49 protein-coding genes and 2 pseudogenes (2 of these 51 only partly in view) are annotated in these 57,360 nt (G+C 65.7%); 29 read left to right on the plus strand and 22 right to left on the minus strand.

Going from position 1 to position 57,360, the window contains the following annotated elements; translation table 11 throughout:
* From F813_RS0107600 to F813_RS0107625, 6 genes are all read right to left on the minus strand, one after another.
* Positions 1-217: the 5' portion of a GspE/PulE family protein gene (locus tag F813_RS0107600; RefSeq protein ID WP_017926097.1), read on the minus strand. 1,043 nt of this gene lie to the left of the window's left edge; the window shows 217 of its 1,260 coding nt (coding positions 1-217); the start codon lies at positions 215-217; its stop codon lies beyond the left edge, outside the window.
* 56 nt (positions 218-273) lie between these two features.
* On the minus strand, positions 274-591 hold the full coding sequence (locus F813_RS0107605) for a hypothetical protein (RefSeq protein ID WP_012982770.1): 318 nt from the start codon (positions 589-591) through the stop codon (positions 274-276).
* A gap of 92 nt (positions 592-683) precedes the next feature.
* Complete coding sequence (locus F813_RS0107610; RefSeq protein WP_017926098.1) at positions 684-1,433, minus strand: methyltransferase domain-containing protein; 750 nt, start codon at positions 1,431-1,433, stop codon at positions 684-686.
* Positions 1,434-1,536: 103 nt separating this feature from the next.
* Positions 1,537-3,414, minus strand: a complete 1,878-nt coding sequence (locus tag F813_RS0107615) for a bifunctional diguanylate cyclase/phosphodiesterase (RefSeq protein WP_017926099.1) — start codon at positions 3,412-3,414, stop codon at positions 1,537-1,539.
* Positions 3,407-3,955, minus strand: coding sequence for a heme NO-binding domain-containing protein (locus tag F813_RS0107620; protein ID WP_017926100.1), 549 nt, complete (start codon positions 3,953-3,955; stop codon positions 3,407-3,409). Before F813_RS0107620 ends, F813_RS0107615 begins: the two co-directional genes overlap by 8 nt.
* A gap of 81 nt (positions 3,956-4,036) precedes the next feature.
* A complete protein-coding gene (locus F813_RS0107625; RefSeq protein ID WP_012982765.1) occupies positions 4,037-5,347 on the minus strand; it encodes a diguanylate cyclase in 1,311 nt (436 codons plus the stop codon).
* Positions 5,348-5,563: 216 nt separating this feature from the next.
* On the opposite strand from F813_RS0107625, the gene F813_RS0107630 reads away from it, so the two are divergent.
* On the plus strand, positions 5,564-7,093 hold the full coding sequence (locus tag F813_RS0107630) for an amidase (protein WP_012982764.1): 1,530 nt from the start codon (positions 5,564-5,566) through the stop codon (positions 7,091-7,093).
* Positions 7,094-7,119: 26 nt separating this feature from the next.
* On the opposite strand, the gene F813_RS0107635 is transcribed toward F813_RS0107630, so the two are convergent.
* From F813_RS0107635 to F813_RS0107650, 4 genes are all read right to left on the minus strand, one after another.
* Positions 7,120-8,127 (minus strand): adenosine deaminase, encoded by a 1,008-nt coding sequence (locus tag F813_RS0107635; RefSeq protein ID WP_017926102.1) that lies wholly within the window; start codon positions 8,125-8,127, stop codon positions 7,120-7,122.
* Positions 8,128-8,202: 75 nt separating this feature from the next.
* Positions 8,203-9,126: an isoaspartyl peptidase/L-asparaginase family protein gene (locus F813_RS0107640; RefSeq protein WP_017926103.1), complete on the minus strand. Its 924-nt coding sequence runs from the start codon at positions 9,124-9,126 to the stop codon at positions 8,203-8,205.
* Positions 9,126-10,493 (minus strand): sialidase family protein, encoded by a 1,368-nt coding sequence (locus tag F813_RS0107645; RefSeq protein WP_012982761.1) that lies wholly within the window; start codon positions 10,491-10,493, stop codon positions 9,126-9,128. Before F813_RS0107645 ends, F813_RS0107640 begins: the two co-directional genes overlap by 1 nt.
* A 188-nt stretch (positions 10,494-10,681) precedes the next feature.
* Positions 10,682-11,299: a rhomboid family intramembrane serine protease gene (locus F813_RS0107650; protein WP_017926105.1), complete on the minus strand. Its 618-nt coding sequence runs from the start codon at positions 11,297-11,299 to the stop codon at positions 10,682-10,684.
* A 139-nt stretch (positions 11,300-11,438) separates the two neighbouring features.
* On the opposite strand from F813_RS0107650, the gene F813_RS0107655 reads away from it, so the two are divergent.
* From F813_RS0107655 to F813_RS0107665, 3 genes are all read left to right on the plus strand, one after another.
* Positions 11,439-11,969, plus strand: coding sequence for an Hsp20/alpha crystallin family protein (locus F813_RS0107655; protein ID WP_012982759.1), 531 nt, complete (start codon positions 11,439-11,441; stop codon positions 11,967-11,969).
* Positions 11,970-12,055: 86 nt separating this feature from the next.
* Complete coding sequence (locus F813_RS0107660) at positions 12,056-13,081, plus strand: DUF2235 domain-containing protein (RefSeq protein ID WP_012982758.1); 1,026 nt, start codon at positions 12,056-12,058, stop codon at positions 13,079-13,081.
* 126 nt (positions 13,082-13,207) lie between these two features.
* Positions 13,208-15,580, plus strand: coding sequence for an HDOD domain-containing protein (locus tag F813_RS0107665; RefSeq protein ID WP_012982757.1), 2,373 nt, complete (start codon positions 13,208-13,210; stop codon positions 15,578-15,580).
* Between the two features lie 6 nt (positions 15,581-15,586).
* Here the strand turns inward: F813_RS0107665 and F813_RS0107670 are convergent, their stop codons facing one another.
* The 7 genes from F813_RS0107670 to F813_RS0107700 all read right to left on the minus strand — a co-directional run bounded on the left by F813_RS0107670 (position 15,587) and on the right by F813_RS0107700 (position 21,469).
* Positions 15,587-15,955: a cytochrome b5-like heme/steroid binding domain-containing protein gene (locus F813_RS0107670; protein WP_017926106.1), complete on the minus strand. Its 369-nt coding sequence runs from the start codon at positions 15,953-15,955 to the stop codon at positions 15,587-15,589.
* Positions 15,956-15,962: 7 nt separating this feature from the next.
* Entirely contained in the window at positions 15,963-17,255 is a 1,293-nt protein-coding gene (locus tag F813_RS0107675) for a ferric reductase-like transmembrane domain-containing protein (RefSeq protein WP_017926107.1), read from the minus strand.
* 48 nt (positions 17,256-17,303) lie between these two features.
* A complete protein-coding gene (locus F813_RS0107680) occupies positions 17,304-17,861 on the minus strand; it encodes a CPBP family intramembrane glutamic endopeptidase (protein WP_026148197.1) in 558 nt (185 codons plus the stop codon).
* A 28-nt stretch (positions 17,862-17,889) separates the two neighbouring features.
* Positions 17,890-18,819: a histone deacetylase family protein gene (locus tag F813_RS0107685; protein ID WP_017926108.1), complete on the minus strand. Its 930-nt coding sequence runs from the start codon at positions 18,817-18,819 to the stop codon at positions 17,890-17,892.
* Positions 18,820-18,855: 36 nt separating this feature from the next.
* Complete coding sequence (locus F813_RS0107690) at positions 18,856-19,122, minus strand: DksA/TraR family C4-type zinc finger protein (RefSeq protein WP_017926109.1); 267 nt, start codon at positions 19,120-19,122, stop codon at positions 18,856-18,858.
* A gap of 65 nt (positions 19,123-19,187) precedes the next feature.
* Positions 19,188-20,387, minus strand: coding sequence for a tryptophan synthase subunit beta (trpB, locus tag F813_RS0107695; protein WP_017926110.1), 1,200 nt, complete (start codon positions 20,385-20,387; stop codon positions 19,188-19,190).
* Between the two features lie 83 nt (positions 20,388-20,470).
* A complete protein-coding gene (locus tag F813_RS0107700; RefSeq protein ID WP_017926111.1) occupies positions 20,471-21,469 on the minus strand; it encodes an LLM class flavin-dependent oxidoreductase in 999 nt (332 codons plus the stop codon).
* A 1,231-nt stretch (positions 21,470-22,700) separates the two neighbouring features.
* Between F813_RS0107700 and F813_RS14510 the strand changes: the two are divergent.
* The 5 genes and pseudogenes from F813_RS14510 (at position 22,701) to F813_RS0107725 (ending at position 27,256) form a co-directional block, all read left to right on the plus strand.
* A pseudogene (locus tag F813_RS14510) lies at positions 22,701-23,224 on the plus strand (GGDEF domain-containing protein).
* Positions 23,225-23,894: 670 nt separating this feature from the next.
* Positions 23,895-24,971 (plus strand): annotated as a pseudogene (locus F813_RS14630) (diguanylate cyclase domain-containing protein).
* Positions 24,972-25,016: 45 nt separating this feature from the next.
* Positions 25,017-25,487: an aminoacyl-tRNA deacylase gene (locus F813_RS0107715; protein ID WP_012982748.1), complete on the plus strand. Its 471-nt coding sequence runs from the start codon at positions 25,017-25,019 to the stop codon at positions 25,485-25,487.
* A 45-nt stretch (positions 25,488-25,532) separates the two neighbouring features.
* On the plus strand, positions 25,533-26,495 hold the full coding sequence (locus F813_RS0107720; RefSeq protein ID WP_012982747.1) for a daunorubicin resistance protein DrrA family ABC transporter ATP-binding protein: 963 nt from the start codon (positions 25,533-25,535) through the stop codon (positions 26,493-26,495).
* Entirely contained in the window at positions 26,492-27,256 is a 765-nt protein-coding gene (locus F813_RS0107725; RefSeq protein ID WP_017926117.1) for an ABC transporter permease, read from the plus strand. Before F813_RS0107720 ends, F813_RS0107725 begins: the two co-directional genes overlap by 4 nt.
* Before the next feature lie 26 nt (positions 27,257-27,282).
* On the opposite strand, the gene F813_RS0107730 is transcribed toward F813_RS0107725, so the two are convergent.
* The 3 genes from F813_RS0107730 to F813_RS0107740 are packed head-to-tail and all read right to left on the minus strand — an operon-like array spanning position 27,283 to position 33,162.
* On the minus strand, positions 27,283-28,869 hold the full coding sequence (locus F813_RS0107730; RefSeq protein WP_012982745.1) for a TolC family protein: 1,587 nt from the start codon (positions 28,867-28,869) through the stop codon (positions 27,283-27,285).
* Entirely contained in the window at positions 28,862-31,936 is a 3,075-nt protein-coding gene (locus tag F813_RS0107735; RefSeq protein WP_017926118.1) for an efflux RND transporter permease subunit, read from the minus strand. The genes F813_RS0107730 and F813_RS0107735 overlap by 8 nt, the downstream gene beginning before the upstream one ends.
* A complete protein-coding gene (locus tag F813_RS0107740) occupies positions 31,933-33,162 on the minus strand; it encodes an efflux RND transporter periplasmic adaptor subunit (protein WP_012982743.1) in 1,230 nt (409 codons plus the stop codon). The genes F813_RS0107735 and F813_RS0107740 overlap by 4 nt, the downstream gene beginning before the upstream one ends.
* A 160-nt stretch (positions 33,163-33,322) precedes the next feature.
* Between F813_RS0107740 and F813_RS0107745 the strand changes: the two genes are divergently transcribed.
* The 3 genes from F813_RS0107745 to arsJ all read left to right on the plus strand — a co-directional run bounded on the left by F813_RS0107745 (position 33,323) and on the right by arsJ (position 36,124).
* The gene (locus tag F813_RS0107745; RefSeq protein ID WP_017926119.1) at positions 33,323-33,799 is read left to right on the plus strand and encodes a TspO/MBR family protein; all 477 of its coding nucleotides are present in this window, start codon (positions 33,323-33,325) and stop codon (positions 33,797-33,799) included.
* A 76-nt stretch (positions 33,800-33,875) separates the two neighbouring features.
* Positions 33,876-34,889 (plus strand): ArsJ-associated glyceraldehyde-3-phosphate dehydrogenase, encoded by a 1,014-nt coding sequence (locus F813_RS0107750; RefSeq protein ID WP_017926120.1) that lies wholly within the window; start codon positions 33,876-33,878, stop codon positions 34,887-34,889.
* A gap of 5 nt (positions 34,890-34,894) precedes the next feature.
* Positions 34,895-36,124, plus strand: a complete 1,230-nt coding sequence (gene arsJ, locus F813_RS0107755; protein ID WP_017926121.1) for an organoarsenical effux MFS transporter ArsJ — start codon at positions 34,895-34,897, stop codon at positions 36,122-36,124.
* Positions 36,125-36,151: 27 nt separating this feature from the next.
* Here the strand turns inward: arsJ and F813_RS0107760 are convergent, their stop codons facing one another.
* The gene (locus F813_RS0107760) at positions 36,152-37,024 is read right to left on the minus strand and encodes a LysR family transcriptional regulator (protein ID WP_017926122.1); all 873 of its coding nucleotides are present in this window, start codon (positions 37,022-37,024) and stop codon (positions 36,152-36,154) included.
* 564 nt (positions 37,025-37,588) lie between these two features.
* On the opposite strand from F813_RS0107760, the gene leuC reads away from it, so the two are divergent.
* The 17 genes from leuC to iscR all read left to right on the plus strand — a co-directional run bounded on the left by leuC (position 37,589) and on the right by iscR (position 55,540).
* Complete coding sequence (leuC, locus tag F813_RS0107765) at positions 37,589-39,001, plus strand: 3-isopropylmalate dehydratase large subunit (protein ID WP_017926123.1); 1,413 nt, start codon at positions 37,589-37,591, stop codon at positions 38,999-39,001.
* A 3-nt stretch (positions 39,002-39,004) separates the two neighbouring features.
* Positions 39,005-39,655: a 3-isopropylmalate dehydratase small subunit gene (gene leuD, locus F813_RS0107770; RefSeq protein ID WP_012982737.1), complete on the plus strand. Its 651-nt coding sequence runs from the start codon at positions 39,005-39,007 to the stop codon at positions 39,653-39,655.
* 126 nt (positions 39,656-39,781) lie between these two features.
* Complete coding sequence (leuB, locus tag F813_RS0107775) at positions 39,782-40,855, plus strand: 3-isopropylmalate dehydrogenase (protein ID WP_012982736.1); 1,074 nt, start codon at positions 39,782-39,784, stop codon at positions 40,853-40,855.
* Between the two features lie 99 nt (positions 40,856-40,954).
* Positions 40,955-41,980 carry an aspartate-semialdehyde dehydrogenase gene (locus F813_RS0107780; RefSeq protein WP_012982735.1) on the plus strand — a complete coding sequence of 342 codons (1,026 nt, stop codon included), beginning with the start codon at positions 40,955-40,957 and terminating at the stop codon, positions 41,978-41,980.
* A 181-nt stretch (positions 41,981-42,161) separates the two neighbouring features.
* Positions 42,162-44,579: a FimV/HubP family polar landmark protein gene (locus F813_RS0107785; RefSeq protein ID WP_017926125.1), complete on the plus strand. Its 2,418-nt coding sequence runs from the start codon at positions 42,162-42,164 to the stop codon at positions 44,577-44,579.
* A gap of 37 nt (positions 44,580-44,616) precedes the next feature.
* A complete protein-coding gene (locus tag F813_RS0107790) occupies positions 44,617-45,330 on the plus strand; it encodes a hypothetical protein (RefSeq protein ID WP_026148198.1) in 714 nt (237 codons plus the stop codon).
* Positions 45,331-45,406: 76 nt separating this feature from the next.
* A complete protein-coding gene (truA, locus tag F813_RS0107795; RefSeq protein WP_017926127.1) occupies positions 45,407-46,195 on the plus strand; it encodes a tRNA pseudouridine(38-40) synthase TruA in 789 nt (262 codons plus the stop codon).
* Between the two features lie 68 nt (positions 46,196-46,263).
* On the plus strand, positions 46,264-46,893 hold the full coding sequence (locus F813_RS0107800) for a phosphoribosylanthranilate isomerase (RefSeq protein WP_012982731.1): 630 nt from the start codon (positions 46,264-46,266) through the stop codon (positions 46,891-46,893).
* Positions 46,890-48,098 (plus strand): tryptophan synthase subunit beta, encoded by a 1,209-nt coding sequence (gene trpB / locus F813_RS0107805; protein WP_012982730.1) that lies wholly within the window; start codon positions 46,890-46,892, stop codon positions 48,096-48,098. The genes F813_RS0107800 and trpB (F813_RS0107805) overlap by 4 nt, the downstream gene beginning before the upstream one ends.
* Entirely contained in the window at positions 48,095-48,928 is an 834-nt protein-coding gene (trpA, locus tag F813_RS0107810; protein WP_012982729.1) for a tryptophan synthase subunit alpha, read from the plus strand. The genes trpB (F813_RS0107805) and trpA overlap by 4 nt, the downstream gene beginning before the upstream one ends.
* A 35-nt stretch (positions 48,929-48,963) precedes the next feature.
* Positions 48,964-49,920: an acetyl-CoA carboxylase, carboxyltransferase subunit beta gene (gene accD / locus F813_RS0107815; protein WP_012982728.1), complete on the plus strand. Its 957-nt coding sequence runs from the start codon at positions 48,964-48,966 to the stop codon at positions 49,918-49,920.
* 8 nt (positions 49,921-49,928) lie between these two features.
* Positions 49,929-51,260, plus strand: coding sequence for a folylpolyglutamate synthase/dihydrofolate synthase family protein (locus tag F813_RS0107820; protein WP_012982727.1), 1,332 nt, complete (start codon positions 49,929-49,931; stop codon positions 51,258-51,260).
* Between the two features lie 102 nt (positions 51,261-51,362).
* Positions 51,363-51,947 carry an SPOR domain-containing protein gene (locus tag F813_RS0107825; protein ID WP_017926128.1) on the plus strand — a complete coding sequence of 195 codons (585 nt, stop codon included), beginning with the start codon at positions 51,363-51,365 and terminating at the stop codon, positions 51,945-51,947.
* A gap of 94 nt (positions 51,948-52,041) precedes the next feature.
* On the plus strand, positions 52,042-52,620 hold the full coding sequence (locus tag F813_RS0107830) for a CvpA family protein (protein WP_012982725.1): 579 nt from the start codon (positions 52,042-52,044) through the stop codon (positions 52,618-52,620).
* A gap of 29 nt (positions 52,621-52,649) precedes the next feature.
* Positions 52,650-54,158, plus strand: a complete 1,509-nt coding sequence (gene purF / locus F813_RS0107835; RefSeq protein WP_012982724.1) for an amidophosphoribosyltransferase — start codon at positions 52,650-52,652, stop codon at positions 54,156-54,158.
* A 10-nt stretch (positions 54,159-54,168) separates the two neighbouring features.
* Positions 54,169-54,762: a L,D-transpeptidase gene (locus tag F813_RS0107840; protein WP_017926129.1), complete on the plus strand. Its 594-nt coding sequence runs from the start codon at positions 54,169-54,171 to the stop codon at positions 54,760-54,762.
* A 298-nt stretch (positions 54,763-55,060) separates the two neighbouring features.
* Positions 55,061-55,540, plus strand: coding sequence for a Fe-S cluster assembly transcriptional regulator IscR (iscR, locus tag F813_RS0107845; protein WP_012982722.1), 480 nt, complete (start codon positions 55,061-55,063; stop codon positions 55,538-55,540).
* Between the two features lie 108 nt (positions 55,541-55,648).
* Here the strand turns inward: iscR and F813_RS0107850 are convergent, their stop codons facing one another.
* Positions 55,649-57,360, minus strand: the 3' portion of a protein-coding gene (locus tag F813_RS0107850) for a DUF3488 and transglutaminase-like domain-containing protein (RefSeq protein WP_026148199.1). 331 nt of this gene lie beyond the right edge of the window; only the last 1,712 of its 2,043 coding nucleotides appear in the window; the start codon falls outside the window, past its right edge; the stop codon is at positions 55,649-55,651.

Consider the following 57,360-nt stretch of genomic DNA (forward strand, 5'->3'; position numbering starts at 1 on the left):
TCAGGCCATCGATGCGCAACCGAATGCGGTAGCCGTCAGGCTCGGGGTCGAGATGGATGTCGGAGGCGCGTACGGCGACGGCGTCTTCGATCAGGGCATGGGCCTCGAGTCGGCCCTCGGCGTGTTCGTCCTCGTTGAGGTAGTCGCGCAGGCCGGGGACCAGATGGGGTTTCAGTGCGCGCCCGTCACCGGGCGTTGGTCGGAGCGATTCCGGCATTCAGCCCCCGGTGAAAGGGTTGGGGAGGTTGCGATACCGGCCGAAGCCGGCAAGAGCTACCGTTGCGGGCGTTCGCGCAGGTCACTCGCGGAACGGGTGACCTGGGCTTCGCGGTCCAGCATGATCAGGGCCTGCGTCTCCTCAGTCTCCTCGCTCACCATCTGGTCACCTTCGACCCCGGGCGGCGGGCTTTGAGGCCGCATTTCCATGACCTGCGCGAGGGTGGGCAGCTCGACCTTCGAGACCAGCTCGGCAGTGGCGTCCTGGGCCTGCGGATTCTGCATCGTCAGCACGAAGCCGGTCGCCAGCACGAGCAGCGACAGGATAAACGGGTGCTGTTGTTGGGCCGTATGCAGCGGACGGGTATCGAACATCGATGCAGCCTGGGTCAGGTTCCTGATCCATGGACAATACCCGCGGGAGCGGGTTCCTTCAAGCAACCACGCTCCGGCCGAGAGTGCGCGCCTCAGGTCACTCGGCGGCAGACCAGAAAGACCTCGCCGACGTCTTCTGTGGGGATCATGCCCGGGTAGAGCTGGAGCGCCTTTTGCCGCTTCAGGGCCAGCGGCATGAAGTAGCGGTTGTAGTAATGCATGGCCGTATCGCGGTGATGCTGCAGGAACCACATGCCCAGGCGGGTGAGGAGTGACGAGCGTGGTTTCATGCCGAACACGCCGCTTTGGTCGATGGTAAGACCGTGGCGTTCCAGCAACGCGAACAGGCTGTTGGGCGTGTAGCGGCGATAGTGTCCCACGATTTCGTCGAAGCGGGTCCAGTATTCCGGATGGAGGGGCGTCGAGAGCAGGATGCGCGCCCCTGGCGCGGCGACACGCGTCAGTTCGCGCATGGCCTGCTCGTCATTCTCGACGTGCTCGATGATGTCGAGTGCAGAGATCAGGTCGAAGCGGCCGTCTTCGTAGGGAAGGTCGCCGATGACGGCAGATTCCGTGTGACCGCCTTCGGCGCGCAGCGTGCGCAGGGCGGGCTCGCTGATATCGGCGAAGTGCGTGCCGGCGATGGGCAGCCGTGGACGCATGCCGGGCCCGACTTCAAGGCGCTCGAAGCCGTCGCGATTCAGCCGACAGACCAGCGGCCAGGTATTGAACTGATCGGGCGACACCAGTCGCGAATCTTTCCACAAGTCATTGTAGAAACGGCGATTGGTGTCGAGCAGCCGATCGTGATCGGCGGTATGCGGGGAGGCTGGATCAGACAAGCAGAATACCGGGAGCGAATATGTGACGAGTATAGGGGTTCTGTCTGGCGCCATGGCGGTTACCCGGGGGCGCATGTGGGAAGCTGTGAACGGGTCCGGGTTTCTAAAGACGCTTGTGCAGCAGCGGGGTGAGGGCATCCGCCGGCATGGCGCGACCAAAGTAATAGCCCTGGCCATAGGTGCAGTCCATCGAGGCCAGCATGCGCGCCGCTTCCGGGTGCTCGATGCCCTCGGCGGTCACTTGCAAATCCAGCGCCTGGGCGAGACCAATGATCGAGCGAACAAGATTGCTGTAGTAGGGGTCCTGGCCGAGTGGCTGAACGAAGCTCTTGTCGATCTTGAGGGTGTCCAGGCGTAGCCATTGCAGGTAGCCGAGGGCCGAGTACCCGGTACCGAAATCGTCGAGCGCGATATGTACCCCGCGCTCGCTGATGGCCGCGATCCGGTCGCGGATGCTGGAGTCGCCCTCCAGATACACATTTTCGGTGACCTCCAGGCAGACGCACTCGGCGGGCAGGCCCGTGTTGGCCAGGGCTTGGTCCAGCACGGTAAGAAAGTGGTCGCGCTTGAGCTGTACCGGCGAGACGTTCACCGAGATGCGCTGAAACTCGTGTCCCGCCGCGCGCCAGTCGGCGGCCTGCTGCATCGCGGTGTGCAACACTTGGTCGCCGACCTCCAGCATCAAGCCGAGTTCTTCCAGTATCGGTACGAACTGATCCGGCCCGGGTGCCCCGGCGCGCTGCCAGCGTAGCAGGGCCTCGGCCCCGATAATGCGCCCACCGGGCAGGGCTACGATCGGCTGAAACCAGGGGGTTAGTTCGCCGTTGCTCACGGCAGCACGGACTTCCTGTTCCAGCTCACGCCGCCGCGCGCTGCGCTCGGCCAGTGCGGGGTCGAATACGGTCAGGCGGGCTCCACCCTCTGTCTTGGAACGCTGCAGGGCGGTTTCCGCACAGCGGGTCAGGGCCTCGGCGTCAGGGGCATCCCCGGGAAATACCGCAACACCCGCACTCAATCGGGGATGGAATTCTTCGGCTGTGTGCATGGAATGGTGGTGATGCAAGGCCTTCAGTACGCGCTGACAAAGCCCCTCGACATCCTCTGAGGAGTCGATCCCGTCGAATACCACTACAAACTCGTCGCCGCCGATGCGCGCCGCCGTATCGGTCTCGCGGATGACGTCCTGCAGGCCTTGCGCGAGTGTGATCAGGAGCTGATCGCCGGCCTGCTTCCCGACCATGTCGTTGATGTCGCGGAAGCGGTCGATGTTGAGTGCCAGAACCGCTACGCATTGATCGGCTCGTCGTGCGCGGCGCAGGGCGAGCTCAAGGCGGTCGAAGAACAGGGCGCGGTTACCCAGCCCGGTCAGGCTGTCGAAGTAGGCCATGTGCTCGATCACGCGGCGATCGTGTTCCCGCTTGTACACATGGCCGAGTGCCTGGGCGATCCCCTCGATGACCTCGCGGCTAAGGTCCGGGTCGATATCCGGGGTGTCGGCGAATGCCTCGATCAACCCATAGCAATGACCATGGACATAAATGCTGCAGATGCAGCAGCGTTCCGGGCGGTTGGGGTGTTGGCTGGCGAGCCCAAGCTGGCTCTCGATGCCGCAGGCCGAGTCCAGTAGTGCGCGACCGGCCGGCGTGGGCTCGACCTCGTCATCCCGTGCCGGCAGGTTCAGGTTGGCGATTCGGCGTAGCTGACCCGCCGGGTCGCGGTAAAGGGCGTGAGCGCGCCGCCAGACGGTGTGGTCAGCGAGCTGTTGCAGGCCCTGGGTAGTGGTGTCCTCCAGGCTGTCGCTGGCATTGGCTAGTCGAGTGACTTCCAGGATCGTCTCGAGCTTGACCTGTTCCCGATACAGACGCCGGGTTGCGTCTTCGGCGATTCGCTCGGCTTCCTGGCGAGCTTGGCGCTCGCGTTCCAGGCGGCGGTCGCGCAGTGCTGGCGCCTTGGCACGATCCTGGTGGTAGGAGTCAGCCAACGTTTGGCTCGACGTGGATCTGGAAATGGCAACGGCCGTCGCCTCGATGCTGGCACTCCGGGTGCTCGACGTGGACGGTCTGCCCATAGCGGTCGCCCGTGCCCAGTATCAACCCGTGCGCCAGTGAACAAAGTCCCCGTTCCGAGCGGTAGTCCATCGCCAGCTCTTGCGGCCCCGTCCGCGTGCAGTCAAAAACGGGGACCCGAGCGCCCGGATAGAGCTTCACGACTTCGGGATGGATCACATCGTTCAGGGCCTGGAGCAGCCCAATCGAGTCTGGGTAGTGATCGAAGACGCCTGGATAGGCCTGCTCGAAGCGCGGAAGCATCTCGCGTCCGACCCACTGCAAACAGTCGGCGGTATTGAGGCCCGTAACCTCGCAGGCGGCGCCGACCAGTCGCATCATCTCGTCGTCCTCGTAGTTTCCGAGCGAGGTGTAGGCGCCGGTAACCTGCGCCCGGTCCAGGAGACCCTCCCAGCCTTCCTCGCCGTAGTGTTCCGTCACGATTTCTTCAAGGACGTTGAATACGATGCCTTTCATTCCATTGTTCCCGTTCGCGTGTCCGTCCCGTGACCCTAAAGGATTGAACCCGCGGAAAACAGAGTGGGCGACGCGAGTGGCTCAGCCGTAGTATTCCGCGGCAGAGTTGTGATGCTTTCCGGGTAGGGAGACGACGCAGTTCCGCCCCTGGGCCTTGGCGTTGTAGACCGCCTCGTCGGCTGCGCGGAACAGGTCGTTGAGTTCGGCATCGCTCCCGGGCTCTCGGCTGGTGACTCCGAAGGACGCGGTGAGCGGCAGGCCCGCCGGGTGCAGATCCTGGACCCGCTGGCGCAGGTCCTCGGCACGGGTATGGGCATCGAACAAGTCGCTGCCTGGCATTAGCATCAGCAACTCCTCGCCGCCGAAGCGGACGGGGATCTCGCCGGGCGCGGCAACCGCGCGCAGCAGTTGGCCAATGGCCGCGAGGACCTCGTCGCCGACCAGGTGGCCGTGACGGTCATTGATGTCCTTGAAGTGGTCGAGGTCCATCAGGATCAGGGCCAGCGGTTGGTCGTGGCTGCAGGGTTCATCGAAGAATCGGCTGGCGAACTCCGTCAGGGCATTGCGATTGCTCAGACCGGTCAGTGGATCAACCATCGCCATCTCGTAGTGCTTCTGGCGCTGAAGGCGGACCTCTTCCATCAGGCGTTTGTTGTTCAACAGGTTGTACAGGCGCGCCCGAAGTTCATCTCCCTGGAAAGGTTTGGTAACGAAGTCATTGACACCGAGTCGAAAAATTTCCGCCCGTCGATGCTGGTCATCCAGGCCCGACATGGCGACGATTGGCATCTCGGTCATGTCCGGGCATTGCTGCCGGATGCAACCCACAAGCCCCATTCCGCTCAGCTCTCCCTCAACCAGGATGTCGCTCAGGACCAGGTCAAACTGCGAGGGGTCGAAGGCCGCGAGGGCATCGGAGGCACTGGTGTAGTGCACGATATCGAGGCCCATGGGCTCCAGGGCGCGACGCAGGTAGCGTGCGGCAGTGGGGCTGTCCTCCACATACAGAATCCGTCCGCTGAGGAGGCTCTCCAGCGGCTGCGCGTAGCGTTCGGCCTGCTGGAACAGTTCCCCAATGTTGGTTCGGTCATGGACATCGGTCGCGCCCGCGGCGAAGGCGCGTTCGCGAATGCGCATATCAGGGTTGGACGTAAGGATGATCAGCGGGAGCCCGCGGCCGTAACGCCTCTTGCGCGCCGCGCGGCAGAATTCCAGGCCATCCATGTCGGGCAGGCTTAGCGAAACGCAGGCCAGCTCTGCGCGGAAGATGTCCAGACGTGCGAGCCCCTCGGCGCCGGTGCCGGCCATGCTGGCTTCATGCCCGGCGGTGCCCACCATGCGGCTCCACAGTGCCCGGAACACGCGCGAGCGATCGACGACCAGGATCCTCATGATCCCGGCTCCCGTTGGCGATCCGGCCGTGGCCCCCTGTGCCCGCGCATGTCCTTGCTCCCATTCCGTCCAGCAACCGCAGCGTCCGTGCTGCCGCTCCGTATAGTGCGCGTTGCCAGCGTTTGCAACAACTGCGGCACTTTGGCTGTGGTGCCGGGGCATGAATGGCGTGTGGGTCGCCTGACTGCGTAAGCGAACCCACGGTACAGTTCCCTCATGAAAGGAGACGACGCTGGCCAGACCCCGGGAGCGCGCGAGTATCACCAATTGGATGCCTGCGCCTGTGCGGCGGCCGTGCGTGACGGGGAGGTGGTTCCCGAGTCCCTGCTGCGGTGCGCGCTGGGGCGCCTGGATGCGGTGAACCCCGTGCTCAATGCGGTTTGCATCGATGCCCGATCGCGTGCCAAGGCACGAATCGACGAGGGCGTTAAGGGACCATTCGCCGGGGTCCCGTACCTGGTCAAGGACCTCCTGCAGGACGTCAAGGGGCTTCCTTCGACCCTGGGTAGTCGATCCTGCCGTCAGGTGATTGCGCCGGCGAGTGCCGACACCGTAAAACGAGCCGAAGCGGCGGGGCTGGTAATTCTGGGCAAGACCACGACGCCCGAATTCGGGCTCAAGGGGATTACGGAGTCCGCGCTCTGGGGGGCAACCCGCAATCCTTGGGATACCGAGCGCTCGCCCGGCGGTTCCAGTGGTGGCGCGGCGGCGGCCGTGGCGGCCGGGATTGTGCCCATGGCGGGTGCCAATGACGGCGCCGGGTCGATTCGCATACCGGCCTCGTACTGCGGCCTGTTCGGACTGAAACCTTCGCGCGGTCGGGTGCCGGTGACGCCGCTGGCGGGCGAGGCCTGGGAAGGCGCGGTGAGCGAGGGGGTGCTTTCGCGCAGTGTGCGCGACAGTGCTCGAATGCTCGATGTCTTGTCCTCCGGACACAGTGCTTCCGCGCCCTTTCGGGTGGAGCCCCCTCCGGCAAGCTTCGAGGCGCTCGCCCGGCACGAGGCGGGACGCCTGCGGATCGGCTGGAACGTCGATTCGCCCGTGGACGGACGGGTCGATCGCGACTGTGTGGAGGCGGTCGAGCGGACCGCCGGTTTACTGGAAGCCCAAGGGCACGTCGTTGAGCGTGTGACCAACTGGCCGGTGGATGGCCGGCATGTGGCGCGGTCGGTACTGGCGTTGTTGTACGGGCAGGTGGCGGCATTCGTGGCGCGTGCGCGCGAACGGGGTGCGCGCTGGGACGACTTCGAGCTGGATACACGCACACTGGCGCGGCTGGGGCGGGCTTTGACCGCGGGGGAATACGCCCGCGCGCGGCAGGGCTGGCATCGCGTCAGTCTGGCGCTGGCGACGCTATTCGAGCGCCATGACCTCCTGCTACTACCGACCGTGGCGATGCCGCCGCCGCGGATCGGCGAGCTGGAGCCAGCGCCCCTGGTTCGTGCCCTGCAGGAGCTCGCCCTGTACCTGCCGGTGGGGCGCTGGATGCTGAACAGCCGCTTTCTGGAGCGGATGACCTTCGAGAACCTGGAGCGTACCCCGTTCACCCTGACGGCCAACCTGGCCGGGATCCCCGCGATGTCGGTACCGCTGCACTGGGATCGTGCCGGGCTGCCTGTGGGCGTGCAGTTCATGGCGCCCTGGGGCGAGGAAGGGCGGCTGTTGTCGCTGGCGACTCAGCTGGAGGCCGTGCAGCCCTGGTTTGACCGGGTGCCGCCACCCCTGCCGGGCACAGGGCAGGGCTGAAGCATCATCCCTGCGTCCGATTCCGGTCAGGCGACGCTGCGGCGCCAGTCCGTGATTTCGTCGTGCAGGTGCTGGCGGCCCGGATCGTCCAGGAAGGCGGCTTCGACCGCGTTGCGGGCGAGCTGTTCCAGGTCGTCGATCGACAGTGCCAGCGCTTCGGTGGTCGCGCGGAAGTTCTCGCCGATGTAGCCGCCGAAGTAGGCGGGATCATCGGAGTTGATGGTGACCCGCAGCCCGGCATCGAGCAGGCGCTTGAGGTTGTGGTCCTCGAGCCGGTCGAACACGCAGAGCTTGATGTTCGACAGCGGGCAGACGGTCAGCGGGATCTGCTCCTGCGCAAGCCGTTGCAGCAGGGCGGGGTCCTGCTCGGCCTGCACGCCGTGATCGATGCGGTCGACCTGCAGCACGTCCAGGGCCTGGCGGATGTATTCGGGCGGGCCCTCCTCACCGGCGTGGGCGACAACCCGGAAGCCAGCGTCGCGCACGCGATCGAACACCGCCCGGAATTTCTCCGGCGGGTGGCCCTGTTCGGCCGAGTCCAGCCCGAATGCCGCAATGCGGTCGCGGTAGGGCCGGGCCGCCTCGAAGGTCTCCATCGCGGCCTCGGCGCTCAGGTGGCGCAGAAAGCACAGGATCAGGCGGCTGGAGATGCCCAGCTCGCGTTCGCCATCGTCCAGGGCGCGGGTGATGCCATCGATCACCGTCGCGAACGCCACGCCACGTTCAGTATGCGTCTGGGGATCGAAGAAGATCTCGGTGTGGCGTACGTGATCCTGCTGGCAGCGCTGCAGATAGGCCCACGTCAGGTCGTAGAAGTCCTGCTCGGTCAGCAGGACGCAGGCCCCCGCGTAGTAGATATCCAGAAACGACTGCAGGTCCTGGAACTGGTAGGCCGCGCGCACCTCGTCGATCGAGCCATAGGGAAGATCCACGCCGTTTCGCTCGGCCAGCCGGAACAGGAGTTCCGGTTCCAGAGCCCCCTCGATGTGCAGGTGGAGCTCTACCTTGGGGAGGCGGGCGATCGGGTCTTGCATGCTGGCGTCCTGTAGTCGGCACGTGGGCGATGAATGGTAACGGCTTGATCCGAATGGCGCTAAATGATGCCGCGATTACGGGTCGATACGCGTCTCGCTGGCGCCGCCGTGCTCGATCCAGCCGTGGATCATGCGCGGGGTGGTGGTACCGGCCGCACAGCGCCCCTCGCGGTCGATCACGATCGCACCGCCGTAGCCGTCCAGCCGGTCGCGCAGCCGCCGCAGGCTCGCGGTCAGGGCTCCGGCGGCGCCGAGACCCAGCAGCTCGATACGGTCGGCGAGGTCCTTGGCGAAGACACTGCGCAGGAAATGCTCGCCTAGGCCGGTCGCGGAGATGGCGGCGGTGTGATCGTCGGCGTAGACGCCTGCCCCCGCGATCGGCGAGTCCCCGATGCGGCCGGGACGCTGGCCATTCATGCCGCCGGTGGAGGTTGCCGCCGCCAGGTGGCCGCGCTGATCGCGGGCGACGGCGCCGATGGTCCCCGGGGCGGGCTCGTCATGGTCCAGGGTGACGGCGCCACGCCGCAGGGTTCGTTCCAGTTGCTCCCGCCGTTGCGCCGTAATCAGCCGGCTTTCGTCGATCATGGGCAGCCCGGCTTGCCGGGCAAAGGTCGCGGCCCCCTCGGCGACCAGCAGTACGTGTGCCCCGTCGTCCAGGATCGCGCGAGCCAGCCGGATGGGATTGGCGATGCCGCGCACCGCCCCCACTGCTCCCACACCGAGGGTTGCACCATCCATGATCGCGGCGTCCAGTTCGACCGTGCCCGCGCGCGTCAACGCGGCTCCCGTACCGGCGTTGAACAGCGGGTCGTCCTCGAGCAGCGCCGCGCAGTATTCAACGGTATCCAGCGCACGTTCGCCACGGGCCAGGCGCTCGCGGCCGGCCTCCAGTACCCGCAGCATCGCGGCGTGGTACTGCTCGGCAACCAGCGGGTCCTGCACCTCGCGGATGCGTCCGGCCCCGCCGTGGATCATCAACGAAAAGGCCTTCGAGGCCATCAGCGGTCCTGCGCCTGTCCGCGGATCAACAGGATGTCGCTGTGGCTACCGGGGACAAAGCGGCTCTGGGCAATCGCGATCTCGCCAGCCGCGTTGACCGCCATCCGCCGTTTCAGCTGCCCCTGAAGCCCGCCGCTGTAGGGCCGGTCGACGGTCCCCGGGACGGGCTCGACGCGCGCGAACTCCAGGGTGTCCAGTGGGGCGTGGGTAAACGCGAGGCCGTACGGGCGGTCGGTCGGGTGTTGATAGCGCTGCCAGACGAGATAGAGCCGGTCGGCGGAGCGGGCCAGCGTAGGGAAGCCGCCCGCCCAGTCGTCCGCGTCCAGTTTCTTCGCCGAGGTGAACTCCAGGCTGTCGGCATCGGCCTGGGCGAGATGCAGTCGGCGGTGGTAGGGCTGGCGGTAGTCTTCCAGGTCGTTTGCGGGGATCGCGCCGAAGGCGAGGTGCACGGTGCCGTCATCATCCACCACGAGCGAAGGCGCATCGGCATGACCCGGGGTTTCCAGGGCTGTTGTGGGAGCGGAAAAGCCTTGGCCCATCTCCTCCGAGGTGGCAATGCGGAGGTCGGCATACGGATCGTCGCCCTCCGACCAGACCAGCAGGACGCGCCCGGAGGGGGTCTGGGCCAGACTCGGTGCGCGGGCCGGTTTTTCGGCGCCGTCGTTGACCGTCTCGGGTTCCGCGAAGCTCTCGCCGTTGTCGGACGAATAGGTGACGCGCAACGGACCCCGGTATTCGGTCCAGGCCGCGACGACCTGACCCTCCGCGGCCAGCAGCAGATCCAGGCTGCCGTTGTCCCAGCGATGTGCGGTGATGCGTCCCTTGCCGGCCCCGTCGCGCGAGTTCGACAGGTTTTGATGATCCTCGAACGAGCGGCCGCCGTCCCGGGAGCGGGCATAGAGGATCTCCCCGCCGTGGTCGCCACCGGTAAACAGGATCTCCTGCCAGAGCAGGTGAACGGTGAATTCGTCCTCGTCATCCGGCACCGGCTCGATCGCGACGCGCGGCAGCCAGGAGAAGGTGTCGGGCTCGCCGCCGATGCGAGTGGGTTCGTCCAGGACCGCCTGACCGTCGCGGTCGTAGCGTTGCAGCAGGATCGCCTGCTCCACCTGGTCAACCCAGACGACGACCACGTCGCCGTGGTCGTTGATCGCCACCGAGGCATCGTCCACATAGCGAAAGTCGGAGGCATTCATGCGCCAGGGGCCTCGGTAGGCTTCGCCACGGGCGACCTCGACGGGATCCTGCCAGAGGATTCGGGTGTGGGGCTCCTCGTCCGCGAGGGTGGGTGTGGGCCCAAACGCGAGAGCCAACCCGGCAAGGATGCCGAGGGCGGGCCAGGCGTGTATGTACGTGGTTCGAGGCATGCGACCTCCTGTGGCGAAATACGGCCCGGTTTCGTGCAGTGGCGCTTTATGGGACCACCGGGTGCCCGGAAGGATTCACGTCCAGGAGCCTGTCGGATTTTGGCGGTCGTCGCGAGCGTGGGGCAGGAGAGCGGTCCTTTTCCGCTCTCCCGCACGCGCAGCCGATCAGCCCCCAGTCCAACTGGCTCCTAGCCCCCAAGCGGCGACAGGAGTTCCTGCACGAAGCGACCGAACAGGGCCGGCTCGAGTAGAAGCATGAAGCCCACGCCCCAGGCACCGCCCCAGAGGTGGGCGCTGTGATTCACGTTGTCGCGCGCCTGCCGCTGCGCCCAGAACGAATAGGCCACGTAGGCGGCCGCGAACATGATCGCCGGCATCGGGATGAAGAACACGAACAGCATCGACCAGGGCTGCAGCAGGATATAGGCGAACAAAACGGCCGAGACCGCACCCGAGGCCCCCAGGCTGCGGTAGAAGCGGTTGTTCCGGTGACGCAGGTGGGTGGGCAGGATCGCCAGCACGATGCCGGCCAGGTAGAACGCCACAAAGCCGAGTACGCCAATCTCTGGGACCAGCACACGCTCCATGGCCATGCCGAAGAAGAACAGCGTAATCATGTTGAACGCGAGATGGGTGCCGTCCGCGTGGATGAACCCGTGGGTGATCAGCCGCCAGTATTCGCCGCGGGCCACCGCCGGTGGCCAGTAGATCATCCGCTCGAGTACGCGCGGGCGCTGCCAGGCCCAGACGGAGGTCGCGACGGTACCCGCGATGATGAACAGCGTGATGTAAAAGTCCTGTTCCATTGATGATCGGCTGCTCCCGAGGGCCGGTTTTTTTCAAGGCTTCGGCCCGGATCTTGAAAACTTCTGTCGACTTCCTACCTATTGGGGTAGGAGCCCTGAATGCAAGTGCTCACGACACACGATACGAGGAGGTGACTGCATGGACCTGCAAAAGCTGAAGCCGTGGAACTGGTTCAAGCGCGAGGAACAGGAACAGCCCGAGGTCCTGCCCGCGCGGCGCGATGACGCCACGGGCGACCCGCTGCTGCGGATGCACCAGGAGATGGACCGGATGTTCGACCAGTTCCTTGGCCGTGTGCCAGGCAGCGCCCTCGCGGGCCGTACCGGCTCGCTGTGGCTGAAGCCCAGCGTGGATATCGCCGAGGGACGCAAGGCCTACCGGATATCGGTGGAGGTGCCCGGGATCTCGGAGGACGAGATCGACCTTTCCATCGATGGGGACGATCTGATCATCTCGGGCGAGAAACGCCAGGAACACGAGGAAGACGAGGAGGGCTACCACCGGATCGAGCGCAGTTACGGGCAGTTTCGCCGGGTCCTGAGCCTTCCGGGTGATGCCGACACGGATCGTATATCGGCCCGCTTCAAGAACGGGGTGCTGGATGTCCAAGTCCCCCGCCGCAAGGATGGTGAGCGCCCCGGGGTGCGGCGAATCGAGATTGAACGTTAGCGTGACCGGAACGAGGCAGTCGGGATATGCGGATCGGCTCGGCGCCGTCTAGGCTGAAGGAAGGGTAGGCGGCAGGGAGGCCGATAATGACGCGTCGTATCGTGATCTGCGCGGACGGGACCTGGAACCGTCCGGAGGAGGACGTCGAATCCGACGTCCCCACCAACGTCTTGCGCCTGGCCCGCGCGGTAGCGCCCGTGGACGCCGCCGGCGATACCCAGCAGGTGTTCTATGACTGGGGTGTGGGGTCGTACCACGCCCGGATCAGTGGCGGCGTGACCGGGCGGGGCATCCACAAGAACATCACCGATGCCTACCGCTACATCGTGCAGAACTACGCCTCGGGGACCGAGCTTTTCCTGTTTGGATTCAGCCGGGGTGCGTACACCGTGCGCAGCCTGTGCGGTCTGATCAACAACTGCGGGATTCTCCGGCGTCCGGATGCGCGTCTGATCGAGGAGGCCTTTCGCCTGTACAAACGCACGGGGGCGGCGTACAAGCCCGAAGGCAAGCACTCGCGCGCCTTTCGCGAGGCGCACAGCCACCCCTCGCGGGAGATCCGTTTCGTGGGTGCCTGGGATACCGTCGGGGCACTGGGCATCCCGTTTTCGGTGCTCGGACTGTTCGACCGCACGGACGAGTTCTACGACACCAAGTTGGGCCCGAACGTCCGCATCGCGCGCCATGCACTGGCCATCGACGAGCGCCGGGCAGATTTCGAACCCACCCTGTGGGAGCCGCGCGAAGGACTGGACCTGGACCAGCAGTGGTTCGCCGGGGTGCACGCGGATATCGGGGGCGGCTATCCACCCGATGCCCAGGGGCTGCGGGTCGCCGATATTGCCCTGGACTGGATGCTGGAGCAGGCATCCGCCGGAGGACTGGAGTTCGAGCCGCACCTTCCGGCCAGCCTGCGCCCCGACTCTCGCGCCGCGATCCACCAGTCGCGGCGTCACATCTATCGCTTGCGCCGCACACTGGTCCGGGACCTCGACCAGGGGGATTCTCCGACGCGGCTGCACCCGTCGGTCGAAGCACGCTACCGGCAGTCCCGCGACTACCGTCCTCCAAACCTCAAGGCCTATCTCGACAAGCGATCCCGCGACAGGTGACCTCACTGGCGCCGGGTCGTGTCATCATGAATGCACCGGCACGAGGGCGTTTGGAGGTATAGCCCCCGGTTTGGCGGGGGTGCCGGACTCGGGACGAAAGGGTAGCAAGGACTCCGTGGAGGGAGCATGGCGAGGTCGCGTGACGCGAGCCAGGAACGCTGGATCGATCGGTTTCGTGTGCTGGAGACACTGGGGGAGAGTGCGCGCGACGGCCTGTATGTCGCGCATGACGGCGTACTGGACCGACGCGTGATGGTACGTACGCTGACGCACCAGGCTCTGGGCGATGCCGAGGCGCGTGATGACCTGATGCGCGCGGCCCGCGCGGTGAGCCGTTTCCGGCATCCCCACAGCGCGGCGATCTTCGAAGCGGGGCCCTGGGACGAGGGTCTCTATCTCGTATGCGAGTACATCGAGGGCGAAACGCTGGATGCCCTGCTCGCCAGGGGACGGCTGCCGCTGGACCGCGCCCTGGCGCTGATGCGCGAGATTGTCGATGCCCTGGCGGCTGCGCACGAGCAGGGGATTGTTCATGGGTCGCTGCAGCCTGCGAACATCACGGTTGGTGCGGACGGTCATGCGCGAGTCACCGGTCTGGGGCTCGCGTTGCCTGAGGGTAGCGAACAGGCCGCGGGGCATCAGACACAGACGCGCCATTACCTGGCCCGGGAGCAGCTGTGTGGAGGGCCGCCGACAGTGGCAGCGGACGTGTTCTCGCTGGGCGCGCTGTTCTACGAACTCCTGGCGGGACGGCGGGCCTTTTCCGGGGACGCCGACCGGGATGCGCCGGGTGAGATGGAAGCCGATGTTCCCGAACCGCCGTCGAAGCACACAGGCGAGGGCGACGAACGCCTGGATGCCATCGCCCTGAGGGCACTGCGCCCCGATCCGCACGAGCGTTACGCATCGGCCCAGGCGCTGCGCGAGGCGTTTCTCGCCGTGACCGAGGGCCGCGAGACCGAGGCGGGGGATCCGGGCGATTTCATCCTTCGCCGGATCCGGCGCAAGCCGGATTTCCCGGGGATCTCGGCCCACATTCGCGAGATTACGCAGTGCTCGGGCGACAGCCAGCAGCGCTCGGTCGCCGAGTTGTCGAATGCGGTGCTGAAGGACTACGCGACCACACAAAAGCTTCTGCGGCTGGCCAATTCCCCTTTCTACAGCAACTTCGGCGGCAACATCCGCACGGTCTCCCGGGCGGTCGTCCTGCTGGGATTCGAGCAGGTGCGCACGGCGGCGCTTGGCCTCGTGCTGCTGGAGAACCTCAAGGGCGGCAGCCAGTCCGCTCGCCTGATGCAGGCGATGGTGCAAACGCTGTTCAGCGCGATGCTGGCACGCACGCTGGCCCGGCAGCTCGGCGGGGTCGAAAGCGAACAGGCGTTTGTCTGCGCACTGTTCCACGACATCGGTCGGATGCTGGCCCTCTACTACCTCCCCGAGGAGGCCGACGAGATTCAGATCCGGCAGACGCAGGGCGTTTCCGAGGGCAGTGCGGCGCGCCAGGTGCTTGGCCTCTCGTACGAGGCACTGGCGCGTGCCGTGCTGGAGGACTGGAACTTCCCGCGCGAGATCGTGCAGGCGGTCGAACGGGCGCCCGAGGGCACGCTGCCGGCCGTACGCGACCCGGACCAGCGTCTGCATCGGATCGTAACCCTGGCCAGCGAGATGGCGGGTCGCATTATCCACCAGGACCCGGCGGAGCAGGATCTCGCCCTGGCCGAACTACGGCGCCGCTACAAGGCGTCGCTGGACGTCGAAGCTACGGGTATGCGGCGGGCCATTCAGGGCGGGCGCGAGCATCTCGAGCAGTTTCTGAGCGTGGTCAAGCTGCCGCGTGAGGGGCAGGAACATCTGCGGCAACTGCGGCGGAATCTGGGGGTTGGCGAGACCGCGCAGGGTGGCGATGTTCCGGACGAGGAGGCCCTGCTGGATGCCAATGGCGGCCTGGCGGCCGACGGCCCGGGTTCCGGGGCGGCGTCACCGGCCGAGCAGGCGGCGGCCCTGATGGAGTCGCTGACGGACATGCTCGATGCGATGGTCGAGGGGTTCGAGCTGAACCCGCTGGTCCAGGCGACGCTGGAGAATATCTACCAGGTGCTCGGACTGCGCCGCGCGATGCTGATGCTGGCGGATCGGGAACGCCGCACGCTGGTGGCCCATACCGCGTTCGGGCATGAGGCGGAATCCCTGTCCGGGCGTCTGCGCCTGTCGCTGAGTGGCTCGGGCAATGTGCTCTCGCTGGCCATGACACAGCGCAAGGACATGGTGATCAGCGACAGTTCGGACCCGGCGATCAGCCGCTACATTCCGGCGGAGTTCCGTGATGCGCTGGATGCGCGCAGTTTTCTCTTGCTGCCTCTGGGTGTGCGTGAGCGCTGTGTGGGGCTGCTGTACCTGGAGTTGGCGCCGGGCAGTACGGAATTGGACCCGCTGGTGCTGCGCGCGCTGAAATCGGTTCGGAATCAGCTGGCCCTGGCGATCTGCGAGGCGCGGTCCTGACGCGATTCAAGGCGACCCCTCGCCGGCGAGTACGCCGATGCGGTAGTCGGGGAGCATGTCGTGGGCACGGCGGCTGTGGGGGCGGCCGGTGCCCTTCGTATCCCATCCGTGCGAGGCATCCGTTCCGCAGTCCTCCTCGATCGGCGTCGGATGGCGCGGCAGGTACTCCGTGAGGTCATAGACCACGCCATGGATTGCCATCCAGCAGTTGTCTTCGCTGGCGTGGCGGGCCAGTTCCTCGTACGTGATGCCCTCGTCGCCTTCCACGACCGGTGGAGTGGTGTCCGGGCCCAGCAGATGCACGGCCAGGAGAGTCAGCAGGCTCGCGATGAAGGCGACTAGGAGCGTATAGACAGTCTGGCCGGTTCTTGTCATGGCGTGCTCACAGTAGATGGAAGGCCTCTGAGTGGATACGCGAGTTCGGCACGCCTTCGGCATGCAGGAGTCCGCGGACGTAACGATCGACAACCCCCGGACCACAGACCCAGAACTCGGCGGATGCGAAATCCGCACCGTGCTGCCGCAGGAAATCGGCGTTGAGCAGGCCGTCCCGTTCGCGCAGGTGCAATGTCAGGTCCAGATCCTCGATCGTGTTGGCGAGACGCTCGAGTTCGTCATGGTAGGCCGCCGCCTCCCGCCGATCGGCCAGCTGGAAAAGGTGCACGGGAGGGTTGGCCGAACGTCCTTCGCGCGCCAGCGCGCGTACCGCAGACACAAAGGGGGTGATGCCGACTCCCGCGCCCAGCCAGACCGCCGGCCGCTTGCGGTCATGCCCCTGCAGGAAGGTGCCGTACGGGCCTTCGACCTGGACCGGGCTGCCCGGGGCGATCTCCTGCAACGCGCGCGACCCGTCCCCCAGCGCCTTGATCCCGATGCGCAGGTGCTCCTCGCCGGGTGCGGAGGCAAGGGTGAATGGGTGTTCCTCACCCTGGCCGTTGGCCAGTCCCGGGTCGAGCGGTGTCAGATAGACAAACTGCGCCGGTTGGTAGTCCAGTGGCTTTTGTTCGGGGCGCAGACACAGCTCGACCATGCTCGGGGTCAGCCGGTCCAGGCGCTCCACGCGATAGGTGTGCCGTCCGATTCGGGGCGACAGCAGCTTGCGCCAGAGGTAGGCGGCGAGGGCCAGTAGTCCAAGTACCCACCAGGGCCAGGTGGCCTGAGCCAGAGGCCAGGCATGGACAATCCCCAACAAAAGCGCGAGCCCCGAGAATGCGTGCAGGCGTTTCCAGCGGGCGTAGCCGGGTTCGCCGAAGAACTTGAAGGTTGGCGCCAGCACGATGACCAGCACGATCAGTGCCGCCCAGCCGGCGAGGATGGGCCAGTGATCGGGGCCCGGGAACAGGCGGTGAACGGCGGATGCTACCGAGTGCCCCAGACCCCCGGCGGCGACGAGCCAGACATGGGCGATGGCCAGGAGCAGGGAGGCGGCGCCCAGGGCATGGTGGCGTCTCCAGAGATCGATCAGCCCGCCGAACAGGCGGTCGCTGTGCGGGAGCCGGATGCTCAGGATGCCGGCCAGCAGCATGCTGGTGAGGGCGAGTACCCCGGAGACCTGCGTCAGCCAGCGGATGACCTCGTCGCGCTCCCAGATGATGGGCGCCAGGTGGCCACCGGCCCAGAGTGGGACGAGCAGCGCCAGCAGTAACAGAAAATCGCCCCGGTGGAGTCGGTTCACGGCGGCGCCCTTGAGAATGTCCGTTAAGGAAATCGCTGCAAGTGGGTGTTAGAGCTTGCGCCGGTACCAGTGGATCACGATCCAGTCGTACAGCGCGTGGGTAATGATGACCACCAGCAGGTTGTCCGTCAGATAATAGACGAGCCCCAGATAAAGGCCGATGGCTGTCGCAAAGGCGAAATAGAGCCGCGTGATCGCATGGGCCAGGCCGAAGATCACCCCGGCGATCAGGATGGCCAGGAACGCCGGGAGGTGGGTGTCCAGCCAGGTCTGCAGCACGCCGCGAATCAGGAGCTCCTCGCCGAGCCCGGCCAGCAGCGAGATCAGCAGGATGGCCCCCGGCCAGGCGTTACCGAACAGCCGCGCGATGAAGTCGCGCACCTGGCCCGAAAGGGTGTCATAGGCGGACCCGCCGAAATGCGCGACCAGCCCCAGCATCGCCAGCATCGGCAGGACCGCGATCACCCCGATCAGCGCATGATCCGGATCCCAGTGCAGGTGCTCGCCGAGCGGAATCCCGGCGATTGCGGCCAGGAAGAATGCCAGGGGGATCAGAGCGGCCTGGAACATCAGGCCGATCAGGAGGGGGTGGCTGCGCAGGTTCATGGGCGCAGGGTAGCGCACCATGGGGTGGTTACGTGGTTTCCGTCAGCGCATGCACATGGCTGCGCACGCTGCGTGCCAGCGCCGCGAGATCGTAGCCACCTTCCAGCACCGAGACCAGGCGGCCACCCGCGAGCCGTTCGGCAATCGCGACCAGCTTGCGCGTGATCCACTCGAAGTCACTCTCGAGCAGATTGAGCCCAGCGAGCGGGTCGTCCCGGTGGGCATCGAACCCGGCCGACACCAGGATCAGCTCGGGCCGGAATCGCTCCAGGGCGGACAGCCAGTCGCGTTCGATCGCCATACGAAAGGCGGGACCGTCTGTCCCCGCCGCAAGCGGTGTATGGACGAGGTGCTCGCGCCGGGACAGCGGGCGGTTCGGATAGAACGGATGCTGGAAGCTGGAGCAGAACAGCACCCGGGGGTCATCGCGAAAGATGTCCTCGGTCCCGTTGCCGTGATGGACGTCGAAGTCCGCGATTGCAACACGGCTCAGGCCGTGTACGTCCAGGGCCCAGAGCGCCGCGACCGCCACGTTGTTGAGCAGGCAAAAGCCCATCGCCCGGTCCCGCTCCGCGTGGTGTCCCGGAGGGCGAACTGCGCAGAAGGCATTGGTGGACTTGCCATCAAGGACCTGGCGCGTCCCTTCGATTGCCGCGCCGGCTGCATGGTGGGCCGCGCGAATGGAATGTTCGTTGATGTGCGTGTCGGGGTCCACGGCAACGCGAACGCCCGGGTCGGGTTGTGCCGCGTGGATCGCGTCCACATAGGCGCGGGTGTGGGCGTGCAAAAGGTCCTCGTCGGTGGCCGCCGGCGGGTCCTCGATGCGTTCCAGTCCATTCAGGTTTTGCAGTGCCGCATCGATCGCGGCCAGGCGCTGCGGGCACTCCGGGTGTCCGGGCCCGCCATCGTGAAGCCGGCAGGCGGGGTGGGTGATGTACAGGGTGCGGGTCATCGGCATCGACCTCGGCATAGTGGCCGCGGGGAACGGCAGGGTTCAGCGCAACTGGCTGTCCTTGGAGGCGCGCCGGTTGTAGGGGCTGAAGCCCGCGTTCGCCTCGTCATGCGCTTCCTGGCAGGGGACGCACAGGCGTACGCCGGGCAGGGCACGGCGGCGGGCCTCGGGGATCGTGGCCCCGCATTCCTCGCACGTCTCCAGGCTCTCGCCCTCGGGGAGCTGGCTGCGCACACGTGCCAGCGCGTCCTCGAAGGTGTCGTCGATCTGCTCCTGTTCCGCGCCGTCTTTGGACCAGCCACCCGCCATCACACCGCTCCGTCAACACCTGTGGGTGTTAGATACCCAGGCCCTGGGAGGGAGTTCCCGAGGCGTTAGTCGCCGTGGCCGAATTCACGGGCGACGTAGTCGATGTCCTTGTCGCCCCGGCCGGACAGGTTGGCGAGGATCGTGACGCCGGGATTCTCGCGGCCATATTTCATCGCCCAGGCGACGGCATGGGCACTCTCCAGCGCCGGAATGATGCCCTCGGCTCGCGACAGTCGATAGAAGGCCTCCAGCGTTTCGTCGTCACTGATCGCATGGTAGGCCACGCGCTCGATGGTCTTCAGGTAGGAGTGCTCCGGGCCGACGCCGGGGTAGTCGAGGCCCGAGGCGATGGAGTGGACCGGGGCCGGGTTGCCTTCCTCGTCGGCCAGCAACATGCACTTGAAGCCGTGGATCATGCCGGGCTTGCCGTAGGTCATGGTGGCGGAGTGCTCGCCCAGCTTCGTGCCGCGTCCGAGTGGCTCGACCCCGTTCAGCTGTACGCCGGTGTCCTCGATGAAGCCCGCAAACATGCCCATCGCGTTGGATCCGCCGCCAACGCAGGCGACCACGTGATCGGGCAATTCGCCGCCGGTCATCTCCATGAACTGCTCGCGCGCCTTGATGCCGACCACCGACTGGAAGTTGCGCACCATCAGCGGGAAGGGGTGCGGACCCACCACGGAGCCGATCGCGAACAGCGCCTCGTCGGCCTGGGACAGGTAGGACTGGAAGGCCGAGTCGACGGCCTCCTTGAGCGAACGACCGCCGAGGGAGACCGGCACGACCTGTGCGCCCATGAGCTTCATGCGGGTGACGTTGGGCGCTTCCTTGGCGATGTCGATCTCGCCCATGTGGATTTCGCATTCCATGCCGAAGTAGGCAGCTGCCGTGGCTAGCGCGACCCCGTGCTGGCCGGCGCCGGTCTCGGCGATCAGCTTGCGCTTGCCCATGTGCTTGGCCAGCAGGGCCTCGCCCATGCAGTGGTTCAGCTTGTGTGCTCCGGAGTGGTTCAGGTCTTCGCGCTTGAGATAGATATGTGCGCCGGCCTCGCGGCTCAGGTTGTGGGCGTAGTACACCGGGGTGGGGCGACCCTGATAGTGCTTGCGGATGTAGCGCAGCTCGTTCAGGAAATCGGCCGAGCGGGCGAGGGCGAGGTAGGCCCGGTTGATTTCGGCAAAATGCGGTTCCAGTTCGGGGGGCAGGAACGCACCCCCGAATTCGCCGAAATAACCTTCCTGGTTCGGAAAATCCTTCAGATACGACATCGCCCGCCCTCGTGCATGTTTGAAAGGGCAAATGATCCTGTCCCGGGCGCCCGTTGCCAAGCACGTTTGCTTAAACGCGGCCCTCAGGAACGCGAGAGGCGGTCGCAGACCTGGGCGGTGAGTTCCAGGGAGCGACGACGGGCCTCGTGATCAAAGGTCGTGGTGGTCAGGATCAGTTCGTCGACCTGAGTGGCTTCAAGAAAGCGGCGCATCTCCCGCTCGACGGTGTCGGGTGCCCCGATCGCGGAGCAGGCCATGGTCTGTTCGACAATCGCCCGCTCCGTGCGGTCGAGCTGCTCACGGTAGTGCGGAATCGGGGGTTGGATCGGCTCCGGCCGGCCGCGGCGCAGGCTGATGAAGGCCTGTTCCATGGAACTGGCCAGCGTCTGCGCATCGGTATCGGTGTCGGCCACATAGACGTTGTAGCCGGCCATCACCCAGGGTGCGTCCAGCTCCGGGGAGGGCCGGAACTCGCGGCGGTAGATCGCGATCGCGTCATGTAGTTGTCCCGGGGCGAAGTGCGAGGCAAAGGCGTAGGGCAGCCCCAGGTACGCTGCGAGCTGGGCCCCGAAAAGGCTGGACCCGAGGATCCAGACGGGAACGCGCGAACCGGCGCCCGGGATCGCACGAATGGCCTGATCGGGAACGGGATCGGCGAGATAGCTCTGCAGCTCCGCGACATCCCGCGGGAACTGGTCGGGGTCGCTCTCCGCGCTGCGGCGCAGGGCACGGGCTGTCGCCGGGTCCGTGCCCGGCGCCCGTCCGAGCCCGAGGTCGATTCGACCGGGAAACAGAGCATTCAGGGTGCCGAACTGCTCGGCCACGATCAGCGGCGCATGGTTGGGCAGCATGATGCCGCCGGCACCCACGCGGATCCGCGTCGTGGCGGCCGCCACCTGGCCGATTACCACCGCAGTCGCGGCACTGGCGATCCCGGGCATGTTGTGGTGTTCGGCGAGCCAGTAGCGTCCAAATCCGAGTTTCTCCGCCAACTGGGCCAGATCTAGGGTGTTGTGAAGGGCCTGGCCGGCGTCAGCGTGCGCGGTGATCGGAGCGAGATCGAGAACTGAATATTGAGTCATTCGCCCATTATACGCCCGCTGCGGTCCCCTTCCCGGGATCCAGGGTGCGCTTCCTCATTCCCGCGAAACGCGGTAGACGAACTAGTTTTCTAATTCGTTAATGTGTGATCGAAACTTGCGCATCGAATGTCTGAATAAGCACCTGCTGACGTTCCCATAATATTGGTATGGCCATGTATGTCTGCACCCCTGCTGCCTGACCAGTTCCACTAAGTTTGCTTTTGCTGTTCGGCAATTGTTGAAACTGAATCACCCCAGTCTCAACGATTGGATTACTATGGCTTCTCTCATCCATTGGTCACGAGATCCCTGTCAGGGAATGGCCGTGGTGGTCTCCTGTACATGCAGGGTTTTGTATATCGCGTCACAAAAAATCCCCTCTGAAGGGGTGGTGGGTCGTGTAGATTGCTGGCAGGAAATTGGTATTGGCCTCCCTTAACATGGGTTAAGGGTTGTCGCTCACGAATATTAACTTGGGTTAAGGGCGTGGCGTAGCTTTCGCGTCGTGAATCCTCTGCACTGTGAGCGTCGACGGAGCTGGGTGCGGCCCTCGCGAAACACGATATTCGTCGCATCAACAGAAGACCAAGGCCGGTGCGTTTTAGGAGAACGGATGACTGTAAGAACACCGGAAGAAATCGAGAACGAGCGTCGCACTGTGCTCGTGAACATCTTTGCAACGTCAGGTTCATTGATTTTGTTTATCTTTGGCATTCTGTCGATGTCGGCGGGGTTCGTGGTTCTGGGTTCTGTTGTCCTTGGGGCATCGGTATTAAGTTTAGGATTGATGGTATATGGTCGGCTGTCTGGAAGGATCAGAACGGTTAGTTACCTTTTCTCAGCACTTGCGTTCATGTTGGCAATCTTCCTTGTTGTTCATGGTGGTGTGAAAGGTGCCGGAGCCTACTTTTCCTTCCCGCTGGCTATCATCATGGTGATGACAGGATTTACGAGCGTTCGTTTTACATTGACGATTTGTTCCCTTTTTCTATCGGTTGTCGCGCTTGCACTTTTTGGCCCAGTAGACGAGGGATTGGTTTATCCCTATGGCGCCGATGAAAAGATGCACATCATGCTCGGGCTGGCCGTTCTCGTTTTGCTGGCGGTGTTCTCGGAATGGATACGGTTGAGTTCCTACTCCGCAACGCTCAACACCCACGAGCAACTCAGGACGGATGCACGATACGACGCGTTGACCAAACTGCTGAACAGGCGTGGGTTCGAGGAAGCGATGGCAGGTCTCCCCCCCGAACGCTTTCCTGTGGTGCTGGCGATACTGGATCTGGATCATTTCAAGTCAGTGAATGACGAGCACGGGCACGAGGCGGGAGACCATGCACTTCGCGCCTTTGCCCGGCATCTGCGCCCCTGTGTGAGGGGAGGGGATCTGCTTTGCCGCTGGGGGGGGAAGAGTTCCTCTTGCTGATCACCGAAGCCGGGCCAGACGAGGCCTTGGCCGTCGTGGACGACATTCGAATCGGCTTCGCGAGGACGGTGTTGCCCGTTGGCGAAAACGGCTTGAAGCTGACCTTTAGTGCGGGGTTGTCTTGCTTGCAGAATGCCGGGGGATTTGAACAGGCATTGGTCGAAGCCGATGAAAGCCTCTATCGCGCCAAGGACAGGGGGCGCAACCATCTAGAGTTGTCTGAAGCGGAAAATACGGCGGGGGAACCTGACGATGCCGGGCTTCAGCCTGTGTCTGCCGCGGTACCCCGGAACAAAGACCAGGAACCTCCAGATATTCTCCCGGCTTGAGCCCGTAATGCAGGGTTCCTTCATGGAATCCATCAGGGCCTCTGGGCATCGTCGGTCGGCTTCCTTCAACGGTGCCATTCTGGTGCCGACGTCTCCCCTGATGGCCGTCTCTCGATCGCCTGGCGAACGCATTAAAGGCTTCTTCAACGGCCGTTCGCCGTTCGGCCAACGGGCGGGAAGGCTCTCGGAATAGCGGCCAGCAGAACGGCCGATTGAGGGCCTCCCACGAGGCAGTTCGTGCCAGGGGAACCTTGGATCAGGGCCTGCGTTCAGTCGGTGCATGGTTCGGGAGCGAGGAACCTAACCAGGGGGTACATCGCGGCGAACGGAAGGTTTGCGTCATCTGGGCCGTCTCCTGTTCAACAGGGGCGCAATACTCGTGGGCTTTATTTTATTCAATCCATTGGCGGCCGATGGCGGCCTTTCTGTCTACGCCTCTGTACACGGCTGCTGCCGCGGTGGGCGATGGTTGCGGCCCATCCGGTGTCAGGGCGGTTTGTTGCCGAGCGTGGCGGTCCGCACTCGACACGGCTGGCCTCCCGTGTGGGGCGGCGAATGGCAGTGCGGGAAGGGCTACCGCAGGGCAGCAGGGAGTTTGACGAGCGCGACAGGATGCTTGCGCTGACCAGGGCCAGGAGGGCGAGCCCGGCGTTTCCGACGGAGGGGGCGGATGGCTGGAAGGACACCCGAGGCGATCGAGGCCGAGCGTCGCGTACTGCTCGTATCGCTGTTTGCGACCGTCGGTTCGACGATCCTCGTGATATTCGGGACATTGGCCGTGATGGCCGGGCGCTCCGGCCTGGCGCTGGTGCTCCTGGTGACGGCGGTCCTGTGTCTGGCGTTCATGTTGTATAGCCGCCTGACGGGACGAGCTCGGGATGTGAGCTACTTCCTTTCGGCGCTCGCCTTTCTACTGGGGGTCTTTCTGATCCTGCACGGGGGTGTGGAAGGCACTGGCGTCTATTTCGCGTTTCCGGTGGCGATCATCATGGTGATGGCCGGGTTCACCAGTGTGCGTTTCACCATGTGGGTTTGCGCGCTGTTCATCGCGGTCGTGGCGCTGGGGCTGTACGGGCCCTATAGCCAGGAATGGGTCTACCCCTACAGCCTGGTGGAGAAGAGCCGGATCATGGTGGCCCTCGCGGCGCTGGTTCTGCTGGCCGTGCTTGCCGAGTGGATGCGGGTGCGCTCGTACTCCGCGACGGTCGATACCCATGAACAACTGAGCGTCGACGCGCGCCGGGACCCCCTGACAGGGTTGTTGAACCGGTGAGGCTTCGAGGAAGCGATCGCCGAGTTTCCATCGGAACGTTTTCCCGCGGTGCTTTCGTTGATGGATCTCGATCATTTCAAGACCGTCAATGACGTGCATGGCCACGAGGCAGGCGATGAAGTGATCCGTGCCTTTGCCGAGCATCTTCGCCGCAATCTCAAGGGCCGCGATCTCCTTTGCCGCTGGGGTGGCGAGGAGTTTGTGGTGCTCCTGGGCCATGCGCAGCCGGATGAGGGATGGGCCGTACTCGACGACATTCGACGGGCCTTCGCCGGCACGACGCTCCCGATTGGCGGCAATGGACTGCGAGTAACGTTCAGCGCGGGGCTGGCCAGTATGCGCGATGCACGAGATTTCGAGACGGCCCTCGCCCGGGCGGACCAGTGCCTCTACCACGCCAAGGACGCCGGACGTAATCGCCTTCAAATCGCGGAGACCGAGGACAAGCAGCGAGTTGTCCAGCCGGTTGGATGATGCGGGTCTATAGTCCGGGGATGAGGACGGCAAGAGGGCCACAGCATGGGCATCGCGAGAACCCTGAGTGATTATCTGGCGGCGCAGGGCGTCTCCTTTGAATTGGTCCGGCATCCGTATGCCAGCAGTGCTACTCGCACGGCGGAGGCCGCGCATGTGCCAGGGGACCGGTTGGCGAAGGCTGTTCTCGTCGAGGATGCGGGGCATTACATGCTGGCCATCCTGCCGGCATCACGGCGCCTGCATCTTGGACAACTCCACCACCTGATCGGAGAACATGTCGGCCTGGCCACAGAGCAGGAGGTGGCGGAACGCTTCCCCGACTGTGCCCTGGGGGCGATTCCGGCCCTGGCCGCGCCGTATGGTCTCGAGCCCATCCTGGACGAACATGCCCCCACCGAAGGGGATGTCTACCTGGAGGGTGGTGACCACGAGACCCTGGTCAAGCTGCCCGCCCTGGCCTGGAGAGACCTGCTGGGAGCGGCTCGGCACGGACTGTTCAGCCGGCATTTGTAACGTCATCCGGTTGCGCCACCGGCTGGGGCGGTGAATGCTGCGTACATGAAAATCGCGATTCGCTTGCAGGGACTGGTACGCAGCTATAACGGCACTCGCGCCGTCGATGGTGTCGATCTGGAAGTCCCAACCGGGAGTATCCTGGGTCTGTTGGGGCCGAATGGTGCTGGAAAGACCACGATCGTTCGCATGCTCGCCACCCTGATCGCTCCGGATGCGGGGACGGCGGAGGTCGGCGGCTTCGATGTGGTGCACGATGCAGCGCGGGTGCGCGAGATCATCGGCCTGACCGGGCAGTACGCCTCGGTCGACGAGAAGCTGACGGGGCGCGAGAACCTGTTGTTGATTTCACGACTACTGGGTCTGGGCCGTCGCGATGCGCGTCGGCGTGCGGACGAGCTGCTGGGGCAGTTTCATCTTCTCAATGCGGCGAATCGTCCGGCACAGACCTATTCCGGTGGCATGCGGCGCCGTCTGGATCTGGCGGCGAGCCTGGTGGGGAATCCCGCCATACTCTTTCTCGACGAGCCGACCACGGGGCTCGACCCGCGGGCGCGACGTGACCTGTGGCGCCTGGTAAGGGAACTGCGGGCGCAGGGCACCACCGTCCTGCTCACGACGCAGTACCTCGACGAAGCGGACGCCCTGGCGGATCGAATCGTGGTGCTGGATCGCGGACGGATTATCGCCGAGGGGACCGCCTCGGAGCTGAAGGAACGCGTGGGTGGACGCTCCCTGTTCGTGGTGCTGGCGGATGTCACCCGGATAGACGATGCGGCCGAGGTGATCGCGCGGACGGTCGGGGAACGGCCGCAGGCGAGGGACAACACCCTGAGTGTGGCCGTGACGACCAGTGCCGTAGTGCCGAAGGTGCTGCGGGCTCTGGACCAGGCGGGCATTGAGGTTGTCGAGGTCGGCTTGCGCACCGCGAGCCTTGATGATGTCTTTCTGGCCCTTACCGGTCATGCCGCCGAGGCAACGGCGGAGCCGGCGGAGGAGGGCACATGAAGGTACTCGACCAGACCCTGGCTCTGGCGTGGCGAAGTCTCGTGCAGGTGCGCCGCAATCCGTGGGAGCTGGGGGATTATTCCATCCAGCCGATCCTGTTTCTGGTGCTTTTCCTGTATGTGTTCGGCGGAGCGGTCGCGGGCTCGACCGAAGCCTACCTGCCGTTTGTGCTGCCGGGCGTGATCGCGATGAACATGCTGTTTGTCACCGTCTATGTCGGGCATGGCCTGAACACCGATCTGACGCGTGGGGTGTTCGACCGCTTTCGCGCCCTGCCGATTCCGCGCTGGGCGCCGCTGGCGGGGCGGATCCTGGCCGATCTTCTGAAACAGGCGCTTTGTATCGCGCTGCTGCTGGTCGTGGGGGTGTTGCTGGGCTTCCGGATCGAGACGTCGGTTTGGGAGGTGCTGGCGATGGTGGCGCTGGTGCTGGTCTTCGCGTCGGCCGCATCCTGGATGATGGTGCTGGTCGGCGTATTGTCGCGTGATCCGGAGCATGTCCAGCTGTTCGGTTTTACGGCGTTGTTCCCGGTCACGTTCGTCTCCACCGCCTTTGTCCCGCTGGAGACGATGCCTGCCGTCCTGCAGCCCTTTGTGCAGGCCAACCCCGTCTCGTTGCTGGCGGACGCCTCGCGTGCCCTGCTGAGTGGGGGGCATGCGCTGGAGCCCGCTTTGTGGACCCTTGTGTGGGCTGCCGTGATAGCGGTGATCTTTGCACCGCTGTCCGTCTGGGCCCTGAATCGGCGTCTGGCTCGGGGCTAAGGGGCAGGAGAAACAAGGGTCCGGAACTACATACGCAGGTCCACGCGTTCAGAGCCCGGCGCGTCGATGCCGCGGTGCAGCAGTAGCGTACCGCTTGCGTTCAGGAGTTCGGTGGTCAGCTGGCGAAAGCGCACGACGGTCTCGGTCAGGCGCAGACGGCTCTCGAGCAAGTCGCGCTGGGCCTGGGCCACGGCCAGTGCCGTCCCTGCGCCGACGCGATAGCGGGTCTGTTCCACGCGCAAGAGTTCTTCCTGGAGCTCGATGGTCTCTTCCTGGGCGCGAATCTGCTCCCGAACGCGGGCGGCGTCGAACCAGACGGCGCGCACGTCTTCGATCGCCAACTGCTCCAGATTGGCGAGGGTTTCGCTGATTTGCTGGCGCGTCAGGCGCGCGCGTGTGTGTTCCGCCTCGGCGGCACGGTTGCCGATCGGCATCTCGAACCGCAGTCCGGCGGCGAGGTCGTAGCCGTCGCCCTGGGTGTCGCGGAAGGTACGCCCGAAGCTGTCCGCATAGCCCGATTGTCCAAGCGTGACAAAGAAGTCCAGGCGGGGGAGGAGGCCATTGCGGGTGCGAATGACCTCCAGCTCGTCGCGCTGGACCCGCAGGCGGGTCTCGTTGAGGTCGGCGCGATGGTCGCGCGCCAGTGCCACGTAGGTATCGAGTGGTTCGATCTCGTAGCGGTCGAGGGCCGGCTCGGAACTCGTCAGCAGCCGGGTGTCCCACAGGCCTCCATCACCCTGAATCAGGCGCGCGAGGGTGTCTTGCGCGCGCGCACGCTCGCTGCGCGCGTCGATGAGCCCCTGGCGCCGCAGGGCGACCTCGGCGCGTGCAGAGACGGCTTCGGTTTCCGGGCGATCGCCGGCATCGATGCGGCGCTGGGTCTCGTCGAGTTGCTGGCTCGCGACGGCCAGGGCCTCCTCGAAAATCTCGATCTGCTCGCCGGCCAGCACCAGATCCCAGTAGGCGGTCTCCACGTCGGTTATGAGCTGTTCGACGAACGCGCGGACTTCGTATTCGGTTGCCTCGACGTCCAGGCCGGCCTGTTGCAGGCGCACCAGATTGGATTCGATGCGCCCACCTCGCAGCAGGGCCTGGGTGAGCGTCAGGCCGGCGCGGGACGAGAACTGGGTTTGATCGACGCGCGAACTGGTCGCGCGCTGGCTGCGCACGGACAGGCTCAGGTCGGTACCCGTCGGCAGCGACTGACGAACACCGGCCTCGCCAAAACGCTGGGTCGAGGTGACCTCGTCGGTGTCTTCCTCGGCCTCCTCCAGCAGGCGTACGCTCTGGTCCCGGGTGACCTCGACCTCGGCAAACAGCTCGGGATCGAATACGGCGCGCTCCTGTGCTTCGAAGGTACCGGCAATCGCGGTCTGCAGGCGCTCCGCGCGCAGGCCACGGTTCCCTTCCAGCGCCCGTGCGACAGCTTCTTCGAGGGACAGGGTCTCCTCGCCCACGGGCTCACGGCCAAACGGATCGATGGCCATGAGTTGCTCTGCCGGCAACGATAGGCGCAACCCGTTGCCTGTCGGCTCGTCATCCTCTGCAGTGGCGGGAATGGCCAGGGCCAGCGAGGCCAGCAGTGGCAGGGCGGCACGGTAACGCCTAGGCATTTTCGGCTCCGACTCGGTAGACGGGTTGGGGATGCTTGCCGCGACGGTGGAACAGCAGGTAGAGCGTCGGGATCAGCACCAGGGTGATCAGCGTAGACGACAGCAGTCCGCCGATCACTACGCGTGCCATCGGGGCCTGGGCCTCGCCGCCATCACCCATTCCGATGGCCAGGGGTGAGAGCGCGAGAATCGTGGTCAGCGTGGTCATCAGGATCGGACGCAGGCGCTCGCCGGCGGCGGCCACGACCGCCTCGTGCAGTTCCATTCCGTCATCGCGGTGCCGCCGGGCCATACGGTCCACCAGCAGGATCGCGTTGTTGACGACGATGCCGACCAGCAGCAGGACGCCGATCAGTGACTGCACATTCAACGTGGTGTCGGTGACCAGCAGCGCGCCGGTGACCCCGATGATCGCGAGCGGGATCGAGAACATCACGATCAGGGGATCGCGCAGGGATTCATACAGGCTGGCCATGACCATGTACACGAGCAGGGTGGCCAGCATCGTACCCAGCAGCAGCTCCGAGAATGCGGCTTCCTGTTCTTCGATGTCGCCCGTGACGGAGTAGTCGATCTCCTCGGGCAGCGGGATGTCTGCCAGGGCCTCGCGGACCGAGGCCGCCACTTCGCCCAGCGAGCGATCCCCCAGATTGATGAATAGCGTACGTACGCGGGCCTGTTCACGTCGTTCGATGCTGTCGGGCCCGATCTCGGTGTCGAAGGAAATCAGGCTGCGCAAGGCGACGCGTTCGCCGTCCTCGCTGCGCACGGTCAGGTTGAGCAGGTCCTCCAGTGAGCTCTGATCCGCGTCGCGCAACTGGACCCAGATCCGGGTCTCGTCGCCCCCCGCACGCAGCTGGCCGGCGCTGGAGCCGCCCAGCGCGGTTTCCAGCGTCTGGGCAATAGTGCGTACATCCACGCCGAGATCTGCAGCGCGATCGCGATGGATGCGAGTGGCGAACTCGGGCTGGCCGCCATCGGTTCCCACCCGCGTGTCGGTAATGCCGGGGACATCGGCCAGCGCCTCCTCGAACCGCTCGAGCACCGCATTCATGGTCGACAGCTCGAAGCCGCGCACTTCGACCGACAGGCGTTCCTCGTCATCGCCGCGGCCGAATCCGCGGAAGAAGATGTTGCTGGAGGCGCGGACACGGATCTCGGTTCCCGGTGGGGTACCCAGGGCCTCGCGCAGGGCAGCGGCAATCTCCTCCGAAGAACGGCTGCGACTGTCGCGCGAGCCGACCATTACGCGCATGTTGCCGGAGGCGGGCGACGATGCCCTGAAGGCAGAGGCGCCAGAGCTGGACACCAGGTTCTGGAGCTCAGGCACCTCGTCGCGAATCACCTCTTCCAGGCTGGCCATGGTGGAGTACAGTTCGTCGAGTGGTGTCCCCGGTTCCATGGAGACATGCACGCGCAGTTCGCCCTCGTCGGTGGCCGGTAGAAATTCGGTGCCGACGCCACGCAGACCGGCCAGTGCGATGACCATCAGCAAGGCACTGACCCCGATCACCATCCAGGGATGCGCCAGCGTGCCGCGCAAAAGGCCCTGGTAGCGCCGTTCCATGCGGGCGAGGGCGCTGGTGTCGCGCCCGGGCATCGGGGCGCGTGCCATCAGCATCGGCACCACGGTCAGGGCCACGATCAGCGAGGCGGCCAGCGCGAAGGCCACCACAGCGGCGAGTGGTTTGAACAGCTGCCCGGCCAGTTCCTGGGCGAAGAACAACGGCAGGAAGATGGCGACGGTGGTCAGCGTACTGGCGATGATTGCGGGTGCCACACGCCCCGTACCAGTGACGGCCGCCTCGATGGCGCTTTGCTCCGCGTGTTCCTCTCGCCTTCGGGCGATGCTCTCGATCACTACGATCGCGTTGTCGACCATCAGTCCCACACCCAATGCGATCCCGCCCATGGTCATCAGGTTGAGCGAGTGCCCGCCGAAGTAGACGAGGCCAAACGTCGAGATGACCGCGAGAGGAATCGCGGTGGCCGCCACCAGCGTGTAACGAATGTTGCGCAGGAAGACCAGCAGGACCAAAACGGCCAGTGCGCTCCCGTAGAGGATGGACTGCCCGACATTGGTAATGGAGCTGCGGATGAAGCCCGCCTCGTCCGTTACCGCGCGGATGTCGATCTGCGGGAAGTCGCGGTTGAGACGGACCAGTTCGGCGTGGACCGCCTCGGACACCTCGACGGTATTCGCATCCGCCAATTTGCGCACGGCCAGCTGGACACCTTCTTCCTGGTTGACCCGGAAACGACGGGTGACGCGCTGGTGGGTATCGCGGACCTCGGCGACTTGATGCAGGTAGGTGACGCCATCTTCGCTGCGCTGGACCACGGTATCGCGTATCTCGCCCACCGAGCGGAACTCGGCTGGTGTACGCAGCCGGTATTCACGGCGACCGTCCATGATCGGGCCACCAGGGGTAATCACGTTGGCATCGCGAATCCGGTTGCGCAGGTCGTCCAGCCCCAGGTCGATCGCCTGTATCCGGTCTGGGTCGACCTCGACGCGCACTTCCCTTTCCAGTCCCCCAAACGTATCCACCGCGGCCACGCCGGGGATGCGCTCCAGGCGGGGGGCAATGCGGTTGTCGATCAGGGTGCGCAGATGGATGGCGTCGAGCTGCGAGCCGACGCCCAGGCGCATGATGGGCGAGTCCTGGGTGTCGAACTGGCGCACCAGGGGCCGGTCTGCCTCATCCGGCAGCTGACCTTCAATGCGCGCCAGGCGATCGCGCAGGTCATCAACGGCCTGTCGGATATCGGTGCCCCAGGCAAAGTTGACGCGCACATTGCTGTTGCCTGCGGCCGAAGTGGACCGGATCTCCTGGGCCCCGGTGATTGCGGCCGCTGCCTGTTCCACCGGGCGGGTCACCAGTTGCTCGACCTCCTCGGCCCCGGCGTTGGGGTAGGAGGTCATCACCGTGACCACCGGATAGGTGATGTCGGGCAGGAGATCGACCGGGAGGCGGGTCAGCGCGGTCAGGCCCAGGATTACCACGATCAGGGCCACCATGCTGGTCAGCACGGGGCGGTGGACGGTAAGTCGAGCCGGATTCACGGCTCTTCGGTCTCCGACAGGCCCGGGGCGAAGTCCGCCCCGGGCACACTGCGCGGGTCGGTCAGGCGAAGCGGGGTGCCATCGGCGAGCAGGTGCTGCCCGAGCACCACCACTTCGGTGCCCTCGGGCAGCTCGGGCTCCAGCAGTTCGATCCAGTTGCCGTCTCGCACGCCAGTAACGGCCATGTGGCGGCGCGCCGTGGGCCGTTCGCCGCTACGGTCTACGCTGAACAGCGTGGGGCCCGCTTCACGCTGAATGATGGCATCCCGAGGGATCGCCAGGGTGTCCGAGCGCTGGCCAAGGGTGATCGCGGTCTCGACAAACATCCCGGGCCGCAGCCGTTCATCATCGTTCGGTACCTCGACCTCGATCCGCGCCTGGCGCGAACCCGGGCGAAACTCGGGGGAGATCCGCGTGATGGTGCCTTCGAATAACGCGTCGGGGTACGAGGAGGTGCGCACGGTGGCTTCCTGGCCGCGCGAGATCCTCGAATAATCCGCCTCGGTGACGGCCAGGATCGCGCGCACCGGCTGCAGGGTGACGAGTGCCAGCGCGGGTTCGTTGGCGCTGATCACTGAACCGGGGTCGACCAGGCGCTCGGCCACCCAGCGGGTGGTGCTTCCCGGGTCGGCATCGATACGCGTGTAGCCCAGCTGGATCTCGCGGGTACGCAGGGCAGAGCGGCGTTGTCGGATCTGCGACTCGGCCAGGGCGACCCGGGTCTGGGCCAGGGCGAGCTCGGTCTCGGCGGCCTCCAGTTCCGAGCGAGAGGCGATCCCCTGGTCCCGCAACTCGCGGGTGCGCTGCAGGTCGCGCTGGGCGGCGTTGCGGCTGGCGACGGCCTCCGCCAGGCTGGCTTCGGCCACTTCAAGTTCCGCTTCGGCCTGGGTGACGTCCTGCTCGAATTCCTCGGTATCCAGCTGCAGCAGGGGGTCGCCCGGCTCGACTCGGTCGCCCAGGTTCACGAAGACCTCGGCCACACGGCCCCCGACGCGCGGAGTGATCACAATGCGGTCGCCACCCTCGATACTGCCGGTGAAACGGCGGCGTTCCACCAGATCCTGCTGTTGCACGCTGGCCACGGCGACGGCCACGGGCCGTGTCTCGCCGCCACCCGCGCGCGCGGAAGAGGCCTGTTCGTCGTCCGGGCCCCAAAAGAGCCATGCGAGTACACCGCCCGCCAACAGGAACAGGACCAAGGTGATCAGGGTGGAGAGCTTGGGCATGCACGCGGGCTCGAAATGGGTGAACGGGATCACGGTATGCTGCGAGTGTGCCGCAAGCGGCTGAATCGCGCATGAACCTCGTTCACTTTGCTGATTTCCGTTCAAATGGCGCGGACAGGTGCCTAAAAACAACGATGGGCGAGGTGTGAGAGGAGGGGCGATGATCAATACAAGGGATGGGGTCGGACTGGTGGGCTGGGTGGCCCTTGTGTTCCTGGTGGCTTCTGCGGGTGGCTATGCCACCAGCCTGTCGGTACAGGACTGGTACCAGACGCTGGAGCGACCCGAGCTGAATCCGCCCGATGCCCTATTCGGTCCGGTCTGGACCGTCCTGTTTGCGCTGATGGCCGTGGCCGCCTGGCGGGTATGGCGTCGCACCGGCTTCGCGGGTGCACCGCTCGCGATCGGGCTGTTCCTTGCCCAGCTGGTGTTGAACCTTGGCTGGTCCGTACTGTTCTTCGGCATGCAACGGCCCGATCTGGCATTGATCGAGATCCTGATCCTGTGGCCCCTGATTCTGGCGACCCTGATCGCCTTCTGGCGCCATGACCGGATCGCGAGCGCGCTGCTGGTGCCTTACCTGCTGTGGGTGGGCTTTGCGATCTACCTGAACGCGGCAATCGTCCTGCTGAACTAGGGAAACACGGGTCCGCCTGTAATGCGGTCGTCATGTTCGGGGGGTATCCTGACGCGATTTTTTGCGGGAGGGCGTCATGGCCGTACGGGTTGGCATCAACGGGATGGGGCGGATCGGTCGGCTCGCGCTGCGCGCGGCCTGGGATCGCGATGATCTCGAGATCGTGCACCTGAACGAGATCGCGGCCGATGGTACGGTCACCGGACACCTGCTGGAGTTCGATTCGGTGCATGGGCGCTGGGATCGCGAACCCCGGGCCGAAGCCGATAGTATCCGCATCGCCGGGCGCGAGCTGCGCCACACGAGCCATGCCGAGCCGGGGCAGGTGCCCTGGGACGAATCGGACGTGGACATCGTGATTGACGCCACCGGTGCCTTTCGCACCATGGATACGCTTGAGCCGCATTTCACCCGGGGCGCAAAGCGCGTGGTAGTCGCGGCGCCGGTGAAGGACGCACGTGCGCTGAACGTGGTGATGGGTGTCAACGATGCCGCCTATGATCCGGCGCGGCACCGTGTGGTCACCGCCGCCTCCTGCACCACCAACTGCCTGGCGCCGCTGGTGAAGGTGCTGCACCCGGCGCTGTCGATCCGGCACGGGACGATTCTGACGGTACATGACATGACCGCCACGCAGTCGCCGGTGGACCTGCCACGCGACAACCTGCGCCGGGCCCGTGCGGCCGGGTTGAACCTGATTCCGACCACCACCGGCTCGGCGAAGGCGATCGGCGACATCTTCCCCGAGCTGAACGGGCGGCTGAACGGCCACGCGGTGCGTGTGCCGCTGATGAATGCCTCGCTGACCGACTTCACCTTCGAGGCGGCGCGCGAGACCTCCGCGGAGGAGGTCAACGAACTGCTGCGCTCGGCGGCCGTGGGCGAGCTCGCCGGCATCCTGGGCTTCGAGGAACGTCCGCTGGTCTCCAGCGACTTCCGCACCGACCCGCGCTCGTCCATTGTCGATGCGCAGTCGACGATGGTGGTGGATGGCACACAGGTGAAGGTGCTGGCCTGGTACGACAACGAATGGGGTTACGCCAACCGGCTGGTCGAACTGGTCGCGCGCGTGGCCGAGCAGGGCGTGTAGGACGGATGGGCAGCCAGGCCGAAACGCCGAACGCACCGCCCAGCCTGGGCCTGGGCGCCTATGCGCGCATCACCGCGAACTACTGGGCATTCACCGTCACCGACGGCGCGATCCGCATGCTGGTCGTGCTGTTCTTTCACCAGTTGGGCTACAGCCCGCTGGAGATCGCCTTCCTGTTCCTGTTCTACGAGCTGTTCGGGGTGATCACCAACCTCACCGGCGGCTGGCTGGCTGCGCGGCTGGGGGTGAACACGACGATGATCGCCGGGACGCTGCTGCAGGTCGCGGCGTTGCTGATGCTCACGGTGCCGGAGGCGTGGCTGGGTGTGGCCTACGTGATGTTTGCGCAGGCCCTGTCGGGCATTGCCAAGGATCTGAACAAGATGAGCGCGAAGTCCGGCGTGAAGCTGGTCGCCGGCGACGGGGAGGGGCGGCTGTTTCGCTGGGTCGCGGTGCTCACCGGCTCGAAGAACGCGCTGAAGGGGGTGGGCTTCTTCGTCGGCGGCGCACTTCTGTACACCGTCGGGTTCCAGATGGCGCTGGTGATCCTGGCCGGGATGCTGGCCGTGGTGATGCTGTTCTCCATCGTCGGGCTGCCACGCGGGCTGGGCAAGGTCGGCGGCAAGCCGAAATTCACCCAGATGTTCTCGAATTCCACCGCGATCAACGTGCTCTCGGCCGCGCGCTTCTTCCTGTTCGGTGCGCGCGATGTCTGGTTCGTGGTCGCGTTGCCGGTGTTTCTGAGCGCGACCCTGGACTGGAACCACATGCAGGTGGGTGCGTTTCTGGCGCTGTGGGTGATCGGCTACGGGATCGTGCAGGCCTCGGTGCCGCGCTTGCTGGGCCGTGGCGGGCTGCATCCGACCGGGCTGACCGCGCGGTTGTGGGCGTTCATCCTGATGCTGCTGCCCATCGGCATCGTGATCGGCCTGGAGACGGGCCTGGACCCGGCCTGGGTGCTGATGGTCGGGCTGGGCGTGTTCGGCGTGGTCTTTGCGATCAACTCCGCCGTGCACTCCTTCCTGATCCTCGACTATGCGGAGACCGACCGGGTCGCGATGAAGGTCGGCTTCTACTACATGGCCAACGCCGGTGGGCGTCTGGTCGGCACCGTTGCCTCCGGTGCCATCTTCATGGTCTGGGGCCTGGAGGGCGTGCTGATCGCCTCCACACTGTTCATCTTCGCCACCTGGATGATCTCCTCCCTGCTCCCCCGCGAGGCGGCGCGCGTCTGAGACGGTGGTTCGACCGCGGTTTTCAACTCACGGTAATTCCTCGATGACTGCCTCGAGGGTTCGCGAGCGGTAGCGGTCCGCGTGGCGAACCCAGCCGAGCTGGCGGGTGATGGGTGGGGCGGGCCATTCGAGGATGGTCAGGTCGTCGGTGGCCATGGTGCGGGGCAGGAAGCCGATGCCGAGGCCGGCGGCGATCATCATGCGGATGACCTCCAGGTACGGGCTTTCCTGAGCCGCGGCGGCGTGCAGGCCCTGTGCGGCCAGGGCCTGGTCGATCTGGCGGCGGGTGGTGGAGCCCGCCGGCGGCAGGATCGCCGGCCAGTCATGCAGCCGTTGCAGCGTCTCCAGCGGGGCATCCTGGGCGCGGCCGCGGGCGATCATTGGAACAAGCTCATCGGTCCACACGGTGTGCGCCTCGGCGGCCTTCGGCAGATCCTCGGGCAGGGTGGCCAGGGCCAGATCGGCGTCGCCGTGCATGACGGCCTCGATGCCGGCCTCGGAGTCCATGAACGCGAGTTCCAGCTCCAGCTCGGGGTAGCGGGTGCGCAGAGCGGCCAGCGGGGCGGGCAGGCGGTGCAGGGCGATGTGGTGCGAGGTGGCGAGGCGGATGCGGCCGCGCACGACGTGGTCGAGGTCCGCCACCTGCTGCTCGATGGCGTGCAGGCGGGCCAGGATCTCGCGGGCCTCGGGTAGCAGGCGTTCGGCGACCTCGGTGGGCCGCACGCGGCGCCCCTGGCGCTCGAACAGGGGGCGTTGCAGCGTCGCCTCCAGCGACTGGATTCGCTTGCTGATCGCCGGCTGGGTCAGGTACAGCCGCTCGGCCGCGGCGGAGAAGGCGCCGGTATCGACCACGGCCACGAAGGCCTGCAGGGACTCGATGCTGAGCTGTTCCGGGCGCATCTGCCGCCTCCGTGGGATAATGACCGGCTGACTGATGCGGTGCCGGATCGTCCATCTATAACCAGGTGGAATGGTAAAGATAATAAATCGGATTTGAAAGAATAGAAGAGCGGCCGCAGACTGGCAATGCGGTGGTACCGCTCGTCTGTAGGAGGCCAGCCCTCTGGCCGATCCGGCGTCGTGGCCCATCGGCCAGAGGGCTGGCCTCCTACAGGGGGCTTTGGCGGGCACTCACCTAGGGAGACGCTGATTTAATCGCGCGACCGCGTTGGTGCCCCCTGTTTTCCGAGGCAAGGCGCGTCGTGCAGCGGGTAGTGGTTCTACCCGCAAGCGGCGCAACGCAGGATCGGGGAACAGGGGGCACCAACCCGACAAGTGATTGAAAGATCGGGCTCGGCCGCTTTTGCGCGCGCACGGCGTTGCGGTTCCCTTGTGCAGGGTGACTGCACGGCAGTCACCGCGCCTTGTTCGCACGCAAAAGCGACTCGAGCGCGGGCGTGCGATTAAATCAGCGTCTCCCTAGAATATGGCAGGAACATCGCGGCGTGTCCGCGGGAGCAGGTAATGGCAGGCAAGACACTGTACGACAAGCTGTGGGAGGCGCATGTGGTGCGCGAAGAGCCGGATGGCTCGACGCTGCTCTACATCGACCGCCATCTGGTGCACGAGGTGACCAGCCCGCAGGCCTTCGAGGGTCTGCGTCTGGCCGGGCGCAAGCCCTGGCGCGGCGATTCCGTGCTGGCGGTGCCGGACCATAACGTGCCTACCGCCAATCGCGACCGCGGGATCGAGGATCCGGTGTCGCGCACCCAGGTGGAGACGCTGGAGAGCAACGTCACCAGCCTGGGGCTGAAGTTCTTCCCGATGGCCGATGTTCGCCAGGGCATCGTGCATGTGATCGGCCCCGAGCAGGGGGCGACCCTGCCGGGCATGACGGTCGTCTGCGGTGACTCGCACACCTCGACCCACGGCGCGCTGGGTGCGCTGGCCTTCGGCATCGGCACCTCCGAGGTCGAGCATGTGCTGGCCACGCAGTGCCTGTGGCAGAAGAAGACCAAGGCCATGCAGATCCGCGTGGAGGGCGAGCTGCGCCCGGGCGTGACCGCCAAGGATGTAGTGCTGGCGATCATCGGCCGCATTGGCACCGCTGGCGGCACCGGCTATGCGATCGAGTTCGCCGGCTCGGCGATCCGCAGCCTGTCGATCGAGGGCCGCATGAGCGTGTGCAATATGTCCATCGAGGCCGGGGCCCGCGCGGGGATGGTCGCGGTGGACGAGAAGACCATCGAATACGTGCGTGGCAAGCCACAGGCGCCGACGGGCGAACGGTTCGAGCAGGCCGCCGCCTACTGGCGCACGCTGGTCTCCGACCCGGATGCCGAATTCGACGCGGTGGTGGAGATGGATGCCGCCGAGATCGCCCCGCAGGTGAGCTGGGGTACCTCGCCGGAGATGGTCGCGCCGATCGACGGCCGCGTGCCGGACCCGGCGGCCGAGTCCGATCCGGTGCGTGCCGAGGGTATGAAGCGGGCGCTGGAGTACATGGACCTGCAGCCGAACACGCCGATGACCGAGATCCGTCCGGACAAGGTATTCATCGGCTCCTGTACGAACTCTAGGATCGAGGACCTGCGCGCCGCCGCCGAGGTGGTCAAGGGCCGCCGGAAGGCCGAGAACATCAAGCTGGCGATGGTGGTGCCGGGCTCCGGGCTGGTAAAGCAGCAGGCGGAGCAGGAAGGGCTGGACCGGATCTTCCTGGACGCCGGCTTCGAGTGGCGCGAGCCGGGCTGTTCCATGTGTCTGGCGATGAATGCGGACCGACTGGAGCCGGGCGAGCGCTGCGCCTCGACCTCGAACCGCAACTTCGAGGGCCGTCAGGGACAGGGCGGGCGTACCCATCTGGTCAGCCCGGCGCTGGCCGCGGCGGCCGCCGTGGCCGGGCACTTTGTCGAGCCGTCGGCATTGAAGGAGGCGTAAGCGATGCAGGCCTTTACCGTACACCGTGGGATTGTCGCGCCGCTGGATCGCTCCAATGTCGATACCGACGCGATCATCCCGAAGCAGTACCTGAAATCGGTCAAGCGCACGGGCTTCGGGCCCAATGCCTTCGACGACTGGCGCTACCTGGACCCGGGCGAGCCCGGCATGGACAGCTCGCAGCGCCGCATCAACCCGGACTTCGTGCTCAACCAGGCGCCGTTCGACCAGGCGACGATCCTGCTGGCGCGCAAGAACTTCGGCTGCGGCTCCTCGCGCGAGCACGCGGTGTGGGCGCTGACGGACTTCGGTTTTCGCGCGGTGATCGCGCCATCGTTTGCGGACATCTTCTTCTCCAACAGCTGCAAGAACGGGCTGCTGCCGGTGGTGCTGGCCGAGGACGAGGTGCAGGCGCTGTTCGAGCAGGTCGAGGCGAACCCGGGCGCGCAGGTCGAGGTGAACCTGGAAGAGATGACCGTAACGGCGCCGGACGGTACCGTGTTTCGTTTCACGCTCGACGAGGACCGGCGCCACCGCCTGCTGAACGGCCTGGACGATATCGCCCTGACGTTGCAGTACGCCGATGACATCCGCGCCTTTGAGGAGCGCCAGCGCCACGAGTGGCCCTGGATGGCGGAGCACTCGCAGGGCTGAGTCGTGCCCCTTTGTAGGAGGCCAGCCCTCTGGCCGATAGGGCGCCAGGACAGGCCCATCGGCCAGAGGGCTGGCCTCCTACAGGTAGAGAAGAAATTCGATGGATCTGATGGTTAGGAGAGGTTTGTGAGCCGAATTCTGGTATTGCCCGGGGACGGGATCGGGCCCGAGATCGTGGCCGAGGCGCTGAAGGTGCTGGAGCGCGTCGGCGAGATCGGAGGGCTGGATCTGGAGATCGAACAGGGCCTGATCGGGGGCGCGGCGCATGACGCGGCCGGGCACCCCTATCCGGAGGCCACCCGCGAGGCGGCGCGCCGCGCCGACGCCATCCTGCTGGGCGCGGTCGGCGGCCCGCAGTACGAATCGCTGGAACGTGATCTCCGCCCCGAGCGCGGGCTGCTGGGCATCCGTTCGGATCTGGGGCTGTTCGCAAACCTGCGCCCGGCGATCCTGTATCCGCAGCTGGCCTCGGCCTCCACGCTGAAGCCGGAGGTGGTCAGCGGGCTGGATATCCTGATCGTGCGCGAGCTGACCGGCGGGATCTACTTCGGCCAGCCGCGCGGGATCGAGGAGCGTAACGGCGAGCGCTACGGCTTCAATACGGCCGCCTACAGCGAATCGGAGATCGAACGTATCGCCCGCGTCGGCTTCGAGGCCGCGATGAAGCGGGGCAAGCGCCTGTGCTCGGTGGACAAGGCCAACGTGCTCGAGGTCTCCGAGCTGTGGCGCGAGGTCGTCGAGCGCGTCGGGAAGGAATTCCCCGAGGTCGAGCTGTCTCACATGTATGTGGACAATGCCGCGATGCAGCTGGTGCGGGATCCGAAGCAGTTCGACGTGATGGTCACCGGCAACATGTTCGGCGACATCCTGTCCGATGCCGCAGCCATGCTGACCGGCTCCATTGGCATGCTGCCCTCGGCCTCGCTGAACAGCGAGGGGGTCGGTCTGTACGAGCCGATCCACGGCTCCGCGCCGGATATCGCCGGACAGGGCAAGGCCAATCCGATGGCGACCGTGCTGTCGGTCGCGATGCTGCTGCGCCACAGCCTGAACCGCAATGACCTGGCCGAGCGTATCGAGCAGGCCGTGGGGCGGGTGCTGGATCAGGGCCTGCGCACGCCGGACATCTTCGGCGAGGGTATGACGCTGGTGGGTACCCAGGGGATGGGGGATGCCCTGGTGGCCGCGCTGGAGAGCTAGGCGTGGTCGTGAATGATGCGATTCGCAGCGCTCGTCGCATCCTACGAACGGGTCAAAATATCAATAGCTTGAAGATTATAATTAAACCGGGAATGAACGATGAGTGACCGCAAGTTTGACGTGGCCGTGGTGGGCGCAACCGGCGCCGTCGGCGAAACCCTGCTCTCCATCCTGGCGGAGCGCGACCTGCCGTTGGGCCGTGTGCATGCGCTGGCCAGCTCGCGCTCGGTCGGCAAGACGGTCGCCTTCGGCCGCCGCGAGCTGGAGGTGGAGGATCTGGCCGCCTTCGATTTCTCCACCGTGCAGATCGGGCTGTTCTCGCCGGGGGCCTCGGTGTCCGCGGAGTACGCGCCCAAGGCGGCCGCGGCCGGTTGCGTGGTGATCGACAACACCTCGCAGTTTCGCTACGACCCGGAGATCCCGCTGGTGGTACCGGAGGTCAATCCCGAGGCCGTTGCGGGTTACAAGAAGCACGGGATCATCGCGAACCCGAACTGCTCCACCATCCAGATGCTGGTGGCGCTGAAGCCGCTGCATGACGCGGTCGGCGTCGAGCGCATCAACGTCGCCACCTACCAGGCCGTCTCCGGCACCGGCAAGGATGCAATCGAGGAACTGGCGCACCAGACGGCGGCGCTGCTGAACGGCCGCCCGGTCGAGTGCAACGTCTATCCCAAGCAGATCGCCTTCAACGCGCTGCCGCACATCGATGTCTTCCAGGACAACGGCTACACCAAGGAAGAGATGAAGATGGTCTGGGAGACCCGCAAGATCATGGGCGACGAGTCCATCCTGGTGAACCCGACCGCCGTACGCATCCCGGTGTTCTACGGCCATTCCGAGGCCCTGCACATCGAGACCCGCGAGAAGATCAGTGCGGAAAAGGCCCGCGAGATCCTGTCCGCTGCACCCGGGGTGACGGTGCTGGACAAGCACGAGGACGGGGGCTATCCGACTGCCGTGACCGAGGGTTCGGGCAAGGATGCGGTCTTCGTCGGACGCATCCGCGAGGACATCTCGCACCCGCGCGGGCTGGACCTGTGGGTGGTGTCGGACAACGTGCGCAAGGGGGCCGCGCTGAACACAATCCAGATTGCCGAGGTTTTGATCCGGGATTACCTGTGATTTAATCCGGTAAAAGTCCGGGAAAATTCATACCCGGCAACACGCGGTCAGGGGGCGCTGGGGCTTTTATTTAAGCCCCATGCGATGACAGGCCGCGCGGCACATTCAGGGGGGATTCGTGCACAAGTTACTACTCGGGCTACTGCTCTTGCTGCTGGTTGCACCGGCATCATCGAATTCGGTGAGTTTTGGTGAGGTCAACCTGCAATCCCATCTGAACCAGACCTTGCGGGCGGAGATTCCGCTGCGAGGCGGTGCCGCGGCCAGTGATTCGCTACAGGTGCGTCAGGCTTCGGAAAACGAATACCGGCGCGCCGGCATGAGCCGCGGCAGCGTGCCGGGCGACCTGAACATCCAGGTTCAGGGTGAGGGGGCGGATCGCCGGGTGATGCTGACCACGCGCCAGCCGGTGCGCGAGCCGTATGTGGGCATCCTCCTCGAGGCCCGCTGGGATGGCGGGCGCTCAATGCGTGAAGTCTCCCTGTTGCTTGATCCGCCGGACACCATGCCTTCCGGGGCGGCCGCTCCGGTCCCGCGTGACACCGCCCGGGAGGCGCCGCGTCGACAAGAGGCGCCAATGCCGCGTGAAGGTGAGGCCTACACCGTGCGTAGTGGCGATACCCTTTATCGCATCGTGGAGCGCGCGGGTCTGGCCGGCATGGCGGATCAGGCGATGCTGGCGTTCCTGGAGGCCAACCCCGACGCGTTTTCTGACGAGAACATCAACAGCCTGCGCGCGGGCGCTGAACTGACCGTCCCGTCGCGCTCGGAGCTGGAGTCGCGTAGTGCGGCCGAGGCGCGGCAGGAAGTGCAGCGACAGGTTCAGGCCTGGCGCGAGGGAACGGTGACCGCAGCTCGCGAGGAACCCCAGCCGGAGGAAGCGGCCGAGGCCGAGCCGGAAGTCGAGGCGGTCCCGGAAGAGGATGAGGCGGTAGCGGCGGACGATGAGGCCGTGTCCGAGGACGACGAGGCCGCCGCGGATGATGCCGTGGCCGCCACGGACGAGGACGATGAAGCGGTGGCGGCCGACGACCGCCTGGAGATCGTGACAGAACTCCTGCCGGAGGCGGATGAAGGGGCGGCGGCCGCGGCCGAGTCCCCCGACCTGCTCCAGGAAGCCATGCTGTCCCAGCGCGCCGAGATGGAGGGGATGCGCGAGCAGATCACCGAACTGCGCGAGGAACTGGGTGAGCGTGGCCGCCTTGCGGAGCTTTCGAGCGAGAACATGGCGGAGCTCGAGGAGCAGCTGAGCCAGCTGCGGGCGGAACGCAATGAACTGATGGCACGGCTCGATCGGGCAGATGCCGAACGCAATGCGCCGCTGCACGAGCGGATCATGAATGATCCGCTGCTGCTGATGATGGCGATTGCGCTGGTAATCCTGCTGCTGCTCGTGTTGCTGGCCTTTGCGCGTGGTGGTCGGCGCGAAGTGGTGGTTGAAGAGCGTGCTTCCGGCATGCCGGCGCGGGCGGACAACAGCGGTGTGTGGGCCGCGGCGGCGGATCCCGCCGGCTACGAGGCACGTGAGACCGATAGTGCCGGCGCGGGATCGGGCGGCGCCACTACTACAGCCGTAGCTGGCGGGGCTGCTGCGGGCCTGGCGGCCGGAGCTGTCGCGGGCAAGGACGATGATCGCGAACCGCTGGCGGATTCGGACGAGCCAGAGGAGTCGGTGAGTGAGCCTGTAGTGGTGAGCTCCAGTGGCGATGCCTCGGTGGACGACGTTCTGGCCGAAGTGGATGTTTGCCTGGCCTACGGGATGAATGATCAGGCCGAGGAGACCCTGACCCAGGCCATCGAGGGCGACCCGGACAATACCCAGTATCGTCTGAAGCTCGTCGAGGCGCGCGTGGCGCTGGGCGACGAAGAAGGCGCCCGCGAGGCGGCATCCAACCTGCGCGAACGCCTCCCGGCGGACGATGTTGAAACGCGCAATCATCTGGCGGAGCTGGAATCGCGCATCGGTGGTGCTGGTGATGACAGCGCAGGGCCCGCGGGCGCTCCGGCGGGGGTAGAAGGTCTGGGCGCTGCGGTGGAGCCGCAGGCGGCAGATGACGGCGAAGCACCGAACGAGATCGATTTCTCCGGCCTGGATCTCCCGGATGTGCAATCCGAAGCCGAAGATCTCGGTAACACCGCCGAGCCGCAGGAAGAGACGGACTCCGGGCTGACCTTTGATTTTGACGAGACCTTCGATGAAGGGGCTTCGACGCCAGCGGAGCAGACCCCTTCGGAGACGGACGAAGCGCGTAGCGATGACCTGAATGACTTGTCGTTCGATATCGACGACAGCGACCTGCCGAACCTGGATGAAGAAACCCGGGAGGATGCGGCCGGGAGTGATATCCCGGCACTGGATCTGGGCGACGAGGACCTGCCGGCTGCGGGCCAGGAAGATGCCTTGCCGCGAGAGGACGGAGAGTCCTCGCCCATCGGCGCAGACGAAGACAATGAAACGCGCCTGAGCCTGGCGCAGGCCTATGCGGACATGGGCGATGACGAAGGTGCTCGCGAACTGATCGACGAGATCGTGGCCACCGGGTCGGAGGATCAGAAGGCGAAGGCTGAGGCGATTCGTCAGCAGCTGGAGAGCTCCTGAGCCGCCAAACTGTGTTGTGAAGCAGTATCCTGTCGCGATGATGCGGCAGGGCTTCGACAGGGAACAAGAAACGGCCGGGTTGGCGTCCCTCTGGGCGCTCCCGGCCGTTTTGCTGGTGTCGGTGGCTTTGGCGACCGCAAAGCCGGCCGTGGTCCTGGCAGTACTGGTCGGGGCGGCGGGGCTGGTATGGCTCGGGCCGTTCGCCTGGCGTCGCTGCGGGCGCCTGCTCTGGCGGTTGAAATGGTTCTATCTCTCGTTGCTGGTGTTCTTCGGCGTATGGCCAGTCGAGGCGCAAGGCGGTTCGGCACTGGCCGGCCTGAGCGAGGCCGCGTGGCGCATCGGGGCGCTGGCGCTGGTGGTGGTTCTGGTGGTCTGGCTGACCGAGCGTTTCTCGCGAGAGGAACTGGCCTCGGCGCTGTCGTCGTTGTTGGCGGGCCCTCGGGGTTGTTTTGGCGCGTGGGGCACACGCTTTTCGCAGCGGCTTTTTCTGGCTCTGGCGCTGTTCGAGTCGGATCGGGTCAACACCGAATGCGAACGTGAGCAACTCCGTGGTGGTTGGCGTGAACGACTGCAGGCGGCGCGCGACTGGCTGATTGTTCGGCTGGACCGTGCCTTGAGTGGGGACGTGCCCGCGCCAGCGGGGGGCGAGTTCAATCAGGGCATGGCTGGAGTCCGGAAAGGGGGCGCGAGGGCCGTGGTGTGGTTGTGGATGGTTGCGGTCGCAGGTGGCTGGATTGCCTGGTGGTGGTGATCGGGTGATGACAAATACGACGTCGACAATGCGTGATGCAGACCGGGTGCCTCGAGCGGTACGGCAGCGATGGGCGTTGGGGGTCGAGTACGACGGGCGCGGGCTCCTGGGCTGGCAGCGCCAGAAAGACGGCCCCAGCGTGCAGGGGCATCTGGAAGCGGCGCTGAGTTTCGTGGCCAATGATGGGGTCGAGCTCACCTGCGCGGGCCGCACGGACGCGGGAGTGCATGCGACCGCTCAAGTGGCGCACTTTGACACTTCGGCGGTGCGTGAACGGCACTCCTGGGTGCTGGGAGTGAACAGTCGCCTGCCGGACGGGATAGCCCTGCGCTGGGCCGAGCCGGTCAATGACGACTTTCATGCGCGCTTCAAGGCCTGCGGTCGCCGCTATCGCTATGTGATCGCGAATCGAGCGGTGCGGCCCGCGCTGGAGGCGGGGCGGGTGGCCTGGTGGCGACGCCCGCTGGATACCGCGCGGATGCATGACGCGGCTCAGACGTTTGTAGGCGAACACGATTTTTCCAGCCTGCGTGCCGCCGGGTGCCAGGCGAAATCGCCGATTCGGGAGGTGCATTCCATTGCGGTCCAGCGGCGCGGTTCGTACGTGGTCCTGGATATCCATGCCAATGCCTTCCTGCATCACATGGTGCGCAACATCGCCGGGGTGCTGCTGGCGATCGGGGACGGGCGCGAAGAGCCGGGCTGGGCTGCGCAGATTCTCGCGGCACGCGACCGGCGGGTCTCGGGCATCACGGCTCCGGCCGGGGGGCTTTATTTCGTGCATGTCGACTATCCACCCGAGTTCGCTCTCCCCAGTGCCGAGGGGCCGGTGCTGGAGGGGATCCCCGGCAATGGGGCGATCTGATTGCGGGAAAGCCGGGGCGGCGCCCGGGTTCTGGTAGGCTTGCGACTGCGTTTTTCGAGATGGCGGGCATGCGCTACAGGGTCAAGATCTGCGGAATCAAGACGCCGGAGCAGGCGGTGGCCGCGGCGCGTGCCGGGGCCGACGCGATCGGCCTGGTGTTCCACCCGCCCAGCCGCCGTTATGTCGAGCCTGACCAGGCGGCGGAGATCGTGGCGGCGCTGCCCCCGTTCGTGACGACGGTGGGGCTGTTCGTGGACCCGGACCCGGCACGCGTCGAGCAGGTCCTGGCCGGTGTGCGCCTGGACTGCCTGCAGTTTCACGGTCATGAGTCGGCAGCGGAATGTACGCGTTTCGGGCATCCCTACCTCAAGGCTGTGTCGATGAACGAGGCCGATGATCCGCGGCCGGTGATGGATGCCCACCCCCGGGCGCAGGGCTTTTTGCTGGACAGCCATGGAGGCGGGCGTAGCGGCGGATCCGGCCACCGCTTCGACTGGGACACAGTGCCCGAGGCGCTGGATCGGCCCTGGCTGCTGGCCGGTGGGCTGGACGAGGATTCGGTACGCGAGGCGCTTGAACACCTGCGCCCGTACGGAGTCGACGTAAGCTCCGGGGTCGAGAGTGCCCCGGGGATCAAGGATGCACGGCGCATGGAGGCCTTCGTGAAGGCCGTGCGCCAATGCGAGGTGAATGAATGAGCAAGATCGACTGGGCGGCGTTCCCGGATGCCCGCGGGCATTTCGGGCCTTATGGCGGGCGCTTTGTGTCCGAGACGCTGATGGGCGCGCTGGACGAACTGCAAAAGGCGTACGAGCAGTACATGGGCGATGCCGATTTCATGGCGGAGCTGGACCATGACCTGAAGCAGTTCGTCGGGCGCCCCAATCCGCTGTATCACGCCGAGCGCCTGTCGAAGGAGCTCGGCGGGGCGCAGGTGTACTTCAAGCGGGAAGACCTGAACCACACCGGTGCGCACAAGGTGAACAACACCATCGGCCAGGCCCTGCTGGCCAAGCGCCTGGGCAAGACCCGGATCATCGCGGAGACCGGGGCCGGCCAGCATGGCGTGGCGACCGCGACCGTGGCCGCGCGTCTGGGCCTGGAATGTGTGATCTATATGGGCGAGGAGGACACGCGCCGGCAGACCCCGAACGTCTATCGGATGCGTCTGCTCGGGGCCGAGGTCGTGGCGGTGAAATCGGGCACGCGCACGCTGAAGGACGCCCTGAACGAGGCGATGCGCGACTGGGTTACCAACGTGGACGACACCTTCTACATCATCGGCACCGTTGCAGGGCCACATCCTTATCCGGCCATGGTGCGGGACTTCCAGGCGGTGATCGGCCGCGAGGCGCGTGCGCAGCACCTGGAGATGACCGGGAAGCTTCCGGACGCGCTAGTAGCTTGTGTGGGTGGAGGATCCAACGCCATCGGGTTGTTCCATCCGTTCCTGGACGACGAATCGGTGGAAATGATCGGCGTCGAGGCCGCGGGTGCCGGGATCGAGTCCGGCCGGCACTCCGCGCCGCTTTGTGCCGGCCAGCCAGGGGTGCTGCATGGCAACCGCACCTATCTGATGGAGGACGAGCACGGGCAGATCATCGGGACGCACTCGGTCTCCGCCGGGCTCGATTATCCCGGAGTCGGGCCGGAACACGCCTGGCTGAAGGATACGGGCCGTGCGCGCTACGTCGCCGTGACCGACGATCAGGCGCTGGAGGGCTTTCATCGGCTCACCCGTACCGAGGGGATCATCCCGGCACTGGAGACCTCCCACGCGATCGCGCATGTCCTGGAGCTGGCCCCGACCATGCGTCCGGACCAGAGCATCATCGTCAATCTGTCGGGCCGGGGGGACAAGGACCTCAACACCGTGGCGGAACGCGAAGGAATCACGCTATGACCCGGATTGAGCAACGCTTTGCCGAACTACGCGCGCAGAATCGCGCCGCGCTGGTGCCGTATGTGACCGCGGGTGACCCGGAGCCGGCCGCCACCGTCCCGCTGATGCATGCGCTGGTGAAGGCGGGTGCCGACCTGATCGAGCTGGGGGTCCCGTTCTCCGATCCGATGGCGGATGGGCCGGTGATCCAGAAGGCCTGCGAGCGGGCACTGCGCTATGGCACCAGCTTGCGGGATGTGCTGGGCATGGTCGCCGAGTTTCGCAAGACCGACGCCGAGACGCCGGTGGTGCTGATGGGGTACCTGAATCCGGTCGAGCGGATGGGTTACGAGACCTTTGCTGAAAAGGCCCGCGAGGCGGGGCTGGATGGGCTGCTGACCGTGGATCTGCCGCCCGAGGAATGCGACGAGGTCGCGGGGCTGCTGGAGAACGCCCAGATCGCCCCGATCTTCCTGGTGGCGCCGACAACCTCCGACGAGCGCATCGCGCATGTGGCGCGCGCGGCGCGGGGCTTCATCTACTACGTGTCGCTCAAGGGCGTGACCGGCTCGCAGACGCTGGATACCTCGGCGCTGGCCGCGCGCCTTGAGGCCATTCGTCATCACACGGACCTGCCGCTGGGTGTGGGTTTTGGTATCCGCGATGCCGAGACGGCCGGGCAGGTCGCGCGCGTGGCTGATGCCGTGGTCGTGGGCAGCGCGATCGTGCGCCTCGCCGAGGAATTCGACGGGGATCCGGTCGGCTTCGCTCATGCCGCGTCCGAAGTCGTCGCGGGGATGCGCGTGGAAATGGACCGCGTGCGCGCATCCGGCGTCGAGGCGTCGGTGTAGTAGAATGCGGCGCTCGCAGGACTAAGGGATTCAGGATGAGCTGGTTTGAAAAACTGATGCCTTCGCGCATCCGTACCGACAACAGCAGCAAGCGGGGCGTGCCCGAGGGGCTGTGGGTGCGCTGCGAGGGCTGCGACGCCACGCTGTATCGCCCCGAGGTGGAACGCAATCTGGATGTCTGCCCGAAATGCGGGCATCACCGACGCATGAGTGCGCGGCGTCGGCTGGAGACCTTCCTCGACGAGGAGGGGCGCGAGGAAATCGCCGCCCAGATCGAATCTTCCGATGTCCTGAAGTTCCGCGACTCCAAGAAATACAAGGACCGTCTGGTTGCCGCGCAGAAGGCGACCGGCGAACGTGACGCGCTGGTCGTCATGCAGGGCCGGCTGATGGGGCGCCCGCTGGTGGCCTCCGCCTTTGATTTCCGCTTCATGGGCGGATCCATGGGTTCTGCGGTGGGCGAGCGCTTTGTCCGCGGCGCCAACCGTTCCCTGGAGCAGCGTATCCCGCTGGTCTGCTTCAGTGCCTCCGGCGGGGCGCGGATGCAGGAGGCCTTGTTCTCGCTGCTGCAGATGTCCAAGACCAGCGCGGTGCTGGCGCGGATGCGCGAGGAGCGTATCCCGTTCATCTCGGTGATGACCGACCCCACGATGGGTGGCGTCTCCGCGAGCCTCGCGATGCTGGGTGATGTGAATGTTGCGGAGCCCAACGCCCTGATCGGTTTCGCCGGTCCGCGCGTGATCCAGCAGACCGTGCGCGAGACGCTGCCCGAGGGGTTCCAGCGGTCCGAGTTCCTGCTCGAGCACGGGGCGGTCGACATGATCATTGAACGCGGCGAGATGCGTCGTCGTCTGGCCTCCGTGCTCGGCATGCTGACGCACGGGCCGGCCCCGGCCCCCGAGGCACCTCCCGTCGAGGAAGAAGAGCCGGAGGTGGAAGTGATTCGCGCGGAGGACACCGGCGAATCGGCGGACGCCCCGCGCTCTACCTGATTCCACCCGTGCGCTACGCCACCCTGGCTGAATGGCTGGCCTTCCAGGAGCGATTGCACCCGGTGGGGATGGACCTCACCCTGGAGCGCATCGCCCTCGTCGCCGATCGGCTGGGCCTGCGGGGTCCGGGAACGCCCCGCACCGTCATGGTCGCGGGGACCAACGGCAAGGGCACGGTTACTACGCGCACGGCGGCGCTGTTGCAGGCACAGGGTCTGAAGGTCGGGCTGTTCACCTCTCCGCATTTGCTTCAGTACAACGAGCGCATTCGCCTGAACGGCATGACGGCCTCGGACGAAGATCTTTGCCGGGCATTCGAGGCGATTGATCAGGCCCGGGGTGACGATTCGCTGACCTATTTCGAGTTTGCGGCCCTGGCAGCGGCCTGGCTTTTCCGCGAGGCACGGGTCGATGTGCAGGTGCTGGAGGTCGGGCTCGGCGGGCGGCTGGATGCCGTGAACATCTGGGATGCGGATGTGGCGGCGGTTACCGCCGTGGACCTCGACCACCAGGCCTGGCTGGGTGATTCGCGCGAGGTGATCGGGCGCGAGAAGGCCGGCATCATGCGCGCGGGGCGCCCCGTGGTGCTCGGCGAGCTGTCGCCTCCGCAGAGCGTGCTGGACCATGCCCGGGCGCTTGGGTGTCGTACCGTCCGCCTGGGGCGCGATTTCGACTTGCTGGTCGAACAGGAACGGCTCGTCTGGCGCTGGAATGGCGTGCAGGTCGAATGGAATGTCCCGCTGGCGCGCGGGCTGAGCGGTGCAGCCCTGGCGAACACCGCCACCGCGCTGGCCGTGGTCGAGTCGCTTGGCATGAGCGCCGGGCTGAGTGCGGTCACAATGGAGCAGGGCCTGAAGGTGCGCCCGCCGGGACGCCTGCAGCGCCTGAGTGGCCCGCCGGAGTGGTTGCTGGACGTGGCGCACAATGCCCAGGCCGTCGCCGAACTCGCCCGCTGGCTGCGCGAGAACCCGTTGGTCGGCCCGACCGTTGCGCTGGTCGCGGTGATGGCCGACAAGGATCGCAGTGCCATGTGGCGTGACCTGGATGGCCTGGTCGATATCTGGATTCCTGTACCGCTCGATCTCCCGCGTGCGCTTCCTGCACCCGATCTGGCGGCGGAGCTGGAACAGGCGGGTCAGGCCGACGTCCGTCCGGCTGCCGGTATCCGGCAAGCGCTGCAACAGGCCACCGACTCGGCGGGTATTCAGGGGCGGTGCGTGGTGTTTGGTTCCTTTCACACGGTGGCGGCGGTTTTTGAACAAGCCCCGGATCTGGCCGCCGCGGCCTTGCGGGAAGCTGTCCCGGACATGGCCGTAGTGGAAGAAGTCCCCCATGGCTAGGGCGATGCCGACGGATTCCCCCGTTTGCCTTGCCCGGGCAGGCGCCTGCGGCGTAAGGTCGCGGGGAAGACCCGATGCACGGGACGCCAATGCGCATATGGCATGACCACTGATAATCCCATTCGTTTTCGCCTCACGGGCGCGGTAATCCTGATCGTGATTGCCGTGATCTTTCTGCCGTGGCTGTTCGATGGCGCGGGCTACGAATATATGAGCGGTATCGATGACCCGGTGCCCGATGCCCCCACCTTTGCCGCCCCGGATATCGCGCTCCCGTCCGAGCGCGAGGCGGCGCCTGCGCGGCCCGAACGCGAGGGGGACGGCGACAGCCGGATCGCCGATCTGCAGGCGGTGGAGAATGGCGGTGCCGAGGGGGACGAGGACGAGAGCGAGCCGAGTGATGTGGTGAGTCCCGAGCCGGTGCGGCAGGCCCCGGAATCGCGCGCGATTGACGCGGGCTGGGCCGTTCAGGTGGGGAGCTACCGCGACGGAGACAATGCGCGCGAGGAAGAGGCGCGCCTGCGCGATGCGGGGCTGCCGGCATTTATCGACGAGTCCGAGGCCGAGGGACGCAGTATCTACCGGGTGAAGGTGGGCCCCGTGGCGCAACGCGACGAGGCCCAGAAGCTGGGCGATCAGCTGAAGGACGAGCTCGATATTACTGGCATCGTGGTGACTTTCCCGTGAGGCTCCGGCGCTACACAAGCGTGGGCGAGCCCCTGCGAATTCCCGGTCGCTGCGGTACACTACGCAGCCTTTTCGCACCCGAAGTCCGCCGCGCGTGAACTGGATCGACCTGGTCATCATTGCCCTGATCGTTGTCTCGGGGCTCATCAGTCTGTTTCGTGGCTTCGTGCGCGAGTCGTTCTCGCTCGCGACCTGGATTGTGGGCATCTGGCTGGGTATTCGACATGCCGCCGAGGTCGCCGAAGTCCTGCCGCAGGCGCTGTCGGATGCGACACTGCGCCTGGGGGTCGGCTTTGCCCTGATCTTTATCGCGGTGCTGATCGTGGGCGGCATCCTTGGAGTGCTGGCCAATCGGCTGGTGCGCGGTAGTGGCCTGACGGGTACGGACCGCTCTCTGGGCGTGATCTTTGGCCTGCTGCGCGGCGTGCTCCTGGTGGCGGTGCTGGTGTTTGCCGCCTCGCTGACGTTGATGCCGGAGGAGGGCTGGTGGGAGAACAGCCGCCTGATCCCCGAATTCGAACGTCTGGTGGACTGGATGATCGCGCAATTGCCCGACAGCTGGCAGGAACAGATCGGCAGTCTGCTGGCTGATGATCCTGTCGAACCCCCCGTGGATGAGCCGGCCGCTGAACCACCGGCACCGGAAACCGAACCCCCCGCCGACCAACGCTAGTCGATCGCCTTGCTGGAGTCCTGAACCGTATGTGTGGAGTAGTCGGAATCGTCGGGCGTGGCCCGGTGAATCAGCCGCTTTATGATGCCTTGTTGGTATTGCAGCACCGTGGGCAGGATGCCGCCGGCATCGTGACCTGTGACGACGAGGGGCGGCTGCACCTGCGCAAGGACAACGGCCTGGTGCGGGACGTATTCAACGACCAGCACATGCAGGGGCTGATCGGCAACATGGGCATTGGCCATGTGCGCTATCCGACGGCGGGCAGTTCCAGTTCCGCCGAGGCCCAGCCGTTCTACGTGAACTCCCCGTTCGGCATCACGCTCGGACATAACGGCAACCTGATCAATGCCCGCGAACTGAAACAGGCCCTGTTTGCGACCGACCGCAGGCATATCAACACGGATTCCGACTCCGAGATCCTGCTGAACGTCTTCGCGCAGGAGCTCCTGCGCTATCTGGATAACGGCCTGACCGCCGACTCCGTGTTCAACGCGGTCGAACGTGTGCACGAGCGCGCCAAGGGCGCGTATGGCGTGGTCGCGATGATCGCCGGGCGCGGTCTGCTGGCCTTTCGTGACCCGAACGGGATCCGCCCCATCGTCTATGGCTCGCGAGAAGCCGAGGAGGGCGGGCGCGAATGGATGGTCGCCTCCGAGAGCGCTGCGCTGGAGTCCCAGGGCTTCGAGCTGGAACGCGACCTGGCGCCGGGGGAGGCGGTGTTCATTACGCCCGAGGGCGAGGTCTCGACACGCGTCTGCGCCGAGGACACTCAGCTCAACCCCTGCATCTTCGAGCATGTGTACTTTGCCCGGCCTGATTCGGTGATCGACAACGTGTTCGTGCACCGGGCGCGTATGCGCATGGGCACCGCGCTGGGCGAGAAGATCCGCCGCATCTGGCCGGATCACGACATCGACGTCATCGTGCCGATCCCCGATACCGGCCGCACTGTGGCGCTGGAGATGGCGCACGAACTGAACATCAAGTACCGCGAAGGCTTCATCAAGAACCGATACATCGGCCGTACGTTCATCATGCCGGGGCAGACCAAGCGACGAAAATCCGTGCGCCAGAAGCTCAACGCGATCTCGCTGGAGTTTCGTGGCAAGAACGTGATGCTGGTGGACGACTCGATCGTCCGCGGCACCACGTCGCGCGAGATCGTGATGATGGCGCGCGAGGCCGGTGCGAAGAAGGTCTACTTCGCCTCCGCAGCACCCCCGGTGCGCTACCCGAATGTCTATGGCATCGACATGCCCGCGGCGCATGAACTCATCGCCCACGGCAGAGACGAACAGGAAGTATGCGAGGCGATCGCCGCCGACCGCCTGATCTACCAGGACCTGGAAGACCTGCAAAAGGCCGTGCGGCGGGGGAACCGGAACATCGAGACCTTCGATTGCTCCGTGTTTACCGGCGAGTACGTGACCGGACTGCCCCCGGATTACCTCGAGTACCTGGCCTCGCTGCGGGGCGAGGGACTGGTGAACACGCCCGTGGCGGGCGAGGTGCTGGATCTGGCCAACAAGAAGTGACGAGAGAGTAGTGACCTTGCCGAGTTTGCAGTGGATCGAACCGGTCGTTGAAGCGGCGCGGGCACAAGCGGGAACCGCCGATGGCCTTCCGGTCGTCGTGGTGCGCGTGGACCAGCAGCGCCTGTACGTCTGGGAAGATGGCAAGGTCACGGAAATCTTCGATGTCTCGACCTCCGAACGCGGTATCGGGAACGAGAACGGCACGTACAAGACACCCCTGGGGCTGCATCGCATTGCCGAGCGCTTCGGCGATGGGGCCGAGCGCGGTACTGTGTTCCGTGCGCGCGCGAACACGGGCGAGATCGCGGAGATCCTGACCGGCGAGGGCGAGCGCAGCCAGCGTGACAACATTACCTCGCGGATTCTCTGGCTCGAAGGCCTGGAGCCTGGCCTGAATCGCGGGGGCAGCATCGACTCCTACCACCGCTACATCTACATTCACGGTACGGATGAAGAAGGGCGCATCGGCCAGCCGGCCTCCGAAGGCTGCGTGCGCATGCGCAACGACGATGTCATCGAACTGTTTCCCCGCCTCCCGGTGGGGACCCTCGTCGTGATCCTGAACGGCCCGGATTACGAAACCGGCCGCATCCTTCCGGTCTAGCGCACGTCCGACGGGCCAGCGCGGGCCAAGATCGACGTCATTCATAAATCCCTAATTCTCTAATAAATTCCGTGGGAACTCGGTCAGTATCGGACGGCTCTCACAATAACCTGCGTCTGGCGTACGTGAATTCCCGGCAATCGCCTGATATAATCAGGGAATTATTCCTGACCAACACTGTCAGGTAAAAAGGGAATTATTCCTGACTCTGATTGTCAGGAAAGGTGAACGGATTCGATTCTGTGAATGGATGTCGACCTCGACACGCACAATCACGGTTTCTCGGAGGCTTTAAGACATGAAACTCTCAACCAAGGGCCGCTACGCGGTGACCGCCATGATGGATCTTGCGATCCATGATCGGGTGGGACCGGTGACCCTGGCCGACATCTCGCAGTGCCAGGGCATCTCGTTGTCCTATCTGGAACAACTGTTTGCGAAACTGCGCAAGGCCGACCTGGTGGAAGGCGTGCGGGGTCCGGGCGGCGGTTATCGCCTGGCCAAACGTGCCGACCAGATCAGCATTGCCAACATCATCACGGCGGTTGATGAATCGGTGGATGTGACCCGCTGCAAGGGCCACAAGGACTGCCAGGATGGCGAACGCTGCCTGACGCACGAGCTGTGGGATGATCTGAGCCAGCAGCTGTACGACTTCCTCGACGGCATCACGCTGGCGCAGTTTGCCAACCGCCCGGAAGTGCAGAAGGTGGCTCGCCGTCAGGACGAGCGCCGTGGCGCGCGTCACCACTTCATCTTCCGTAACGACGCGGCCTGATAGCGGCCAGACGATCCAGCGGCCCGGGGCTCCCTGCGCCGCTTCGGAAGACCTGGAGGCTCGGTCGGATGCTGAATCCGGCCGGGCCTTTTTTGCTTTGAACGAATCCTAGGTTGTCCGCGGCAAGGGCGGGTCGGCGGCGGGTTTGCGAAGGTCGGATGCAGCGAGGCGGCGCAGGGTTGTCAGGTGTCTGGCCCGGTCGTCGGGCCGGGCGGGCGCGAAGCGGACCCGGTTGTAGTGCTCGGCGAAGGCATCGACGAGGGGCGCGAGATCCGGCCGTGCAACCTTGACGCGTCGGGTCCAGGTGATGACGGGCTCGTGCGGGCGCCGTCCCAGTCCTGTCTGTTGGCGTTCGATCCGCCGGGAAAGTCGGTGCAGGAGGCGATCCGGCACCTCCAGCTGGCGACGAGGCCTGCGCCAGCCGCTCCAGACCAGGGCCACGGCAGCCAGCAGGCCAAAGCCGACGCCCAGTGCCGTGACAATGTCACTCCAGTCTGTCGCGTCGAGCCCGAAACGGGCAAACAGTTCCCGCTGGCGCTCGGGATCGAATGCCAGCACCCAGCTCTCCCAGCGGAACCGGGCGAAATCGCGCCAGTCTTCGAAGCCAAATCGAAGTTGCTGCACCCAGCCCAGCCCGTCGCGACGCAGGAAATCGGGCATGGGTTCGCCGTCGCCACCGGTGAGGCCGCCGATCCCGGCCTCGATCCGCTCCGGAGCGATCGCCGCGGTGGGGTCGACACGGATCCAGCCTTCGCCATCCAGCCAGACCTCGTTCCAGGCGTGCGCATCGGCATTGCGCAGGCGCAGGTATTCGCCCCGCTGCATCCATTCGCCCCCCTGGTAGCCCGTAACCACGCGGGTCGGGATCCCCGCCGAGCGCATCAGCACGGCGAACGCGGAGGCATAGTGCTCGCAGTAACCGGCGTGGGTCTCGAACAGGAACTGGTCGGTGACATCCCCCTCGAGCGTTGGGGGCTGCAGGGTGTAACGATAGGGGGCGGCGGCGAAGCGATCCAGGGCGGCCTGGATGATCGCGCGGTCATCGTCACCATGCGTGGCGCGCCAGAGAGCGACCTCGGCACGTGCGCGAGGGGCTGCGCTGGGTGGGAGCTCAAGAGCGCGTTCACGGGCGGACCTGCTCAGGGCTTCGCCGGCGCCTGGCGGACGTGTCAGGTCGGCCTCGGCGTCGTACTGGATGCGGTTCACGATCCGTCGGTCGCGGACGACCTGGTGGTTGTCGCGGTACTCGGCGTTGTCGGGCAGCGCCACGGGGTAGTCGAGTACCGGCAGGTAGCGCATGCGGGTGGGCTCCAGCGTCGCGGTGTAGGCCACCACGCGGTCCGAGTCTCCGGGCTGTGGCAGCTCGATGCTGGATTGTCCCCCTTCGGCCTGCCAGCGGCGGCCGTCAAAGTCCGTCATCACCAGTGCCCGCCAGTATTGCGCCCGGGGCGGCGGGACGGAGCCGTGAAACTGGACGCGCATGGTGGTGGTTTCGTCCTGCAGCAGTTCCGCGATGTCGCCAGGGTTCAGTTCGCCGGAAAGGGCCGTGGTAGCCACCTCGTCGCGTTGCGGGTCGCCCCACAGTGGTCCCTGTACGCGCGGGAAGGCGACGAACAGGATCAGCATGAACGGGAAGGCATGGACCATCATCCAGCCGGAATGCTTCGCCAGGCGCCGCCGTTCGAGGGGGCGCCCGGCATGCACCTGGACCAGGGCGGCGGTGAGCAGCCAGGCAGACAGCAGAGACCAGGCGGCGATCAGCATCGACTGGTCGAAGAAATAGGTGGTGACGACCACGAAATAGCCGAGGAACAGCCCGA

This window comes from Thioalkalivibrio sp. HL-Eb18 (genome assembly GCF_000364985.1).
Lineage (GTDB): Bacteria > Pseudomonadota > Gammaproteobacteria > Ectothiorhodospirales > Ectothiorhodospiraceae > Thioalkalivibrio.

What these genes read in the sequence shown, in the direction of transcription:
- F813_RS0107645 (WP_012982761.1), bottom strand. Translation starts at nt 10,493, where the DNA reads ATGCCTCGAACCACGTACATACACGCCTGGCCCGCCCTCGGCATCCTT.
- F813_RS0107685 (WP_017926108.1), bottom strand. Translation starts at nt 18,819, where the DNA reads ATGCCGATGACCCGCACCCTGTACATCACCCACCCCGCCTGCCGGCTT.
- F813_RS0107635 (WP_017926102.1), bottom strand. Translation starts at nt 8,127, where the DNA reads ATGCAAGACCCGATCGCCCGCCTCCCCAAGGTAGAGCTCCACCTGCAC.
- F813_RS0107740 (WP_012982743.1), bottom strand. Translation starts at nt 33,162, where the DNA reads ATGCCCAAGCTCTCCACCCTGATCACCTTGGTCCTGTTCCTGTTGGCG.
- F813_RS0107750 (WP_017926120.1), top strand. Translation starts at nt 33,876, where the DNA reads ATGGCCGTACGGGTTGGCATCAACGGGATGGGGCGGATCGGTCGGCTC.
- leuD (WP_012982737.1), top strand. Translation starts at nt 39,005, where the DNA reads ATGCAGGCCTTTACCGTACACCGTGGGATTGTCGCGCCGCTGGATCGC.
- F813_RS0107800 (WP_012982731.1), top strand. Translation starts at nt 46,264, where the DNA reads ATGCGCTACAGGGTCAAGATCTGCGGAATCAAGACGCCGGAGCAGGCG.
- F813_RS0107605 (WP_012982770.1), bottom strand. Translation starts at nt 591, where the DNA reads ATGTTCGATACCCGTCCGCTGCATACGGCCCAACAACAGCACCCGTTT.
- F813_RS0107660 (WP_012982758.1), top strand. Translation starts at nt 12,056, where the DNA reads ATGACGCGTCGTATCGTGATCTGCGCGGACGGGACCTGGAACCGTCCG.
- arsJ (WP_017926121.1), top strand. Translation starts at nt 34,895, where the DNA reads ATGGGCAGCCAGGCCGAAACGCCGAACGCACCGCCCAGCCTGGGCCTG.
- F813_RS0107655 (WP_012982759.1), top strand. Translation starts at nt 11,439, where the DNA reads ATGGACCTGCAAAAGCTGAAGCCGTGGAACTGGTTCAAGCGCGAGGAA.
- F813_RS0107745 (WP_017926119.1), top strand. Translation starts at nt 33,323, where the DNA reads ATGATCAATACAAGGGATGGGGTCGGACTGGTGGGCTGGGTGGCCCTT.
- F813_RS0107825 (WP_017926128.1), top strand. Translation starts at nt 51,363, where the DNA reads ATGACCACTGATAATCCCATTCGTTTTCGCCTCACGGGCGCGGTAATC.
- trpB (WP_017926110.1), bottom strand. Translation starts at nt 20,387, where the DNA reads ATGTCGTATCTGAAGGATTTTCCGAACCAGGAAGGTTATTTCGGCGAA.
- F813_RS0107730 (WP_012982745.1), bottom strand. Translation starts at nt 28,869, where the DNA reads ATGCCTAGGCGTTACCGTGCCGCCCTGCCACTGCTGGCCTCGCTGGCC.
- F813_RS0107715 (WP_012982748.1), top strand. Translation starts at nt 25,017, where the DNA reads ATGGGCATCGCGAGAACCCTGAGTGATTATCTGGCGGCGCAGGGCGTC.
- F813_RS0107790 (WP_026148198.1), top strand. Translation starts at nt 44,617, where the DNA reads ATGATGCGGCAGGGCTTCGACAGGGAACAAGAAACGGCCGGGTTGGCG.
- purF (WP_012982724.1), top strand. Translation starts at nt 52,650, where the DNA reads ATGTGTGGAGTAGTCGGAATCGTCGGGCGTGGCCCGGTGAATCAGCCG.
- trpA (WP_012982729.1), top strand. Translation starts at nt 48,095, where the DNA reads ATGACCCGGATTGAGCAACGCTTTGCCGAACTACGCGCGCAGAATCGC.
- F813_RS0107640 (WP_017926103.1), bottom strand. Translation starts at nt 9,126, where the DNA reads ATGGCCTCGAAGGCCTTTTCGTTGATGATCCACGGCGGGGCCGGACGC.
- leuC (WP_017926123.1), top strand. Translation starts at nt 37,589, where the DNA reads ATGGCAGGCAAGACACTGTACGACAAGCTGTGGGAGGCGCATGTGGTG.
- F813_RS0107780 (WP_012982735.1), top strand. Translation starts at nt 40,955, where the DNA reads ATGAGTGACCGCAAGTTTGACGTGGCCGTGGTGGGCGCAACCGGCGCC.
- F813_RS0107725 (WP_017926117.1), top strand. Translation starts at nt 26,492, where the DNA reads ATGAAGGTACTCGACCAGACCCTGGCTCTGGCGTGGCGAAGTCTCGTG.
- F813_RS0107625 (WP_012982765.1), bottom strand. Translation starts at nt 5,347, where the DNA reads ATGAGGATCCTGGTCGTCGATCGCTCGCGCGTGTTCCGGGCACTGTGG.
- F813_RS0107680 (WP_026148197.1), bottom strand. Translation starts at nt 17,861, where the DNA reads ATGAACCTGCGCAGCCACCCCCTCCTGATCGGCCTGATGTTCCAGGCC.
- F813_RS0107670 (WP_017926106.1), bottom strand. Translation starts at nt 15,955, where the DNA reads ATGACAAGAACCGGCCAGACTGTCTATACGCTCCTAGTCGCCTTCATC.
- trpB (WP_012982730.1), top strand. Translation starts at nt 46,890, where the DNA reads ATGAGCAAGATCGACTGGGCGGCGTTCCCGGATGCCCGCGGGCATTTC.
- F813_RS0107665 (WP_012982757.1), top strand. Translation starts at nt 13,208, where the DNA reads ATGGCGAGGTCGCGTGACGCGAGCCAGGAACGCTGGATCGATCGGTTT.
- F813_RS0107700 (WP_017926111.1), bottom strand. Translation starts at nt 21,469, where the DNA reads ATGACTCAATATTCAGTTCTCGATCTCGCTCCGATCACCGCGCACGCT.
- F813_RS0107630 (WP_012982764.1), top strand. Translation starts at nt 5,564, where the DNA reads ATGAAAGGAGACGACGCTGGCCAGACCCCGGGAGCGCGCGAGTATCAC.
- F813_RS0107690 (WP_017926109.1), bottom strand. Translation starts at nt 19,122, where the DNA reads ATGGCGGGTGGCTGGTCCAAAGACGGCGCGGAACAGGAGCAGATCGAC.
- iscR (WP_012982722.1), top strand. Translation starts at nt 55,061, where the DNA reads ATGAAACTCTCAACCAAGGGCCGCTACGCGGTGACCGCCATGATGGAT.
- F813_RS0107760 (WP_017926122.1), bottom strand. Translation starts at nt 37,024, where the DNA reads ATGCGCCCGGAACAGCTCAGCATCGAGTCCCTGCAGGCCTTCGTGGCC.
- accD (WP_012982728.1), top strand. Translation starts at nt 48,964, where the DNA reads ATGAGCTGGTTTGAAAAACTGATGCCTTCGCGCATCCGTACCGACAAC.
- F813_RS0107720 (WP_012982747.1), top strand. Translation starts at nt 25,533, where the DNA reads ATGAAAATCGCGATTCGCTTGCAGGGACTGGTACGCAGCTATAACGGC.
- F813_RS0107620 (WP_017926100.1), bottom strand. Translation starts at nt 3,955, where the DNA reads ATGAAAGGCATCGTATTCAACGTCCTTGAAGAAATCGTGACGGAACAC.
- F813_RS0107650 (WP_017926105.1), bottom strand. Translation starts at nt 11,299, where the DNA reads ATGGAACAGGACTTTTACATCACGCTGTTCATCATCGCGGGTACCGTC.